This window comes from Chloroflexota bacterium (genome assembly GCA_026710945.1).
In the GTDB taxonomy this organism is placed as follows: domain Bacteria; phylum Chloroflexota; class UBA11872; order VXOZ01; family VXOZ01; genus VXOZ01.
In genome coordinates this window covers 1-57,671 of sequence record JAPOQA010000007.1, presented here as the reverse complement: position 1 = coordinate 57,671, position 57,671 = coordinate 1, and the positions used below count along the sequence as shown (strand labels likewise).

Here is a 57,671-nt window from a genome sequence, read left to right as displayed (position 1 = left end):
GATGAAGATGGCATCGTGATTGCGCAGACGTCTATGCCCTGGAACATGATTCACGGCTTTGCCGACCTGATCGTGACGGGAACCCACCTTTACCGAGCTATTGCCTTTCGTCGCGTCAGCGGCGAGGCGCTGGCCGAACGCTGGCAACCCGAAGAAATTCCCTTTCTCTACGGCGACGTGACCCATAGGGTACCAACGCTTTTCCAAGTTCCTGCGTCCGATACGCGCTTCCGAGGCACTGTTGAGAGCTACACGCGCGAAGAATTGACGACCGACCAGGAGTTATTCGGCCTGGCTGCAGTGCACAATACGTCGCTTTGGCCGGAGGAACTCACACCTACCGCTTCCTTTGAAAACCTTGCTCGCTTGGAGCAACTGCGGTCAAGCCTTGGCTTTGGCGATGCAGCATGGCACCCGTATTGGGAACGCCAACAGCAGCTTATCGTCCAGCCGACCAGTACGTACTTCGGTTACTGGCAAAGCGCTTCCGGGGCAATCCTGCTGCTCGTGCTCAATGGGGCTGACGACGAGCAGGACATCCTGATAGAGATGCCGTCTGCCACGTCCGGGAGCGTGTCAAGGCTCTCCGTAGAGGAAGTGTGGAGCGGTGGGCCCGTACGTACGAGGGACAACCTGATTATCACGACGCTAGGACGTTCACAACTGGCAGCCCTGCATGTCCAGTGAGGCTAACAGGCATAGAGCCAATCAAGAGTCGTGGACGAATTACCATGCGGCAAGACTTTAGCTAAGAAAACGGACTTCGCATGCCATAGCAGGAAACTGACGCCGCGCCTGCTGCCTTCGGTCATCCCGACCCCAATTTACGTCCCGGCACGTGCCACTGATGCGTCGCGCGTCTGGGCGGAGAGTGCGACGAAGTCCTCGGCATTCAGGCTCGCGCCGCCAACCAGGCCGCCATCCACGTCCGGCTGGGCAATGATTTCGGGCCATACGCTAGGATTGATGCTGCCGCCATAGAGGATTCGAATGTCCTCCGCGGTGGAAGCTTCGAATTCACGCCCAACCACAGCGCGCACGAGACCAATTGTCGCATTGGCCTCCTCCGGCGCCGCGGCGCGGCCGGTGCCAATGGCCCATATCGGCTCATAGGCCAGAATGACTGACGCGGCTTGCTGTGACGACAACCCTGAGAGCGCTCGTGTGGTTTGGCGGTCGAGTACTTCCTGTGTCATGCCTGCTTGGTTCTCGGCATCAGTCTCCCCAACACAAACAATGGGGGTCAAGCCGTGGGCGATTGCCGCGATAACCTTCCGGTTCACCATCGCGTCAGTCTCGCCAAAGTGACTGCGCCGCTCGGAATGGCCGAGGATGACGTGCGAACAAAGATTCTGCACCATCTGCGGGGAAACCTCGCCCGTAAAGGCCCCGGCGGCCTCCCAATGCATGTTCTGCGCACCAATTGCAACCAAAGAGTTCTGCAGGGCATCTCGTACGGCGGCAAGGGCCACAAACGGCGGACAGACAATTATGTCCACTTCATCCCGCAAGCCACATCCATCCTTCAGGTCTTTTGCCAACGCGACGGCTTCCCCGAGAGTCTTGTTCATCTTCCAGTTTCCGGCGATGACGAATCTCCGCATGGCAATTCCTTTACCTCGCTACGTTTGAGAGGGACGGGGCTGCGACTCTCGTCTTCCGCAGTGCTTCTGGAGTAACAAGAGTGCCCGGCTCACGCACACTTCAGGTCCGCACTTCATGGTATAGTATGAGCATATTACACCGAAGCGCTCTGATTGCGCTGCAGGTGTGCCCGCATCATCGCAAGGTATCCTTCCCCTCAGCATAGTTATCGCTTCACCGCGCAGCCTGATCTCCGCTCTTAACTTAGGACGTCCAAGCGCCGACTACGTGAAAGCAATGCCACAGCGCCGGATTTATCTGGATTACGCCGCCACTACTCCGCTTGACCCACGGGTAGTGGCAGCAATGCTACCGTATCTCACCGACTCGTATGGCAATCCTTCCAGTCTGCACGCGACCGGACGGCGCGCCCGCCAGGCCATAGAGGACGCCCGGGAGCAACTTGCTGCCACTCTCGCATGTCAACCTACGGAGATAATCTTCACAAGCGGCGGCACAGAGAGCGACAATAGCGCGGTTCTGGGCATTGCCCGCGCACAGCGGACAGCCGGCCGGGGCAACCACGTCGTCACCAGCCAAATCGAGCATCACGCCGTGCTCCACGCGTGCGCACAGCTAGAAGTAGAAGGCTTCCGCGTAACCTACGTACCGGTTGACGAGCATGGGACGGTAGACCCGCTGGCAGTGGAAGCCGCGCTGCGCGACGACACGGCGCTCGTCTCGGTCATGGCAGTGAACAACGAGATCGGCGTCATCGAGCCCCTAGCGGAGATCGCGTCAATTTGCCGGGCACGGAACATCCCTGTGCATTCGGACGCAATCCAGGCATTCGGCTATTTGCCCGTGAGTGTTGCGGATTGGGGCGTTGACGCGCTTTCACTCACCGCCCACAAGTGCTATGGGCCAAAGGGTATTGGGTTGCTTGTATTGCGCCACGGCCTGCCGTTTCAGCCGTTGCTGGCCGGCGGCGGTCAAGAACGCGAGCAACGGCCCGGCACTGAGAACGTCGCCGCAATTGTGGGCATGGCGAAAGCGCTCCAACTCGCCCAGGACGAGCGCGCAGATCGCGTTATCCACGCCCAAGCGCTGCGAGATCGATTAGAGAAAGGGGTCGAGGCTCACATGCCGTGGATACAGAAGAATGGACACTCCACCAGGCGGGTTGCCGGTATAGCGAACATCTCGTTTCCCGGCATATCAAACGAGATTCTCCTCCTGCGTATGGATCTGGCTGGGATAGACGTCTCAAACGGCGCAGCGTGCACGTCCGGTACTGTCGAACCGTCACACGTGCTGCGTGCATTGGGAAAACCGGACGACTTGGCAAACAGCGCGCTCCGTTTCAGCATAGGCAAAGACACCACGTGCGCGGACATCGACGATACCTTAGAAGTCTTGGAAAGCACCATTCACGCCTTGCGCGCAGAGACGGCAGCGTCTGTGCAGGGCAGCAGCTTGTCTTGAGAGGACAGGCGCCTCACTCAGCGACAATTCACGCCAGCGTCTCTTCTCTTGCGGCGTTTGCAATTACCCACTTACGCTACGATGAACTTTCTTGACCTAGAGGTCTTTTCGCACACACTCGGCGACTACTTAGCCCTCGTGCCGCCGGTAATAGTCCTTGGCATCCTATTGGGAAGCTTGGAAGCGGCTGCCTACCATGTCTTCTTTGGCCGGGGCGACCGCACGACATTCTGGTACTTAGGAATCGGACTCGCGGGGTTCTGGCTCGGTCACGTCGCAGCCGAGTACATTGGCGCCATCTTTCCACCGGTGGGTCTACTCCACGCTGGGGAAGCTTCGGCGGCGTGTGTTACGTTGCTCTACATTGCGGATTACGTGCGCAGTTGATACAATTTTAATAGAGAACAATGGCTATGAGACTCTAATCAGTATAGTTTAGTGCAGGAAGGCTAGTATGCCCAAGAATACGGGAAGCTTCATATTCGGACTGACATTCGGCGCGCTTTGCGGGGTAGTCATGGCACTGCTCTTGACCCCCCAGAGTGGCGAGGAAACGCGCGAACTCCTTGGCAAGAAGACTGATGACTTTAGGAAGGGCGCGGAAGACGCAGTCGAGCGTGCGCGTGAGAGTACCGCCGGCATCGTGGATCGTGGCCGCAGCTTTGCGGAAGACGCGCAGACTCGTCTCCACGCCATTCACGGCACTGAGCAGCCCGCGCCTGAGCAGGAAACCGCACCGGAGCCACAGCCCACACCCGAGCAGCAGCCGGAACGCGTGCAGCCCCAGGTCTAGGCGGGTTTTGTCTCGCACCAATTCGACACTCGTCACTGGGCTTCGTTCACACACTCTTTTGCCTACGATGAGGAATGGGTTGGAGCTTGGCCTGACCCTCCTAAGGGTATCTGTTCGGTAACAGGCGCCCCGCGCGGCGAAAAACGGCGGCAGTCAACAGATCGTAGACTGAATACAAGCATTGCTTACCCGAGCTTAAGGCAGTGCAGTCAGCAAGGATAAGCGGGGAGAGAACGTTCTCTTTAGAAGAAACATCGCCGAGCCTTCCCGTGTCTTCATGGGAAGGCATTTCGTTTAAGCTGAAACTCAAAACCAAGTCATAGCGGCGATTGCCACTGCAACACGGGTACTGGCGCTCCCTATCGGTCCTGTGCAGGTCGGCTCGGTAATTGCTGCCAGCTGCGAGCAGGCAAGGGGGCGAGAGCACACCTAGGCAAGATTGCCAGGTGTACCGAAAGAGAGAATTCAAGCCAAATGGGGATGCAGGCCGCTGCGAGAGTGGGCGTCATCGGGGGTACGGGATTTGCAGACATCGAGGGACTGCAAGACCGCCGGGACGTACACATAGCAACACCCTTTGGGCCGCCAAGCGATGCATTCACCCTGGGCACGTTGGACGGCATCCCTCTTGCATTTCTCCCCCGGCACGGCCGGGGCCACGGAGTCCAGCCCAGTGATCTCAATGCCCGAGCGAACGTCTACGGTTTCAAGCGCCTCGGGGTCGAGTATCTCATTTCCATCTCCGCCTGCGGCTCACTGCGCGAAGACCTGGCTCCCCAGCACATTCTCGTACCGGACCAGCTCTACGACCATACGAAGCGGCGTGTTAGCACCTTTTTTGGCGACGGCATCGTCGCCCATGTCGGCTTTGCGCAACCGTTCTGTCCGGTGCTTAGAAGCGTGCTCTATCAGACCGGCGAAACGGCCGGCATAGCAATGCACGGTAAAGGCACATACATCTGCATTGAGGGTCCACAATTCTCCACAAAGGCCGAATCGGAAGTCTACCGCGGTTGGGGCATGGATGTAATTGGCATGACTGCGGTGCCGGAAGCCAAGTTAGCGCGGGAGGCGGAAATCTGCTACGGCACGCTCGCGTGTGTCACGGATTATGACGTGTGGCACGATACAGCGGGCGAGGTTACCGTTGACATGGTAGTTGAGAATCTGCAGCAGAACGTGGATCATGCCAAGGAGATTGTCCGGCGTGCCTTGACGACACTCCCGGACGTGCGCGGCGGTTGTCCCTGCCCTGAGGCGCTTGCCAATGCCATCATCACGTCGCCGGACAGCATTCCGGCAGCGCAACGGGCCGCGCTAGACCTGATTGTCGGTAAATACATATAGACCGGAGAAAGATAGGCGCATGCTTGTAGGAGCCAAAGGCATCACCTCTGTACATGCGCTGCGGTCCCATCTTCAAAGCTGGAGTATCCTGGCAGCAAAATGAGCATGCTGATTGTAGGCACTGTCGCCACCGATGATATCGCGACGCCTTTTGCGTCAGTAGAAGGCGTACTTGGCGGCTCTGCCGTCTATGCCGCCACTGCCGGAAGCCTCTACGTCCCCGTGCAGATTGTCGGCGTGATCGGCGCCGACTTCCCTGACACGTATATGGATTTTCTCAATGAGCGACAATTCGATCTGAAGGGTCTCGAAGTGCAGGCAGGCAAGACCTTTCACTGGGCGGGTAAGTACCATTACGACATGAATACGCGGGATACGCTGGCCACCGATCTCAACGTGCTTGCGACGTTCAATCCGACGTTGCCAACTGCTTACCGCGATACGCCGTTTGTTTTCTTGGCAAATGTCGATCCAACCATTCAGCTAGACACGCTCAATCAGATGAATCGGCCCTCCTTGACGATTCTGGATACCATGAACTATTGGATCGAGACCCAGCGTGACATGCTGACCACGGTCATGAGTCGCTCTGATCTCGTCATGATCAATGATGAAGAATTGCGCCAATATACAGGCGAACACAGTCTCCTGCGGGCAGCGCGTGACGTGCTGGCGCTGGGACCACGCGCGCTCATTGTGAAGAAAGGCGAGCACGGCGCTGCACTGGTTACCAAAGACGGGTACTACTATGCTCCCGGCTACCCCTTGGAAGACGTAAGAGATCCAACCGGAGCGGGCGACTCCTTTGCCGGTGGATTTCTCGGCTACATCGCCCAGCAAGGAGAGGTCACAGGGCGGGAGTTGCACCGTGCGCTCATTCACGGGAGCGTGGTAGCCTCATATACCGTGGAGGACTTTAGTGTTAATCGGTTGAAAGAGATAACACCCGAGGACATTCAGCAACGATACCGGGAATTCGCTTCGTTTACTCATTTCGAAAGCCTAGACTGACAGCATACTAAGAAGGAGATTATGTATGGCAACTGCTGCAATAGGAAGTGATGTGAAGGATAGGGACCTCGCCACCAAGGGAAAAATGCGCATCGAGTGGGCCGACCGCATGATGCCGGTGCTGCAGCTCATCCGCGATCGCTTTGCCAGTGAGAAGCCGCTGGACGGCGTGCGGATTGCCGCGTGCCTGCACGTGACCAGCGAGACCGCAAATCTCATGCGCACGCTCAAAGAAGGCGGCGCCGATGCCGTGCTCTGTGCGTCAAATCCACTCTCAACGCAAGATGACGTCGCCGCATCACTGGTCGAGGACTTTGGGATTCCGGTATACGCCATTAAAGGCGAGGACGAACAGACCTATTACCGGCACATCGCCACAGCCCTGGACCATGAACCGCACATTACGATGGATGATGGGTGCGACTTGGTTACCGTAGCCCACAAAGAGCGTCCCGAACTCCTCGACAACATGCTCGGCGGCACCGAAGAGACAACGACCGGCGTCGTTCGCCTACGCAGCATGGAGGAGAACAAGGTATTGCGTTATCCGATCGTTGCCGTGAATGAGGCCAATACCAAGCACCTCTTCGACAACCGCTACGGTACCGGCCAAAGTAGCTTGGACGGCATTCTCCGCTTGACCAATGTCTTGCTCGCCGGGCACACCATCGTGGTGTGCGGCTATGGCTGGTGCGGGCGCGGAATCGCCGCACGCGCGAAGGGCGCGGGTGCCAACGTGATCGTTACCGAGATCAACCCCCTAAATGCGCTTGAGGCCGCCATGGACGGCTATCAAGTCATGCCCTTGCTCGATGCGGCATCGAGGGGAGACCTGTTCATCACGGTTACCGGCAACGCTCATGTGATCGACAGAGAGCACTTTGCCGTCATGAAGGACGGGGCAATCGTGGCCAACGCGGGCCACTTCAACGTGGAGATCAACATTCCGGCCCTACGCGAGCTTGCCACTTCTACATCAATAGTTCGGGAGCAGGTAGAGGAATTCGTGGTGGCCAACGGCAACCGGATTTCGCTGCTTAGCGACGGCCGCCTCGTCAATCTATCGGGTGCTGAAGGGCATCCCGCCAGTGTGATGGATATGAGCTTCGCCAATCAGGCATTGAGCGCGGAGTATGTGGCCAAGAACCATGCGCAGCTCGAGGATCGTGTCTATACTGTACCTACGGAGATTGATGCCGGTGTCGCGCGCCTCAAGCTCGATGCCATGAATCTTTCAATTGACGTGCTAACTCCGGAACAAGAGAAATACCTATCTTCTTGGGAAGAAGGAACATAAAAGCCACGCCGGCGCCTCCGTACGGCGCTACAGCGAACCATCAGGTATGTGAGGATGAGTAAGGAGACTAGAATGAGTTTGGGCATTGGCTCATCAGCCAAAGTACTATTCACATCTGAGTCAGTGACGGAAGGTCATCCTGACAAGATGTGCGATGCGATCTCGGACGCGGTGCTGGATGCATTCATCGAACAGTACCCCGAAGCGCGGGTCGCGTGCGAAACGGCTACAACAGCGGGGTTGATTGTGGTTCTCGGCGAAATAACGGCCAAGGCCAACGTAAATATTGCCGAGGTAGCCCGCGCCGTTGCCGGAGAGATCGGCTACACGTCGGAAGATTTTGGCTTAGACAACGAGACGTGTGAAGTGATTGTGTCCGTAAGAGAACAGTCATCCGACATTGCGCTAGGGGTGGACAAAGCTGGCGCCGGGGACCAGGGTATGATGATTGGCTATGCCTGCAATGAAACGCCGGAGCTCATGCCCGCGCCTATCATGTGGGCTCATAATCTCGTCCGCAAACTCACAGCGCTCCGCAAAGACGGGGCGCTTTCGTATCTCCGCCCCGACGGCAAGTCGCAAGTCACTGTCGAGTACAGTTATGGCAAGCCGGTTCGCATAGACACTGTCGTGCTATCCGCGCAACACCATCCGGATGTCGACCAGGAGACAATCCGCCGTGACCTCATCGAACACTGCGCCCGCGCCGTAATTCCTGCCAAGTGGCTGGATGACGATACGCGATTCTTAATCAACCCAACCGGAAGATTCGTCACCGGCGGGCCGCTGGGTGATGCGGGTTTGACCGGTCGCAAGATCATCGTTGATACGTACGGGGGGATGGCCCGCCACGGCGGCGGCGCGTTTTCCGGCAAAGACCCCACCAAAGTGGACCGCTCCGCCGCCTACGCTACGCGCTACGTGGCAAAGAACATTGTCGCGGCGGGGCTGGCCGATCGCTGTGAGATTCAAATCGCCTACGCCATTGGTACAGCGAATCCCGTTTCCATTATGGTAGACACCTTTGGGACGGGAAGAGTGGCTGATGACGAACTCGTCGCCATCATTCGCGATCACTTCGATCTTCGCCCGGCGGCAATCATCCGCGATCTGGATCTGCGGCAACCCATCTATCGCCAAACGGCAGCATACGGACACTTTGGGCGCCCTGACATCGACGTGCCGTGGGAACGAATTGACAAAGCGGAGCTGCTTCGCAACGCGGCCGGTAATCTCTCAGGCGCCACCACATAGCCCGCCGCTGCTGCGCCGGTCCGAAGTGCGCCTTTGCAACGTGGTGAGCAAGGCGCCTGTGGTGCCCGGCCATTTCCTTTAGCGGGACTGGTACCAGACATGGAAGACGCGCTGTACGGTCGTGAGCAACGTGAGTACCGCCAGCATCCATATGACGATCTCTAGCACAATACCTAGAGAGTCCGGGAACAACAACGCCAAGCCGAGCGCGATAACGCGTTCCGGACGCTGAAACCATCCTACGGTGCAGGAGAGTCCTAACCCCTCCGCGCGAGCGCGCGTGTAGCTCACCATCTGGGACCCTACAAGCATGAGCACGACGCCTAGCACAGTCTGGTCGTCTTGCCGGGCGAGAAAGTACCCGATCAACCCCAGGCAAATCGCAGCTTCAGACAGCCTGTCCAGGGTCGAGTCAAAGAATGCCCCGAAAGTGGTGCCCCGGTCACTCACCCGCGCCAGCGCGCCATCCAACATATCGAATGCACTGGCAACCAGCACGAGAAACGCGGCCCAGGGCCACATTCCCTGCCAGACCGCCGCAGCCGCCACGAGGCTAAGTACAAAGCCAAGTGTCGTGATTGTATTTGGCTGAATACCAATACGTGCGAGTGGGCGAACCAGCGCCTCCATGGCATTCTGCGCCCATGCACGGACGCCTGGATGAATCATGATATCCACCGCTCCCTTGACGCGCGCCGTACCCTCGTTTGGCATCTGCAGTCCAGGATCACCGTGCTCATTCCTTCCTCCGCCGTTCTACTCTTGCCCAGTCAAAGCGGCGGCTGCGCGGCCTTGCGCTGGCGATGGTCTCTTCATAGAACGCAACCAACTGAGTCGCGATCTTCTCCCAAGAATAGCCTTGCGCCGCGAGTAATCCCCTGGCGCCAGTCTCGTCGCGAAGCGATTCATGGCCAAGGAAGCGCATGAGCGCCCGAGCCAATGCTGCTTCATCTTGCGGGGGAACCAGCTCGCCGGCTCCTGTGCCATCCAGCACTCCACGATACCCTTCAATGCTGGACGCCACGACCGGCTTGCCGGCAGCCATGGCCTCGAGCAAAACGATGCCCTGGCTTTCGCCGCCGGTAGACGGCGCGCAAAACACATGGCATGACTTGTAGTAACGTACCTTCTCTTCTCTACTTACAAACCCGATGAAAAGCACATTCGACAAGCCAAGCTGAGTAACTCTCTTCTCATACTCGCCGCGCTGTTCCTCTGTGAACGCACCCACAACAATAAGGCGAACGTCATAGGTGCCGCTCTCCTGCACAATTCGCAGTGCCTGCAAAAGGTATGTCAATCCTTTGCGCTTCTCCAGCCGTCCGACAAACAGTATGTTGAGCATACCGTCATCTAGATTGGGAAAAGGAGGCAACGCGCTTTGGAAGAGCTGCATGTCGATGCCATTGGGAATGATGCGGTACCTGGCGGGGAAATAGCGTTCAATCAACTCGCGGGCCGCATCAGATACGGCAACCCGTCCCTGCAATCGATTGAAGTACCGCTTCAACAATGGTTTGCCGTAAAGATACGCGAAGTGGGAGCGCCGGTAAGTATGGAATGTCCCGACGTTTACTGTCCGGGAGTGACGGAGCACCGTGATAGGCAACGCCGGTGCGAGCGGCTCGTGCAGGTGCACCACGTCGAACCGCTCATTGGCGAGAATTTCCTTCACCTGACGCGAGAGCGTGAGCGAGAGCGAAATGCGCGCCACTGAGGCATTCGTCGGAACCCTGACGATCGTCTTCCCAACCCGGTAAAGGTTATCGTAGGGCAATTCTTCTTCAGGCTGGGATGAAGGCGCAAGTATGCGGACCTCATGCCCCATACCTTGAAACTGCCCATTGAGGTGACTGATGTGCTCGGTCACACCACCGGGATATGCATAGTCGTATGGTGAAACGAGGGCAATCTTCATGCTCCGCCTCACTTTCCGGGAACGAGCGTCTGTCCCAGCCAATCCGCATACCGTTGCATTTTGCGCCGAAAGTAGAGCATAGATTCATCTAGATCAAAGTACCCGCCGCATGCCACCGTCGTCTTGTGTTTGATTGCTTCCCGCACGTCATTGGCTGTCTTGCCGGGAAAGACGGTGTGCGCCTTGCCGATCCCCTCCAAAATGTGCGCGTCACTGCCGCCAACCTGAGGCAGGTCAAGTCTTTGCTGGATCTCTAGCGCCTTTTCGTAGCTCATCTTGCCCGCCGGGCTCGCGTTCATGACTTCAATAGCGTCGAACCAGTACCCTTTTCTCGCCAAGCGTTTGAAAGTGTACTGCCGAAAGCTTAGGGTCAACCAAGACATCGGGTGAGGAACAATCACCAATCCGCCCTGCTCTCGTATGGCATCGATGGTCCACTCAGCACTGCGCAAGACCGGAAACGCCGTCTCTACCCACAGACCTATGAGGTGGCCGTCGAAGGTGGATACCTCGATACCTGGGATCACCTCCACACCCGGAAATTGGTCGGCAAGCGCCTCCGCCTCAAGTGCGCCGTCAATTTCATCGTGGTCCGTGACCGCAAGAACCGCTATATCTGTCTCGGCACTCACATATTCCAGCATCTCATAGGGCGTGAACGTGCCGTCACTCGCCTTCGTGTGGATGTGCAAGTCCGCCTTGCTGGCAAGGGTCGGGTCTAACGATTCTTCTGGAGACGGTCGCATTCGCATACCCCTCCTACCTATGCCTGTCCCGTGCCGGGGGCCTCGGCGCAAAGAGGTCGGGCCCACATAGGACGAAACATGTACCACTGCTCCGGACACGAGCGAATCATCTCTTCCAACAATCCCGCAAGTTGCTGCATGGTGGCTTGAATGTCGCTCTTCTCATCGTCACTGGGAACGGCGTAAATGGGCGGGTAGACGGTGACAGCCAAGCCATTTCCCTCACTGCGCCGGCACTGACACATCACGAGCGGAGCTCCGGTGCGCAATGCCAGCGCGGCCGGGCCGGCGGGAAGAAACGCCTGACTCCCAAAAAATGTAACAGGAACGCCGCGGCCGCCCATCGGCCGATCAAACAGCAGTCCTACCACACGATTGGCTTGTAGTTGCCGCAACATGGCGCGCAGCCCGCTCTCCACCGGCACCGTATCGATACCTAAACGCTCACGCACTCTGCGCACGATCCAATCAATCGTCCCACTACCAAACTGGTCCACCGGAATCAGAACCGGAAATCGTTGTGCAAGCATTGCGCCGCCTAAGTCCCAGAGCCCAAAGTGACCGGAGAGAAAAATCACGCCCTTGCCTGCCTTCAGGGCCTCAGTGAGATATTCTTCCCCTTGAAACTCGCGCACCCGCTGCTCCAAGCGCTCTGGGGTCATCCGCATCCAGCTCAGAAAGTCGGCTAAGTACCAGCCGTAGTTCTCCATAGACTTCATGGCCACTCGCCGCGTATCCGGATGCAGCAACGGCTTTCCCAACACATGGGACATATTGGCCATTGCGTTTTCGCGACCAGTCCGCCAAACACGAAAGACCGCCCGGGCCAGCAGACTCGCCATGCGATACTTGATAGATTGCGGCAAAGCGCCGTCAAGTGTGGCGCCCGTTACTAACAAGAGCCGTCCTGTCAGGCCACTCATCGTCATGACACGAACTCTCAGCTATGACTGTTGCTCCCCGCCCTGGAGGACGTAGCCCGCATCATCACCGGTTCCGGCAATGAATTCCTCGAGCATTTCCCGCGCCCGCTCATCAGTAATCTGCTGTGGGGGCGACTTCATGAGATAGGCCGACGCCGCGACCAATGTGCCGCTGAGACTGCGGTCGAGCCCGATTTTGGCCAGGCGCACGGCATCGATGACCACACCCGCCGAATTCGGTGAGTCCCACACCTCCAGCTTGATCTCTGCCCGCAGTGGGACGTCGCCAAAGGCCTTACCGTTCATATGAATGTATGCCCACTTGCGGTCCTGCAGAAACGGCACGTGGTCGCTGGGACCAATGTAAACGTTGCCTTCGCCGGGATCGTAATCCAACAGCGAGGTTACCGCGTTCGTCTTGGATTCCTTCTTGGAGCTCAAACGAGAGCGCTCCAACATGTTGAGAAAGTCGGTATTGCCTCCGACGTTGAGCTGGCTCGTCTCCTCCAAGCGTACACCGCGGTCCCGGAAGAGCCGCGCCAAGGTGCGATGGACAATCGTTGCCCCAACCTGGGACTTGATGTCATCGCCAACAATTGGGACCCCTGCTTCATGGAAGCGCCGCTGCCAGTAGGGCTCACGGCCGATAAAGACCGGAATGCAGTTCACGAAAGCGCAACCGGCGCGCAATACCTGCTCCACGTACCACTTCGTCGCTTCTTCGCTGCCTACCGGCAGATAACTTACGAGGACATCCGTGCCGGTGTCTTTCAAAATGCTCACAATATCGTCCGTGGACCCGGGCGCTTTGTGCACGACCTCGCTGAGATACTGACCGATACCATCGTGGGTCATGCCGCGATGGACCGACACGCCGAGCGGCTCTACCTCCGAAAACTTGATCGTGTTATTCGGTGGCTGCCAGATCGCCTCGCCAAGCTCCTTGCCAACCTTGTTTTCGTCAACGTCAAAGGCGGCGGAAAACTCAATGTCGCTCACGTGATAATCACCCAGCCGCACGTGCATGAGACCGGGAACGAAATCCGTGTCCGCTGCGTTTCGGTAATATTGGACCCCTTGAATCAGAGACGACGCGCAGTTTCCCACGCCGACTATCGCCACCCGTACCTTACTACTCACCGGTACTTCTCTCCCTAAGTTTGTTGCAATTCTTCCTGTCGACTCTTGTGTGTGCAATCTCCACGGCGCACACACCCATGTCCTCCGCTAGGTTTCGTCGCTCTAGCTAAGACGAACTCGCAGTCTGCTCAGCGAGCGCCGCCTCCGTATCCTGTTCGGTTGCCAACAGATCGTCTAGTCCCTGGGAGACCTGCTGGAATCCGGTCCGGTTCAGCGCGTAGTGCACCTGTCGCCCGTCCTTCCGCGCATCCACCAGGTTGGCACGGCGCAAAATGCTCAAGTGCCACGAAAGCAAGGGCTGGCTAAGCCGTATTTGCACCCGCAATTCGGTCACCGTCATGCTCTCTTCAGCGGCCAGGAGATGAAGAATCTCCAAGCGAGAACGACTGGCAAGCGCGCGAAGTTGCCTGCTGAGGTCTCGAACCGGTTGCATTACTACTCCTCGTCAAACATGCGACCATCACACAAATAATATATCAATTATCGTTGAAGTGATTTTTCTTTATATTATCTTCTTCTCATGCTTACGTCAATTGAATCTAACGTTGACCGTGTGTGACCTGCGTTGATAGACTGGACTTGCACAAAGTCTGCGGTAATTCAATCAGTCTCTTCGCCTAAGCGAATAGAAGGTAATCATTGCAGAGAGCCATTTACCTGGACTATGCGGCAACTACTCCCGTCGATCCCCAAGTTGCGGAAACTATGATGGGTTTCTTGGGAACTGACGGGATATTTGGCAATCCAGCTTCACGTACACACCGCTTTGGTTGGGAAGCCGAAAAGGCGGTTGAAAACGCCCGCCAGGAATTGGCGGGTCTAATCAATGCCGAACCAGATGAAGTCATCTGGGCATCGGGAGCCACAGAATCGGACAACTTGGCAATCAAAGGTGTGGCCAATGCTTACGCTGACCGTGGGCGGCATATAGTTACTTCGACAATTGAGCATAAAGCTGTACTCGACTCATGTCGTTATTTGGAGGGCCAAGGGTATGATGTCACGTACCTAAAGCCGAGCATTGATGGGGTCATTAGTCCTGACCAAGTAAGTGCAGCCCTACGGTCTGATACGATCTTAGTCTCTCTGATGCACGTCAACAATGAGCTTGGAACTGTAACTGACATACAGGCCATTGCGGAAATCACTCGTGAACGCAAGATCCCCTTCCATGTTGACGCCGCACAGAGTGCGGCACGCCTGACGCTAGACATGCAAAGTATCCAGGCTGATCTCTTATCCCTGAGTGGTCACAAAATGTACGGTCCTAAAGGTATCGGGGCGTTGTATGTTAGGCGCAATCCACGGACACGGCTGGAGGCCCAGATACATGGCGGAGGACACGAACGCGGCATGCGATCGGGAACTCTACCAACCCATCAGATTGTAGGTATGGGTGAGGCAGCCCGCCTTGTGAGAGAGCAGTTCGAGAGTGATCTCAGCAGAATATGTCTCTTGTCGAAGCGACTCATGGGTCGTCTTAGCCTGATAGAGCAACTCTCAGTCAACGGAAAACGCAGACATTGTGTGCCAGGTATTATAAATGTGACAATTGCATCCGTTGAAAGTGAGTCGCTGATCATGATGCTCAAAGGTAATATAGCCATATCTACTGGGTCTGCGTGTACTTCGGCAAGTGTAAAGCCCTCTCACGTCCTGATGGCGCTTGGAGTGGATGAAGAAGCCGCACACAGTTCTCTTCGTCTCAGTCTCGGTAGGTTTACCACTGTTGAAGAGATAGACTATGCGGCTGAACAGATCACGGGCGCCGTAGACGAATTGCGCAGTATTTCTCCCACTTGGATTGAACATCGCAACAGGATAGAAGCATGAGTACTGCATACAGTGACAGTGGTGGGCCGGCTCCTCACAGTATCACCGACCAGCTCGCCTCCGTGCGCGAAGTAATTCAGACTGAGTATCGCAAGAACCACTCCGATCCTTGGATCGTCGCTTATTCTGGGGGCAAAGACTCGACTTTGCTGATGCAGTTGGTTTGGGAGATGCTCTTATCGCTTGATCCGGAAGAGCGCCATCGCATGGTCTATGTCGTAGCCAACGACACGCTGGTCGAATCTCCCCTTGTCATCGAGCATTTGAAGAATAGCATCGATGTCATTCGCCGAGCGGCAGAGGGGATGGGATTGCCTATTGCCACACAAATCACCAAACCCTATGTAGACCAAACTTTTTGGGTCAATGTTATAGGACGCGGTTATATTCCGCCGACGCGCAACTTTCGCTGGTGCACGGACAGGATGAAAATACAGCCCACAAATCGCCTAATTGAGGAGCTTGTTGCCCGGCACAAGCGCGCAATCTTGCTTGTGGGAACACGTCGTAGCGAGTCGCAGACCCGCCGCCGCAACATGCAGAAGCATCGCGTGAGGGCCAATGAGATGAATCCGCACAGTTCGATCAAAGGGTGTCGTATGTTTGCGCCGCTTGCGGACTTACAAGACGACGACGTGTGGATGATTCTGATGCAGAGAAAGCCGCCTTGGGGCGGTTCCCATCGTAACCTAATAACACTGTATCGCAATGCTGGTGGCGGGGAGTGTCCGCTTGTATTGACCAAAGAGGATGCGCCATCATGCGGTACAACCTCGCCCCGCTTTGGCTGCTGGACTTGCACTGTCGTTACGAAAGATAGGAGCATGCGCGGGACAATAGACTCTGGCCATCCTGAGCGCGACAAATTGGAAGAATTATTCAATTTCCGAGAGTGGCTAATTGAACTTCGCGAAGACGATGCAAACCGTTTACCAGTGCGCCGTGACGGACGTACAAAGACCCGTGTTGACGGGTCCCGAGTTTTTGGGCCGTTTCGGCTTGAAGTTCGTCGGAGGATTTTAGTTCGATTACAGGAAATTGAAGCACAGTTTGGAGAAGAGCTGATTTCCCAGTCTGAGATTGAATTCATCGAGGATATTTGGTGGCGCGATAGAACCAGAGAAGAAGGGCGTCTTGCCCTAATTGAACAGCTCAATATGGAAACAGTATGAATTCTCCGAGTTCTACGCCAACAGTCGTCAAAGTCGAGTCTTCAGTGCTCTCCCTGCTCTTTCACAAGGGCAGGTTTCAAGTCCCCTGGCACCAGAGGTACTACGACTGGAAGAGAGAGCACGTAAGTGAATTGCTAATGGACCTTGAAGAAGCGTTTAGAGAACAGCGTGATTGTTACTTTCTTGGTGCCGTAATGCTGGTAGAAAGGTCCGATGGTCTTTGGGAGATCAACGACGGTCAGCAACGAATGGTTACTTACTCTCTTATCTGCGCCAAGTTAGCACGCACATTTGGTGACAATGGCGATCCGTTACGTGAAGCATTGGCACTCAGGGTTCTCTTTGATTTGAATGAGAACCATACCCAAAACCTCACTGCTGGGGATAGTCTTGTTCCGAGGCTCACACCACCGCGAAATGACAAAAACCGATACTATCAGTTGATTCGCGGTAGAGACATTAGTCCAAATGGAAATCTCACGGACGCATGGGGTGAGATAAACACATATCTAGCGTCTATGGATACCGAGAAAGCCAAGGATTTCTTTGACTTCGTGCTCAGAAAACTAGAGGTCGCGTGTCTATACGTACCAAGAAAGCTCGACCCAAGCTCAGTTTTTGAAACGCTCAATGCCAGAGGTAAGCCACTGAGCCAACTTGACCTCATTCGCAATCACTTCTATTCCTTCTTTAGTGGTCAGGATACAAACCCGCGCAGGGAAACAGTTCATGACAGCCTGGAAAGTGTACGAAGTCAACTCTCTGCAGACTCGAAATCGGCTGAATATTTTCGTTGCTTCCTTCAGTGCAAATACGGCTTCTTGAGGAAGGACCGTTTCTACCGTGAGATGAAAGCAAAGATTAAGGCCGACTGCGGCAGCAAGAGTGCGCAAAGTTTGAGCAACTATGTGTTTGACTTAGTAGAGAACCTTTCTCGAAAGGACAAAGTTGAGCTATTTCGCACAATCTCGGCGCCTAGCGAGAATGACTCTTTAATCGAAAGCTTCACCAAAGACTCCAGGAAGAATAGGTCTTCGAGGCTAAAGAAGAGAGAGTCTCCTCGAGAGTTATTTGCATTGCTTTGTGATCTCAAGAGATATACAGTCACGCAGCCGATTGTATACGCATTGCTACTTAAATACGTGCGGGAGGCTGATGGAAGAAAGAAGCCCTCTGTTGCGCGCCAAGTACACGAAAGATTGCATGTGCTGACCTCGTTTGTGATGCGCACAGCATTTGTGGCAAAGAAGTTCGAATCATCGCACTTTGAAAGTGCGTTCTCGGCCTTAGCGAAACAGATTTTGGACGGAGATCCTTTGAATTCCGTTCCATTTAACTCAGCGCTTGAGGAAAGCGATGAGCAGAGCATCTTCGATGATACGGTGTTTATCGAGAGGATGAAGCAAACTGTCACACGCCAGCCCGCATATGCAAAGCGCCTGTTACTCGGACTTGCATACTATCAGCAGCCGGACAGTGTGGTGATCAACGAGCGGCGATACACGGTGGAGCACATTCTACCTAAATCAGATTCCTATATTTCAGGATGGCCAAAATTCGATCTAAGCGACCACGCAGACTATGTTGACAGGATTGGTAACCTCACTCTACTAGCGAATGCAGAAAACAGTCCCAGGCCAAATGATAATCGCAGCTTTTCTCGCAAGAAGGACATCTATAAGAGTAGTGCTATTCTGATGTCACGGGAGATTTCCCAAGTTAACGACTGGTCTCCTGCGGAGATTGAAAGGCGGCAAGACCGATTGGCCAAGCTCGCCTCTGAAGTTTGGCGTCTACCTAATGTACAATGAAGATGCATAGGAGAACAGTTTCCCACTGGTCATATAGCGCTATTCAGCAGATTCCAATGGAAACTGTCGGGGTCTACGCTTTTTGGTGCCGTACGAATGGGAAGTGCATCTACGTTGGTAAAGCGAGGGAACGCCCAATTCGAGAGCGTCTTAGAGAACATTGGAACAGGTCTCACAATGAATCCTTGAGGCTATGGCTTGAAGCTTTTGGCGAAATTTTGGACGTATGTTATATCTCAGTTGAAAGAGGTAAGATCGACGCGCTTGAGCGACGCCTGATAAGAATGTGGAATCCTGAAGCAAATGTGCAATATAACACTCGTTGAGGGAGACTAGAGTATGGCGACACCTGTGGCAGCTATGAAGGCCCGACTGGGCGATACTGACTACTTTATCCTTTCAATGAAAGCCAAAGAGTTATCCGACAAGGTTGTAATTCCCCGAGAATCGGAAGAATGGAAGGCACTGTCCATAGAGGAACGCTACCAAAGGGAAATTGCCTACAGTCGGGTCAAGCAGCACATTGCCCCATATCTTGCTAACAACAAGTCCCGGTTTTTTGGAGCAATAATTGTCGCCGCGGAGAATTTCGAGGATACCTTTGAATTTCAGGCCCTGTCCGACGTGACCACGCGGGGATTAACGGGTTGGCCCAAGGCAGAGACTAACAAAATTGGTCTTCTTACGTTTAGCGGTGGTGAGGTACTTTATCCTCTTGACGGACAACATCGTGTAAAGGCGATCAAGTTCGCCATCAGCGGACGCGACGAACAGGACAAAGAGATCGATAAGATTGCATTTCCTTGCTCAGAACTCGCGCAGGAGGACGTTACTGTAATACTTGTACCATTCGAAAGAAAGAAAGCACGTCAAATCTTCACGCATGTAAATCTCCATGCTAGAAAACCGACGACTGGGCAGAATATCGTTACAAATGACGACGACGTTGTAGCTATACTTGGGCGTGAAATTGCTAATGATCTAGTCGGTGCCCGGCTGGTCAAGTTTCAAAGCAATACCTTGACCGAAAGAGACTACCATTTCACCACACTTTCAACCATTTACAACTGCAACGAAGCTATTATCACTGCTATAACGGGTCAAAAACTTAAGCCAGCAGACAAAGCCCAACTTCCAAAACCTGAGAAGACAAGAATGTATCGGAATGCAGTAAGGCAAGTTTGGGCGCAGTTGCTTGAAGGCATAGAGGCCTTTAGAGATGCCCTCAACGACAAGGAAATCACAGGTGACGAAAAGCGATGCGAAATTCGAATGGAAAGTCTACTTGGTAAACCTGTCGCACAGGAGTGTTTGGTGCGTACCTATTTGCGCCTAGTAGATCCATCGACCAATCTCTCAAAGCAAGAGGCCTGCGATAACCTTAACAAATTACCTTGGGCGATTACCGCAGACAACTTGAGGGTGTGGGATCGCGTGCTCTGGATGGGCGGAACAGATGGAAAGATCGACACAAAGAACCGCAATTTAGCAACAGATTTGATAGCCTACTTTGCCGGGGAGAAGCTCAGCGATGAAAGCAAAGCCGAGTTGCTAGAAAAATACCGTGCGCAATTTCCAGATACCGAGAGGGAAGGCAAAGATCTGCCCCCAAGGTATGTAAACTGACCTGGGACTCAAAGCCGCTCTCGCCACTTTCCCCATGTTTTCTAGCTCTCGTTCTTGTACCTGGGTCTCAGCTAGCATAGAGCCAACATGCGAGTGGCACTAGCGCACGATTACTTCTTTGCCCTGGGGGGCGCCGAGCAGACCGTGGCGGTCATGCACGGGCTTTGGCCCCAAGCGCCCGTATACACTTCTTTCATAGACCGTGGCACGTTCCCGGTGGACGTGACCGCGTGGGACATGCGGACCTCGTTTCTCCAGCGCATTCCTCATCCGGCGCGCGTGCAAAAGCTGCTCACACCGCTCTACCCGCTTGTTTTTCGCAGCTTTGACATGGAGCCGTTCGACGTGGTCATCTCATCGGCCAGTTTCGCCGCGAAGGGCATTCCACGGCGGCCAAACACCTTGCACATCAGCTACTGCTATACGCCCCCGCGCTTCCTTTGGGGCATGACACCGGCCACAGACCGCAGTCAGATGTCCCGGCCGCTCCGCAGCCTCGACGCCTTGCTCCGCCCGCCTTTGCGTCGTTGGGACCTTTGGGCGGCGGCGCAGCCGCACCATCTGGTGGCGATCTCGCGCACCGTGGCGGCACGCATTCGCCGCGTCTACGGCATCGAGGCGCCCGTCATCTATCCGCCCGTCGCCACGGGCCGCTTTGGCTCGCAGCCCTGCCGCGATGACGGGTATTATGCATTTGTAGGGAGGCTGGAAGCCCACAAGCACGTGGACCTCGCAGTCGCTGCCGCTCAGGAAGCGCACGTTCCCTTGCGCGTGATCGGCGACGGTCCTCTACGAGAGACTCTGACCAAATCGGCGCCAGCCAACGTATCAATCCTTGGCTGGCTGCCGGAGCAGGAGTTGGCCGCACAACTTGCCGGCTGCCGTGCCCTGCTCTTTCCGGGTGAAGAGGACTTTGGCATCGTCATGGTGGAAGCCCTGAGCGCCGGCAAGCCCGTCATCGCCTTTGGCGCGGGCGGCGCAACCGAAATCGTGCAGCCGGGCGTAAACGGCGTGTTCGTACCGGAGCAGTCCGGGACCGCGTTTGCACAAGTGCTCCGGGACTTCGACCCAGATCGATTCGCACCTGACGTATGCCGCAAAACTGCCGCACGTTTTGACGAATCTGTGTTTGCCGGCAAGTTCAAGGAATTCGTCGAAGCAAAGTGGACTGAGTTCAAACAGGACATTCAAGACAACTAGGAGCTATCCCATAGAACTGTCCGCTAAGCCAAATCGTGATTCAACCTTTCGGCACGCTTGTGCTGAGTACTTCGACAAGCTCAGTACAGGTTTTGTCGCAGTGCTCAGGACCGCCAAGGTCTTCGCCCAGTACTCAGCACGAACAGTTTCCTGCCTATTCCCTTCACCCTGAGCCTGTCGAATTCCGTTCGTCCTGAGCCTGTCGAAGGGCAGGTCTACACAGAGCCATGTACATTCGAGGCAAGTTCCTATCAAAACGAACGATAGCAAACCCACCAGTGCCACAGTGCTGGGCGTGCGCGTGGACTGCGTAACCGTATCCCAGGCGCTCGACCGTTGCGTACAGTTGCTCAACACCGACGGCCACCACCAGGTGGTCACGCTCAACTCTGAGTTCGTGATGTACGCCCAGCACGACGCTTCCTTTCGCGCGCTTGTTCGCGAGACCGACCTCGTCGTACCGGACGGCGCCGGCATCGTGTGGGCTGTACGCCGCCAAGGCAAAGCCAATATCGAACGCGTGACGGGCGTTGACTTGATGCAAGATCTTTGTATCCAGGCCGCTCAGCAGCAAATAGCTGTGTTTCTACTCGGCGCGGCTCCTGGGATTGCCGCACAAGCGGCAGCAACGTTGCAAGCAAAGATACCCGGCCTCGTGATCGCCGGCACGGCCGTCGGCGCACCTGATCCCGATCAAGCGCCCGGACTCTGCGCGCAGGTCCGCGAGTCAGGCGCTGGCATGCTCTTCGTTGCCTTTGGCTGTCCGGCGCAGGATTTCTGGATTCAGAAGTACCAGGAGAAAACTGGCGCGCGCTTGGCAATGGGCGTCGGCGGGAGCTTTGACTATGTCTCCGGCACAGTGGCGCGCGCTCCACTTTGGATTCAGCGGATGAACCTTGAATGGTGCTATCGTTTGGTGCGGCAGCCCTGGCGCTGGCGCCGCCAGCGTGTGCTCATCGCCTACCTGTGGAAAGTCTTGCGTGAGAAATAGTCTCGATGAGCCGAGCGGTGTGGGCGGCTATAATGCACCTTGGATGCTGTCCGATCGCTCGCAATTCCAGCATGCGCACTGAGTGATCCCAGTAACGCGCACCAATGATGAGAACCGATGAAAGTCCCCACCCAAGAGGACACACGAATACACAATGAGGTGCTGGTAGTTGGCAGCATCAACACAGACCTCGTGGTGACGGTGCCAGCGCTCCCCCAAGCGGGAGAGACCGTGCTCGGCGACGACTTGCAGCGAATTGGCGGTGGCAAGGGAGCCAATCAGGCAGTAGCTGCCGCGCGCTTGGGGGCGCGCACCGCTTTCCTCGGCTGCATCGGCGCCGACGCGTTTGGCAATGCGCGCAAGGCAGAGCTAGAGTCTTACGGTGTACGCGTTGACTCTGTAATTGAAGACCCTGTTCGCCCGACGGGAACGGCGCTCATTCTCGTGGACTGCCATGGTGAGAATGCCATTGCCGTCTCCCCTGGCGCCAACGCCGCGCTCACGCCGTCTCATATTATTGACGCGAAGGCGCTCTTTGCGCACAGCAGCGTGCTCGTCTGCCAACTTGAAATCCCGCTCGATACGGTACGTACCGCCCTTGAGCAGGCCCGCGCACACAACATGGCAACCATATTGAACGCCGCACCCGGCACCGCCGAGGCAGCGGCTCTACTGCCTTTGACAGACATACTTGTCGTGAATCGAGCAGAGGCCGCGAGTCTTGTCGGCCGTCCGGTGCAGACGGCAGCCGCAGCGCAGGTGGCCGCCCAAGAGCTAAGCAAACACGTTCGGCGCGCAGCCGTCCTTACACTTGGCGCGGAGGGCAGCATCCTTGCTACACATGACAGTGTGTCGCACGTCCCGGCCTGGCGGGTGCCTACGGTTGACGCCACTGCCGCGGGTGACGCCTTTGTCGGCGCGTTGGCAGCAGCGCTCGCGCGCGGTGAAGAGCTAGCAGACGCCGCCCGCTACGCCACAGCGTCGGCCGCAATCGCAGTCGGCCGTTTCGGCGCGCAACCGTCGCTGCCTACCGGCCATGAAGTCGCCGCTTTTCTCGCTCATCCGCCTCTTGCTGAACGCGCCAGCGGCTGCCAACATGAGGAGAGGAACTGCACGTGAACGTTCCACTGGAGGCGCTCCGATGACAACACCTCAATGGCAAGACGCCCTGGAGCGCTTTGCAACCCAGCGGATTCTCGTAATTGGCGACATGGTAGCCGACGAGCACATCTTTACGCGCGCAAGCGGCATGTCGCGCGAAGCGCCGTTGCCGGTCCTGCATTATGTAGACCGAAAGCTCGTTCCCGGAGGGGCAACGAACGTTGCTCGCAATGCCCGCGCGCTCGGTGCGGAAGTTTGGGTGTCGGGCGTAATCGGGAGCGACCACGTAGGGCGCGATCTCCGACATTTGCTGGAGAATGACGGCATTCACTGTAGTCAGCTTCTTGCCGCAGAGGATCGCCTAACTTCAACCAAGACCCGCATTTGGGCCGGCGGTGACCAGCAACCCGTGCAGCAGCAGGTCTGCCGCATTGATCGCGTCGAGAGAGACGCCGTCTCGTCAGACCTGTGCCAGCGGATTATTTCGGGGCTGCGGGACCGCATTGCTCAAGTCGACGCTATTGTCGTGGCCGACTACGAAATAAGTATGATCGACGATGCCGTTATCGAGGCAGTCCTAAGCCTTGCCCGCGCAGAGGGCAAGCCGGTGACCGTGGACTCACACGGCAACCTCACGCGCTTCCCCGGAGCCCACACATTCACGCCAAACCAACCGGAAGTGGAGTTCACGCTGGGACGAGCGCTTCAGTCAATTGCGGAATTGGAAGAGGCGGGAGCCGACCTACTCCAGTTACTCGAGACAAGTGTGCTGCTTGTAACTCGCGGCAATGAGGGCATGTCGCTCTTCACCGAGAGTACGGCCCCCTGTCACATACCGGCCCTGGGCGAGGACCGGGTGATCGATCCCACGGGTGCAGGCGATACGGTCTCAGCGGTGCTCACGCTGGCGCTGCTGGCTGGTTTGCCGCCTACTCGCGCTGCTATGCTGGCAGCAGCAGCAGCAAGCATCGTGGTGCGCAAGCTCGGCGCGGCGATACCTACCCATGCTGAAATTCTGGCGGTGCTGGCATCTGTGGAAGGCCCGGGCACGTGACAGCAGCAAAGATCCTTTCCGAATCAGAGCTGCAGCGCCAGGTCGACGCCCTCCGGCAACAAGGGAAGGTTGTCGTCTTTACCAATGGCTGTTTCGACCTGCTCCACGCGGGCCACGTCGCCTACCTGGAGCGCGCGCGAGCCCTTGGCGATGCACTCGTCGTCGCTGTCAATAGTGATCGATCCGTGCGCGCGCTCAAAGGGCCGACACGTCCCATCACTCGTGCCCGAGACAGGTCTCGTCTACTTGCGGCGCTGGCGTGTGTGGATTGGGTGATCGTCTTCGACGACGATACGGCGGAACGCTTGCTAAGCAAGCAGCAACCCGACATTTATGTCAAAGGCGGAGACTACACGCGTTCCGAGCCGGTCGAAGCCGCCACGGTCAGAGAGTATGGCGGCAGCGTGCGAATTCTGCCGTTCACTGCAGGGTACAGCACGACCGACCTCCTGCAGCGTATCATTGCCAATGAAGAAGCGTAGCGAATAAGACCCACCACAGAAAAAGGAGATGAACGAATCGTGGCGCAACGAACCCTTGTAATTATTAAGCCGGATGGCGTCCAACGCGGGCTCGTCGGGGAGATCCTGGGCCGCTTCGAACAGCGCGGCCTCAAGCTCGTCGGACTGAAGCTTATGTCGGTCGATAGATCTCTTGCCGAAGTCCACTATGCCGTACACCAAGAGAAGCCGTTCTTTGCCGACCTGATTGAATTCATTACCGCCGCCCCCGTAGTTTGCGCCGTGATAGAGGGTCCCGAGGCGATTGCGGTGGTGCGGAGTCTGGTAGGAGCCACGCGGTTTACCGAGGCCGAGCCGGGTTCAATTCGGGGCGACTTTGCCCTTGACCTCACGATGAATCTGATTCATGCCTCCGATGCCCCCGACACTGCGGATAAAGAGGTCAATCTCTTCTTCCAACAGGATGAATTGGTGGACTACACACGGGATGGCGATCGCTGGATTACAAGCTAAGAGTTGGCCGGCAGCACTGTCGGCTCAGTGGCGCGCGACCGGAAGACGACGATTCAGCTGAGTCAGGCGCGATCTGCGCACTCTTACATATGCCCCCGCTGCGACGGCCCGACAATTAGTGTTGAGTTTCAATACTAGAGCCGCGCAAGAACGACAGCAGCAGATGATCCCGCCAGCAAGCAACGCATCGCCCAATTTGCCCTATAGTTGAGGCAGTTGGCTACACCGGTATCCGTCATTGGAAAAAGGGGAAAGGAACATCGCATGAAAGACCAACGACCGAATATCATCCTCTATACCACCGACCAGCAACGGGGCGACCACCTCGGCATTGCCGGCCATCCGGTGATTGAGACGCCCAATGTGGACGCGTTCGTCGAGCACGGGGCTTACTTTCCCAACGCGTATACGGAGATTCCCTCCACGACCGGCGCAAGGCGCATTATGCATGGGGGTCAGCGCAGCTACGATTGCGGCCTGATTGGCTACTCCGCGTCAGAGTGGCACGAGCCAAACACCCTGGCGGCGGTGCTGGCCGATGCCGGGTATCACTGCATCAACGTCGGTTGGCGCAACATGCACCCACGGCGCAAGCTCTACGGCTTCCACACGGTCATCCCTCACGAAATTCGCGAGGGAGAGGATGACTATTGGGACTGGCTCCGCCAAGAGCTTGGCCCGTACGCCCACGAGCGCACGGTCGGATCGGATGCCAATGGTTGGCTGGCGCGTCCCTGGATATACGAAGAGCGCTATCACTGCACGAACTGGACCGTAGACGTGACGATTGAGCAGATCAGAAAGCGCGATCCTACGCGACCCGTCTTTGTCTGGTGCTCGCAACTCCGTCCTCACTCCCCATATGACCCACCGCAATTCTTCTGGGACATGTACATCAACCGGCAACTGCCGGAGATTCCCGTTGGCGATTGGGCTGAGCGGTACAACGTGCCCCAGCCCGGCCTGCCTCGCCAAGCGTGGTACGGCCGGTTGACTGACGAACAGTTGCAGCGCATGCGGGCAGCGTACATGGGCTGCATCACCCACCTCGACTATCAGCTCGGCTACTTGCTGGAACTCGTGCAAGGGGCGTTGGACCGCAATCTCATGATCGTATACACGGCGGACCACGGCGATATGATGGGCGACCACAATTTACTGCGCAAGTGCTACGCATATGAAGGATCGGCCCGCATTCCATTTGTCATCAAATATCCGAATAGCCTCGACGTGCCGTCCGGTACGTTCGAGCATCCGGTCGGGCTGCAAGACGTCATGCCGACGATTCTCGAGGCAACCGGCACGCCTATCCCCGATTCCGTGACCGGCACGAGCGTTCTGAAAGCGGCGCGCGGCGAACCGTGGCGCGAGTACGTTCACGGGGAGCATTCGCCAGTCTACAGCGAGGACAATGCTGTGCAGTACCTCACCGACGGTAAGGAGAAGTACCTCTGGTTCCCCGTGCGCGGTGAAGAACAGTTCTTCGACCTTGCCAACGACCGTCAGGAACTTCACGACAGGGCGAATGATCCGGCCTATGCCGATCGTGTATCGCTCTGGCGCAACCGCCTCATAGACTACCTGGGAGAGCGCGGGGACGGCTTTTCCGATGGAGAAAAACTGCTGGTCCGTCCTGAAGGCTACGGCCCGGAGGCAGATCAGCCTGCGGCGGTCTGAGCGCAAGAGCCGGAGATGTCAACCGACAGTTACTCTCGGGTTTGCCCGGAGCAGACAATGCGGGCGTAGTCTTCCGCACGCCAACTGTGGGAGCGAAATCTTCGGCGCACTATCAGTGCGAACTTAGTTCTCGGCGCACAAACGGTGCCGGCGTATTCGCGCTATACTAAGCCCTAGTCTGCGAAATGGTCACGTTGGCTCACTGTCTTGATCCGCTGCACGGAGGTCACTGCCATGGCCGGCACAGCCGCATTCGATCCCATTACCTTCGAAGTCGTGCGCCATGCGTTGACTGAGGCCACGGAAGAAATGGCGGTCGCGCTCCGGCGCAGCGCCTACTCCACAAACATCAAGACCCGCGCCGACTTCTCCTGCGCCTTCTTTGACCGCGACTTGAACGTCGTGGCCCAGGCGTTTTGCCAAGCAGTGCATCTTGGCTCCCTCGTGCACCTGGTGCCGATTGCCATCCGCGCCTACGGGCCGGAAAACCTCAACCCGGGCGACGCCATTCTCTGCAACGATCCCTATCTCGGCGGGGTGCATTTGAACGACATTAGCCTCATCTCGCCGGTGTATTGTGATGGCGAGCTCTTCGGCTATGTAGCGAATATGGCGCATCACGTGGACGTGGGCGGCGGCGCGCCGGCCAGTGTCGGCGCGTTTCGCGAAGTCTACCAGGAAGGCATCATCATTCCGCCGGTCAAGCTTGTCGCAGCCGACGAGATCGTTGATGACGTGTTCCGGCTCATCCTCGGCCAAATCCGCTCCAAGCGGGAGACAGCCGGCGACTTTCGCGCCCAGATCGCGGCCAACACCACCGGCACGCGGCGCTTGCGTGAGCTGATCGCGCAGACCGGACTCGACACGGTAAATGAGTACATCCAGGAATTGATGACCTATGCCGAGCGCCGCACGCGTGCCGAAATCGCCAAGCTGCCGCAGGGCGAGTTCATGGCCGACGGCTACGTGGACAACGACGGCTACACCGATGAGCCCGTACGCCTGGTTGCCAAGATAGTTATCGACGAAAACGGCGTTTTGTTCGACCTCAACGGCTGCGACCCGCAACGCCGCGCACCGGTGAACTCTACGTTTGCGCAGACCTTTTCCGCCTGCGCTTACAACCTGAAGTGCCTCATGGACCCCGACATCCCACCCAACCAAGGGTTTTACCGCATGGTGCGCATCGAAGCGCCGGAGGGCACCGTTGTGAACTGCCGCCCGCCCGCTCCTGTGGTGGGAGGCTGGGAGACCCACGCGCGCCTCAACGACGTTATCTTCAAGGCGCTGGCGCCCGTGCTGCCGGAGCGTTCGCCCGCGGGAGGCAAAGCGATGCAGTGCCACGCCGGTTTCGGCGGCATCGATCCGCGCAACGGCGAGTACTACTGTTTCCTTGAAACCCTGGCCGGTGGGTACGGCGGCAGATTCCAAAGCGACGGTCCGGATGCCGTGCAAACCCACGGCCAAAACACTGAAAACGCCCCGATCGAAGAAACTGAACGCTACTATCCGGTGCGCATCTTGCGTTATGAGCTTGTAGACGACTCAGAAGGTCCGGGTAAGTTTCGCGGCGGACTGGGCCTGCGCCGCGACTATGTCTTTCCCGATCATGACGTAACCTTCACCGTGCTTGCCGATAGAGACAAGGCGGGTCCCTGGGGGCTGTTTGGCGGCGAAGCCGGCCGCCCCGCCTTCTACCTCCACAAACGAGAAGGCGCAACGGAACATCTGAGCTCCAAGACGACAATTGACGTCCGTCCCGGTGAAGTCATCCGCTATGAGACCTGCGGTGGCGGCGGTCACGGCCCGCCCTGGCAGCGGGATCCGGTACGGGTGCTCAATGACGTGCGGCAAGGGAAAGTCAGCCGCGAGCGTGCGAGCGCAGCCTATGGAGTAGTCATCGACCCAGAGCAATTGACGGTGGACACCATTGCAACCGATGCGTTGCGCGCGGCCATGCAGGGGGAAAACCCCCAAGACGAGCATAGTGCGAGGGGGAGTGACGCGTGAGTGCGGCAAAATTTCGGCTCGGCGTTGACATTGGTGGTACGTTCACCGACGCCGCATTGATGGATGAGAGCACCGGCCGTCTTTGGAACGCCAAAGTTTCCTCGACCCCAACCGACCCGGCGCAGGGCTTTCTCTCCGCGACCCGGCGCATTCTGGAAGATTCCAAGTTGGCTCCCGCGTCTCTGCGCTACGTCGTCCACGCGACCACCGTGGCGACGAATGCCATCATCGAGGGCAAAGTCGCGCCCACTGTGCTTATCACGACCGAGGGCTTTCGCGACATCCTGGAGATTGCCCGCCAGATTCGCCCCTCGCTCTATGACACGCAATTTGAGAAACCCACACCCCTCGTGCCGCGCGATCGATGCTATGGTGTGCGCGAGCGCCTGGACGCTAACGGCGCCGTCATCACGCCATTGGACGAAGACGCCATTCCGCACATCGCAGCCATCGTCAAGGAAGCGGCGGTAGAGTCCATAGCCGTCTGCTTCTTGCATTCCTACCTAAACTCGCAACATGAACAGCGCGTCGGTGAATTACTGCGAGACCTCGCACCGGACATTGCCATCTCCCTTTCCTCCGACGTAGCGCCGGAAATCAGGGAGTACTTTCGCGCCAGCACTACGGTCATCAATGCTGCGCTACGTCCTATCGTCTCGCGCTACCTTGAAAACATCGAGGAGCAACTGCGCGCGCAAGGCATTCAGTCAGAACTCTTGGTGATGCAAAGCAGCGGCGGGCTCATGACATTTGCCGACGCGCGCCGCAGACCAGTCTTCATGGTGGAGTCCGGCCCGGCTGCGGGCGTAATCACGGCGGCACACCTGGGTGAGGCATTGGATTACAGAAATGTCATCTCTTTCGATATGGGCGGCACCACCGCCAAGGTGGGTCTCGTCCAAGACGGCACGCCGCGCATAACCAAAGACTATGAGGTTGGCTCAGTGGCCCAGCCGGGGAGCGGCGGCTTTCGCGCCGGAGGGTACCCTATCCGCACGCCAGTGATCGATCTGGTGGAAATCGGCGCCGGCGGCGGCTCTATCGCTTGGATTGATTCTGGTGGCGTGTTGCGGGTAGGGCCCCAAAGCGCGGGCGCCGATCCCGGACCCGCCTGCTACGGTCGCGGCGGCGGCGAGCCGACAGTAACCGATGCCAACCTCGTTTTGGGCCGTCTCAATCCCGGCTACTTGCTTGGCGGCGACCTCAAGCTGGATAGCGCGCTTGCGCATGCGGCAATCGAGGAACGCATTGCCAACCCGCTAGGCTTGAACGTGGTGAAAGCCGCCCACAGCATCGTCGAAATCGCCAACGTGGCGATGATCAACGCGCTGCGTCTCGTCTCGGTGCAACGCGGCCATGATCCGCGAGACTTTGCGCTTACTGCCTTTGGCGGGGCCGGACCGCTGCACGCCAACCGCTTGGCGCACGAAATGAACATCCCCGTCACCGTTATACCCACCAGTCCGGGCACAGCCTCGGCGCTGGGTCTCCTGGTCACGGACATAACCTATGACTATGCCACGACACTCATTGAGCGAGTTGACCGTCTCCAACCAGGGAGGGTGGCGGGAGTATTCGCAGACCTCCGCAACCAGGGCACGGAGGCTCTTACCGCCGCAGGCGTAGCTCCGGCCGATATGGCTTTCGCGCAGCAGGTGGACTTACGCTACGTCGGCCAAAGCTACGAGCTCACGCTACCTTGTTCCGATGGCGATGCCGCCGACTTCGCCGTTACCGATCTCCTGGATGACTTCCATGCAGAGCACAACCGCGTTTACGGCCATAGCGTTCCCGGCGAGCCGGTGGAGACAGTGAACCTGCGACTGACCGCACTTGGCACCATCGTCAAGCCGCCGCTGCTTGCTAAGGATCCAGGTATGCATGCGGTACAGGCTGCCCGGCTTGGCAGCCGTCCGGTCTTCTTCGGTGAAGCGAATGACTTCGTGGACTGCCCAATCTTTGATCGCTACCTGCTCAACGCAGGAATCGAGATTCCCGGCCCCGCAATCATAGAGGAGTACGATTCTACGACCGTAATTCATCCTAAATACTACGCAGTGGTCGATCAATACGGTACACTACTAGTGACCCACGTAAGCTGACAGGAAGCTGAAAAAGAGTACACGCTAGGTATTGTCGGTGCATTCATCAAATCTCCAGTAGTAAATGAGGACGCTCATGGCGGAGACTGCCGATGTCGTCGTAGTTGGGGGCGGGAGCACTGGTACCAGTATTGCCTGGCAACTGGCAAAGATGGGCGCCGGCCGGGTGGTCTTGCTGGAAAAGCACGGCCTTGCTGCCCAGGCCACCGGCGTCACCGCGGGGATCGTCCGCACGCATTATACCCATGAGACTCTCGCACGCATGGCTCTGCGCGCGCGGAAGGTTTTTGAGAACTTCGACGACGAAGTCGGCGGCGATGCTGGCTTTCGGCAAGCCGGCTTTCTCGCGTTGCTGGGTTCGGACGATGTCGAGACGGTTGCCGCAAACGTCGCTATGCACCGCGATCTTGGCATCAATGCCTACATACTCTCGCCGGACGAAATTCGAGACGTGGAGCCGCGCCTGGCGTTATTCGGCATTGGCGCCGCCGCCTGGGAACCGGAATCCGGGTATGCCGACCCGGTTCGCACCACCCTCAGTTTTGCGGATGCTGCCCGTCGGCACGGCGCCGACCTCCGCATTGGCGTGGGAGCAGAGGGGTTCTTGGCGGATGCAAGCGGCATTGCAGGTGTCGAGACCAACACCGGCCAGATTGCGACACGCTCGGTCGTGGTCGCCAACGGTTTCTCCGCACGCGGCTTGGTAGCGCCCCTTGGTATCGAGCTCCCTCTCACGCCGATACGGCATGGGGTGGCATTCATGCAGCGGGCGAATCACTTTGGCAAACCACATCCAATCATTTCCGATCGCGTACAAGGGAGCTACTACCGCCCCCGGGAGGACGGTCACACAATGGTCGGCAAGACCGCGCCGTATGACGGGGATGAAGATCCGAACGTCAATGCGTGGCCCGCCGCGCGACCTGAAATGCTCCAGACTCTCGCTGAGCGGTATCGACGGCGGTTCCCCAATCAAGGTGCGCCCGCCGTCAACAGCGCCACGTCCGGCCTGTACGACTGTTCGCCGGACCTGCAGCCGTTGCTCGGCGCCGTGCCTGACGCGCCGGGCCTGCACCTTGCCGTTGGGCTCAGCGGCCATGGTTTCAAACTTAGTCCCGTCTTCAGTCAGATGCTGGCTGAGCAATTGCTTACAGGTAGCAGTTCGGTCTTCGATATCGAGATGTTCAATCCGGCGCGCTTCATCCAGGAACGACGGATTGTGCCGCACCACGCATACTCTATTTCAACACTTTAGTTAGCACCAATTTGGCCGCGTAAAGGAATCGAAAGCGAATTCTAGGTCAGTGCATCGAGCGGGCAGAGTTTTGAGAAAGGAGGTGGATTGAGTGACCAAGCAAGCGCCCGCAGGAGACCAAATGTGATGTAGTTTGAGTGTGTCAATTGGCAGATTGGCACAGTTAACGGAGACCACGGGAGGTCAAGAGTAATGTCTATGGGCAATGGATTTACGACAAGACGTCGGTTTTTAGCCGGTGTTGCCGGCCTATCAGCCGCCGCCATCGCCGCAGCCTGCGGGACCGTGCCGGTCGCGGATAGCGGCGAGATGATGGAAGAGAAAGAAGCGCCCAAGGAAGCGGAAGCAGCGCCACAGGCCGAAGTCGTTGAAGTGGTGTGGGCGTGCTACGACCTGCAGGAGCACCGCAATAAGACCCTGCGGGACATGGCGGAAGTCTGCAATAACACCTTGGAGAACCGAGTCACCAAACTCGAGATCGTCACCGAGAATTTCCTGGAGAAGATTCGCACAGAGTACGTCGCCGGCACAACCACCTACGACATTGTCGTGAACCAGATCAACTGGGTGCAGGCCGGCGCACGGCAAGGAATGTTCTTGCCAATCAGCGACTATATGAAGCGCGACGGTGTATCGCGCGATGACTACCTTGACTCCTCTTCCTGGGACGTCAACGGCGTCATGTACGGCCTGGCATTCCTCGGCGGCGGCGACGCCATCTACTTCAACAAGGACTTGTTTGATAACGACGGCGTACCGTATCCGGAGTTGGGCACAACCTACGAGCAACTGCTCGATGGCGCTGCGAAGATGACGAAACGCACCGGCGATGAGACCACCCAATGGGGCTACAATTTTGGGTACTCCTCACTGGAGGTCAATCTGGGCAGTTTCATCCTCGATTCCGGCGGACAGGTGCTCAATGAGGCGCGCGACATGGCCCTCTACGGCGAGGACCAGAACGCCATCTCAGGCGCCCAGTTCTACGTAGACATGATCCTCAAGCACCGGGTGGTGCCATGGGGTGAGGAGCGGCAAGCGCTGCGCGAGGAGGGCGGCAGCGGCCGCCACATCGGCACCGGCAAAGTCGCGATGTCGCAGATTACGTTGATCCCGCTCAAGGGCGCGTACGAAGTGCTTGGCGACCGGCTGGGCATTGCGCCGCTCGCCACCGGGCCGGCCGGCACCCGCAGCCCGGCCACTGGTAGCAACGCCTGGAGTATCATGTCGCTCACCGAAGTGCCTGATGCGGCCTGGGACGTATTCTACGTCCTTTCTCAGAAGGAGGCGCAAGACCTTTACGCCGTGCACGCCCACCCCGGGCTCTTTGCCTCCGCCGACGTGTTCTTGGGCAACTACCCGGGCATGGACTGGGACATCGTCCTGGATAACTGGCGGGACGGCGGACGCGACTTCTTCCTCACGCCGGAAACCGGAGAGTTCTGGAATACCGCAAACTCCAACCTCCAGCCGATGTATACCGGTGAGAGCACTGTGCAAGAGGCCATGAAGACGTCTGCCGACGCTGTGAACGTCCTCTTCTCACAGCGCCCGGATGACTGGAATTAGCCTTGTCGGTAGCGGGGTGCGTTTCGGCGCACCCCGCTATTACTTCTCGTGACTCTTGTGAAACCCAACAGTGCTAACGTTTACTGTCATTCCGAGCGCAGCGAGGAATCTAGAGCGCAGAAGAGCGTGACCCGCGTTGCTTGGCACTGTTCAATAGCGGATGGATTCCCGCTTTCGCGGGAGTCACGAATTAGTGTGACGCGGACATTCTCTTTGTGGGCGGCCCAACTCTTCTTCGTTAGAGTCCCAGAACCGCTCACGCGAATGATCAACTTGAGTTCAAGCTGCCGAACACACCTTGGGTTGAAAATCCCTACTTACTACTCTTTCTCACTGAGGCACCTAAATGACTGTCCGTGACCTTTACGAAGCCGCCATTGAACTCGGCATTGCCCTCGATCCCCGCAGCCGTGAGACTCTCGACGCAGAACTTGCGCGGCGCAAGCGAGAGTTTGAGTCTTTGCCCGACTGGAAAAAGCCCTACTTCGACCATGAGAGGCTGCGCAATCCTTATGGCGACGTGCGCATCGTAAACGGCCCGGATGACGCCGAAGTTTTCACTGCGCTGGCAGGCATCAATATCGGAACTGACGAATTTCTTATCGCCGACCGGCTCAAGGGCAAGGGCGTACCGCTTGATGCCATCATCGCCCACCATACCAGCGGCACCGGCATCGGGCGCTCGCACATCGACGACATCACCCTTATCAACATCGACATATTCGTGCGGGAAGGCATTCCCCGCAAAGATGCGGAAAAGGTGCTCTTGCCTTGGATAGACGAGTGGCGCACCGGCTACGACGACATGCCGCACCGCATGGGACCCGACATGTCGAGGCTCTTTGAAATACCCTTCGTGCAGATCCACACGCCCCAGGATCTCTATATTGGCGTGGGCATCAAGCAAGCATTCGATGAACTCAAGCCGCAGACTCTCGGCGACGCTGAAGAAGCCCTTATGTCAATTCCTGAATTTCAAGGCGCGGCGCGGCACGGCGCATACTCGATGGTGCTTGCCGGCGAACCCGATACTCCACTTGGACGCTACCTCATCCAAGATGCCGGCGGGTGGCTGTGGCCGCCGGAAGCGCAGCCGCTGTTCGCCAAGGCCGGCATTAACACCGTGCTGCAAATCGGGGCCTCTGCGGCTGTTGCGGAGGCGGGGAAGGAAGCCGGAGTTTCAGTGGTGCGCTTGCCGCATGCCGCCGCGGACAACCTGGGCATCAACCTCTTCTACGACGATGTGGAGCGCCGCTTTGGGCCGCTCAACATCATTCCGTGCAATTATTTCGAGCGTATCCGGCATGTGTAGTGCGCGAGCATCACGTGTGATGCGACCGCTAGCAAAGGAGAAGGAAACTGTGCGGCGTGTAGAATTGTCCGGCACACCTTACGAGATGGGTCTGCAGCATGGCACTGCCTGCGCTGAGGCCATCAATACAGCGATTGAGCGAGTAGTCTCTGGGTCAAGGGTCGCTGCTGCTCACCGTGCACGTGTCGTCCAACAGATGGAGCGCAACGTCGATCGGGTCTTCCCTGAGGCGCTCGAAGAGATACAAGGCATCGCTGACGGCGCGAGTCTCAAGAGCGAAGACATCCTGGCGTACACGTCGTGTATGGAAGTCGGCCGCAGCGCGGTGGGCTGCACCAACGTCGCCCTGCGCACAACAGATCACGGCGTCGTGCACTACAAGTCGAATGACGTGGGCAAGGAGTCTCTTGGGTCGTATATCTTCTGGGATATCCGGCCCGATAAAGGCCATCCGCTCATATGCGTTTCAGGGCCGGGTGCACCGTGGATGGGACCGGGCCTCAACGATACCGGCCTTACATTTGGCGGCAGCAGCATTATGAACACCGACCAGGACTGGGAACGCGGCATCCCTACCAATCTCCTGCAGCGCTACCTCTTGCAGTACTGCGCGGACGTAGACGAGGGCATTGCGCTCTGCGAGAGCACGCCGGTGATGAACCACGGCATGAATATCATGCTGACAGATCCGGCAGAGAACGCGGTAGTGGTGGAACGGTCTGCCACGCGCATGGCCGTACGCCGCATGGAAGACGACGCTATCTGGTGCGCAAACCACTACGTAACACCGGAATTGCTGCCAGTGGACAACCGGTCAAACGCCGACTTTCGCGCGAACAGTGAGGGCCGCACAGCGCTGCTCGCGGCGCTCACGGCAGAAGAAGAGCTTCATACCCTGGAGCAAGTGACACGCATTGCACGCGCTCACGCCGATCCGGTTTCACTCTGCCAGCACGGGCCGATGCACAGTGTCTTCGGCCTCATCATGGTCTCTCGTGATCGCACCCTGCTCGTAAGCGACGGCTACCCCTGCCAAAATGAACTAGAGATGCTGAAATTCGACGCCCAAGCGACCGCAATCGCGAATTGAGGAAGCACTCATGAATCAGCCGATCTTGCTCCTGCATGCCGACCATGCGCTCACCACGCCCTTAAGTGCCGAGATCCTCCGCTGCGAGGGTTTTCCCTGGCTGGAGGCGAAATCTGCGGCATCATTCGTAGACGCGCCGCCGGATGTCGAACTCATCGTTGTCGCAGGCAGCGGCATGGGTAACGAGACCGCGGAGCGCCTCGCTGCCGCAGTAGCAGGTGGCACATCTCTCATTGCCCTGGCTCCCGATCCCGCTCTGCTGACCGCCCTTGGCGTCACGGCAGGAGAGCAAGTAACGGATGCGTGGCTCACGGTACGGCAACTCCCCCAATGGGAACACGGGAGCCTGCCCCTGCTCTGCCCGGATGCCATTTCACGGACTTTGAGCGGCGGCGAGACTGTCGCTGAGTTGCGGGATGCCGACGGCGGACTCCTCGGCGCGGGCATCGCGGAAGTGCGGCTAGGTGAAGGCAAGGCGTGGCTCTACGGCTATGACCTCTGCCAGGCCGTCGTCACCTTTCGGCACGGTGACGGAGACCTGCACGAGCGACCCCTGCAGGACATGGGACCGCTAAAGGGTCCGCGCCATCTCTACAGCTTCTTCGAGCTTTCCGAGAAAACTACCCGCGATATCCCCGTGGCGGACGTTCATCAAGACATCCTGCGCACTCTAGTGGCGGAAGCACTGTCCGCCACGCCATTGCCGCGTCTCTGGTACTTCCCCGAAGCGGCTCCGGCCTTGTGGTTCATCAAGGGCGACGGCTGCGGCGAGAATGGCGCGCCCGTGTTAATAGACATTGTGGAGTCGTATGGCGCGTTGCTCACCTTCTACCGGGCGCCCTTCAGCCGCTACGAGGGCGACCTGATGAAAGAATGGCACGCGCGCGGGCATGCCGTTTCCATAGAAGTGGACCTTACGAGCATCACGCAATACGCCGTGCAGGAAAACGGCACGCAGGTGCGTTACGGCCGCACGCCGGAAGACCTGAACGAAAACTACCTGCCCGCGCTCCGCGCGAACCTGCAAGAATCATGGGACGTGTTTCGGCGCGAGACCGGCCTGGACGTGGAGACCATTTGCAGCCACGGCTGTCAGTGGACCGGCCACCCGCTGTTGCAGATCATGCTGGACTTTGGCTGGTACACACCCACACACTTCGCCTCCCACGATCCCCGCATGCGGCGCGAAGAGAACTACGGCCCCTACATGATCGGCACCGGTTTGTGCATGCCATACTTCCAGCACGGCGTTGGTATTACGGATATGTGGCACATGCCCGCGCAATGGGACGAAAGCCAGACCATTGGGCGGCACGAGGACCTGTTGGCCGGCCCCATGGCAGCAACACCCGATCGGGTCGAAGGCATGGTAGGTCTCACCTCAGAAGAGTATGGCGTGGAGCTCGCGCGCTTTGCCGAATCCGCGGCCACACGCTGGCACGTGATGCAGATCGCAAACTTCCATCCCGTCTACGCCGCCGGGCCTCAAGACCACGTCAGAGCCTCCCGCCACGCCTTGGAGTTGGGCATGGAAGGGGCGATTGCGGCCGGCTGCCGCTTTGAAAACCAAGAGAACTTCTCCAGCTTTTCGCGGGCGCGTGCAGGCGTACGCTTGACTGAGTCATATTCCCAGGGCAATACCCACTTCATCACGCTCGAATCCAGCGCGGACATTTCAGGACTGTCACTCATGCTGCCTGACAACGTTGCGTCTGTGCAGGACAAGAGCACCGGCGCGGCCTTGCCAATCCAGCAAGTTACTTTGGAAAGTCGTCGCCAGCGCGCGGTCACGATCGACCTGACCACCACAACACCACGCACCCTGTGTCTCATGTCAATTGTGTAGGCTCCCTGTGAAGAGCCTTCAGCATTGCTGTTGACTGCGCTGTGCTTTGGATGAGGGTAGTGGTGGCGTGGCGAGCAACAGTGGCATTGAGGTGAAATTGCAAGACAAGGAGTGCAGCTAAAGATGCTCTGGTCGACGTTCAAGGCGTCGGTTAAGGGAATTTGGGGTGAGAAGCTGGTAGAAGTTGGGGCCGCGCTGACACTGCCATCGTCGGATTACCGAAAATATCACAATGTGACGCTGCAGACTCCCCGCGGAACGACGCAGATCGATCATGTGTTCGTGTCAGCGTTTGGCGTGTTCGTGGTGGAGACGAAGAACATGGTGGGGTGGATTTACGGCAGCGAGCGAGATCGAGAGTGGATGCAGGTCTTTCGGAGCGGGAAGAAGTACAAGTTTCTGAACCCTCTGCGACAGAATTACGGGCACGTTCGCGCGTTAGAAGAAGCTCTTGCAAGCAACGGGTTACCGAGAGGGGTCGTAAGGTCTGTTGTGGTATTCGTAGGCAATGCGCAGTTGAAGCGGGAATTGCCAGAGAACGTGACGGTGGGATTGGGTGGTTCTCGGTATATACGTTCGTTCAGGCATCGTGCACTGTCAGTAGCGCAGGTAGCGATGATCTGTGAATTGATCGAGTCTAGGCGAATGGAGCCATCGTGGAGGACGAGTCGGCGGCATATCCGGAGCTTGGAGAATGAAAGCCCATCGGCCACGCGGTGGTGCCCACGCTGTGGTCAAAAGATGGTGCTGCGAACGGCGCGAAGGGGACAGTTTGCGGGGAAGCGGTTCTGGGGGTGTGAGGGCTTTCCGGCGTGCCGGATGGTGGAAAAAGAGTAAGAGCCTGTGTTGTATCCGTAAAACCAGTGTAGCAAGAATCTCATCTTTAGGACAGGCCCTAAGTCCGTATCAGAAACCCCTCTTCCTGTGGAGGGGAGCCGGGGTGAACGGGCGTGTCGGCGTGTTAACTCACGTCATCTGCCGCTGCACCAGGTCGCGGAATGGCCCTTCCATCTGGTAGAGCGCAATGAAGCTGCCTTCCTGGACGACGCGTCCCTGGTGAATTACATAGATGCGCTGGGCTTTGCGGATGGTGGAGAGCCGGTGGGCAATTACGATGCGGGTAGCGGCAAGGCTCTCAATTCCCTCCATAACCTGGGCCTGGCTATTCGCGTCGAGCCAACTGGTGGCTTCATCGAGGAACACGATGCGTGGGTTGCGTACGAGCGCCGCCGCGATCCTGATGCGTTGCACCTGCCCGCCGGAGAATGTCGAGGAACTGTCGCCCACGGCGGTAAACATCTGCATTGGCATTTCGGTAATGTCGCAGTCCACGGCGGCGAGCTTGGCTGCCCGCCAGGCATCATCTAACGTCAAGTCATCGCCAATGCCGATGATGTTGTCGAGCAAATTGCCGGGCTTGAGGGAGCCGTCCTGCGTCACGACGCCGGTCTGGCGCCCAACCGACCTGCGATCGAGATTCGTTAGGTCGCGGCCGTCGAAGTAGATGCCTCCTGCAGAGGGTTCTTCAAGACCCAAAGCAAGCCGCAACAAGGTGCTCTTGCCCGCACCGGACTCGCCGACGATCGCGATGAATTCGCCGGGACGGGCGTGAATTGAAACATCATCGATGATTTGAGGCCCATCCTTGGTGTACTGAAAACTCACGTGATCGAAGCGTATGTCACCGCTCAGTTCCGCCGGGGCGGCCGGCGCCGGGCGGCTATCCGGGACCGCAGCGAGAATCGGCTTAATCTGTTCGTATACCGGCACCACTGCGGCAATGGCTTCGAGCGAGTAACCCAGCCCGATGATCGACGCATAGAGCGTAATGGATACTGCATAGACGACGAGGAAGCTCCCTAAGGCCAGTTGGTCGGGCCCCCTCCAAAGTGCGGCCCCGAAGAGGGCTGCGCCTGTGAAGGCCGGCATGGCGGCGCTGAATGCAACCAGGTGTTCGTTCAGCTTGCTGATTTGCAACTGGGCGAGTTGCTGCTCTCGGTAGCCGCGCGCCCACGAGGCGAAAGCCGACGATTCCGCGCCCGCAGAACGCAATTTGCTGATGCCATTGATGAATTGGAAGAGCTCCCCGGCGAGATGCCGCGATGCGGCGCAGAAGCGGCGTTGGGGTTGAATCTGCAACAAGCCAATAGCACAGGTTGCGGTTAAGGAGACGAGCCCGATCCCGAGACTCAGCCAGGCCAGGGCGGCGTCGTAGAGAAAGAGCAGGGCAAGCATCGGCAGCAGAAACAAAAACGAAGTAAGGGCATGAGCAACAACCCCCGAGACCTGATCCCGCAGCACTTGCACCGCCGACATCCGCACTGCTAGCTCTCCAGCAGTAAAATCTCTGAAGAAGCTTGTCGGAAGTCCAATCAAGCGGTCCCAAAGTGCTGCACCCAGGCGTGCCGCGGCCCGGCCTTCAAGACGCATCATGGCGGTACCGCGCAGGACTTGAAGCAGCGTGCCCACAATGGCAAGAGCAGTCAATGCGATGACTATCTGAGCTAGCATGCTGCCTACGGCTGCCGGAAGAATCCAATCCGCCAGCAACCCAAACGCTAGCGCGGGAGCAAGCACCAGAAGGCTGGCGAGAATGCCCGTAACCGCGAACTGCGCAAGATCATTGGCCATGCCTTTAGTGGCAAGGCTAATGACATCCTTTGATTCCGCCGGTCTATCATGCGGCAGAGGCCGGTAGAATAGCCATGCGTCCTCATGCATAGCGCTTGCCCGTCTTGCGTTTAGGCGGTCCGTCCGCCCCGCAACCGGGTCTACCTCGCGGTAGCGGCCGTTCATGCGAGGCAGCAGGGCTACCGGGCGACCGTCTTCTTGCCGGTATCCCAGCATGGCCCCGCTGTCTCCTACCCACCACCGGTCTTCGACAGAAAGATGCACCTTGCGGCTGCGCACACCTGATGTATGCAGAATTTCTTGCAGGGTTAGTTCTTCATCAACCGTGACCCGTCGTCGCGCCGGAAGGCGAAATTCAATGCCTTCGTGCTTGCCGATCACTTCAAGCACCGCCAACAGACCGGAATCACCAGTGGCGGTCGTCGGTGCGGAGGATCCGAGCACGCTAAAGAGGTCGTGTCTGGCGCGTTCCTCGTCCCGACGACGGTAGATGGAACGGGCCGTCTGCTCGTTTGCCTCGTCAGCTATCAGGAGAAGGCGATTGATTTGCTCAGCGCCGAGGGCGAGCTTGTGGAATTCCGCGAGGGAAGGCAACAGTGCGCCTTCATCGAACATCGCCCGTGAGGTCAAACCGGTTATTCGATTCGTGCTTTGCAATGTGATCCACGTCTCTGCAGTGAGCGGGACGAAACCGGTGCCTTCCGGATCTCGCTCTTCGGTGCCTAAGAATGCTGCATCGACGCTGCCGACGTCGACCCACACTACCCCGCCCGGCCGGGCGGATAGAACGCTGCCGACCGCGGCGTCCAGCGAGTCTTCCGGACTCTTGGGGTCAAACAGCACATCGGGACGGGGACGCGGCTCAATTACCTTTGCCACGGCGGCTGCGAACTCCGTGAGCCAAGCATCGACCTGCCCGGACAGTTGCTCTGCAATTTCGTATTTCAGCAATTCACTCAGCACGACGCGACGCAGCCGGCAATCCGGCATGCCCTTGGCGACTGGAACCAATGGTCCGCTCTCTCCAACTCCAAACACTAGACGGCCTTCACCGGCGCGCAGCAGGTGTTTGGCGTGAGATGACTGCTCTTGTCCTTGGTACTCGACAAGAAATACATCGAGCACGCCGCTCTCGACGAACCAGGCGATCTCGGGATCATCCAAGCGGATGGGGCGATTACCGGCGACGGACACTGATTCACCGAGCTCAATTGCGAGCTCGCCGAGCCGTTGGAATCGTCTCGATGTCATGAGTTGCTCTTCTGATGCAAGGCATACACGGCTACTGCGCCTGAATTAGCTTGTAGTACAAGCCTGTCTCTGCAGCGATGAGTTCCTCGTGGGTACCCCGCTGAATCTCCTGACCGCGATCGAGCACAACTATCTGATCGCAATCGCGGATAGTGCTCAGACGGTGGGCAACGATCAAGCTGGTACATCCACGCCGCCGTAGATTGTGATCGATGCGCATCTCGCTCACTGCGTCGAGCGTACTGGTAGCTTCATCCAGAAACAGCACTGAAGGGTTGTCCACTAGGGCACGAGCGATCTCCATGCGTTGGCGTTGACCGCCGCTGAAATTCGTGCCCCCTTCTTCCACATTAGAGTCATAGCCGGACTGGCGGCTCATGATCTCGCTGTGAATTAAAGCGTCCTGAGCAGCGGCGACCACCTGTTCGTCAAGCGCAGTTGGGTTCCACATCGTAAGATTGTCACGCACTGACGCAGCAAACAGAAAAGTCTGCTGATCGACGATTGAGACCGAACGAGTGAGTATCTCGCGGGAGATTTGGTTGCGGGGCACCCCGTCAAAGCGTATTTCACCCGACCACGGTGTGTATTCGCCGCTAACCAGCTTAAGCAGCGTCGACTTGCCGGAACCGGTGGGGCCGACCAATGCTACCCGCTGGCCGGGTGCAATAGTTAGGTTGATGTTCTCTATGAGCGGCGGACGATTGGGACGATAGCCAAACGTGACATTGCGCAACTCGATGCTCCCTGTTAAACGCAAGCGCCCTCCCAAGGTGGAGACTCTGCCGCGTTCAGAATTGGTTGACTCTGCAAGCGCAGGGTCTTCAGGCGTGTCTAGAACGTCGTTGATGCGCCGCAGATCTGCCTCCAGAATCTGAAAGGCGTCCGTAAACTGAACGAACCGGCTTATGGGCTGAAGGAAACTGCCTGAAACCACATAGAATCCCATTAGCATGCCAATTGTCATTTCGCCTGACATGACTTGCCAACCGCCGACGCCCAAGACTGTTACGCCGCTCAGGACTAAGAAGAACCTTGGGAGCGATGCAATTATGGAGCCGAGTTCTGCGAATTTCTGCCGAGCGACGAGCTCCCGGGCTTGATATCCCGTCCAGCGAGCGAAGAAGTCATCCTCCGAAGCTGTTGCGCGCAGCGTCTCAATGTCGCGTACAACCGACGATCCGGTACCAAAGAGTAATGCCTGTTCGCGCCGCAACTGGCGATTCTCGTCGGTGCGCAGGCGGCTGAGAATGCGCATGAGAACAAGGTTCGCAATTCCCAAGCCTGCAATGAGCGCGGCCAGCAACGGATCGAAGAAAACCATCAACACCAAGAAGAGGCCACTCATAACGAGCTCGATCATGATGCCGACGAACTGCCGCGACGAGCCGCTGGCAACTTCATTGATCAACTGAACGCGGGATGTTAGGTCTCCGGCATAGCGGTGCGCAAAAAAACCTACGGGTAGACGGAAGAGACGCGACAGCATGCGCTCCGCATGAACTACCGATAATCGAATAGAGAGTCTGCGCAGCGAGTGTTGCTGGAGCCAAGTGAGGAGGTATACCAGCACACCGGTCGCAACGGCGGCGGCTACAAGGAACACACCCCAATTTCTCTCCGATCCACGCAGGACATAGTCGACAAATATGCTCAAGAGGATGGGGAGAGAGAGACCGGGTGACGCCAGCAGGATCCCGCACGCGGCGACAAACGCGAGCGGCGACCTAACGTCACGTAACCAGTGCCAAAGCTCGCGCACGACGCCGGGCGGAGAACCCCCCGTACGAAAGTTTGGCCCCGGCTTCGCCGTGAGCACCACGCCGGTGAAAGACCGGTCGAGTGTCTCTTCACTCACGGTGCGACGGCCATTGGCCGGGTCATTTAGGTAGAATCGTCCTTTGGCTATCCCTTCAAGAACCAAGAAGTGATTGAAATCCCAGAAGAGAATTGCAGGCAACGCTATGTCTTGCAATTCGCTGACCTGTTTGCGCCAGCCTGAGACTTCTAAATCGAACTTCCTGGCGGCTCTCACGATGTCCGCGGCGCTCGTGCCGTCTCGGCTCACTCCACACGCGTCGCGCAGTTCTTCGATGGGTACCCAGCGGCCGAAGTGAGCAAGCAAAATGCCCAAACAGGCAGCACCGCACTCGGATGTCTCAAGCTGAGGGAACAGTGGCGTGTGTACGCGTTTTCTCGCAGTTGACTTCGTTTGGCTTGCAGGCATCTTCTCCAGCCGCCTCAATTGGTACCGAGCGAGATTAGGAGGCGTGCCGGTGAAACCTTACGCAGGATGATCCGCATCTCGCACGGATATCCGTCCGCCAAGGGAGAGGAAAGCCTCTCGTTCAGGGTCAAGCTAACCATGTGGCCGCGTGGCAGGGCGGGAAGTCCGAGAGCTGCGAGCCAATGGGGAGGTGTGACCGCTTGCGCCGAAACGTAGCTCACCTCAGCTTCCAGCGCATCCGCACCTAACTGGTTTTGGGTCAAAGCCAGGACCTGCGCTTCCATGCCGACCGCAAGACGCCTCGCATTCTCCGGCAACACCATTGCGATCGCCTCAAGCTCATTCCCAGCATCAACTCGGACATTTGCCACTGTGGCGCCAGCCGCTACCGCCTGTCCGAGCGACAAGCTAACGGCCGCAATGACACCGGCAAAGGGTGTTGCAAGGAACTGACCGGCCGCCTCGAGTGCTTCCAGCTCGATCAACTCCGCACGGGCCGCATCGAGGGCATCGGGAGGCTTTTCGTCCGCACTCTCCAGCATCTCAACCCGGGAGCGGGCAATTGAGATCTCGCGCCCGAGCTCGGGAATTCGGAGCCGGGCAATTGGCTGCCCTGCTTCCACTCTATCGCCAACGCCTACGAGGAGTTCGACGACAGTGCCGGAGGATTCTGCGTTCACGACAAAGCGGTCGCCGGCTTGCGCGAGCACGCATCGTGCCGAGACACTCTCTTCAATGCTGCCGAAGAGGCCCCAAGCTACAAACCCCAGCATGGCAAAACCCAGGCAGACCAACAAGAGCCATTCGTGGGGCGCCGTAACACGCAATAGGCCGTTGAGGGGCTCCGTTTTCCCTCTGCGCGCAAAGGCTTCCTCGCGAAAGAGACGCTGCTTGTTCGTCAACGTCACTGCTCCAAGCGTTCCAGATAGGGCTATTCCCGGTTGAAGGCTATTCTATCGCAATGCCAGAGCTAATTGAAATGACGAGAACACACTCCCTGTGTATCCCCGGCGCGCCTTGCAGGATCGAGCCCAATCTCAGATTATCAGGTGAGGAAGAGGCCAACGTTTAGCCCGCTGCTGTTGCCTGAATAGATGCAACAGCAGCGGGCTCTAGAACGAATCGGGGAATGGTCGCTGAACGTGCAATAAGCCGGTGCGCCCTGATACGGCTGGTGCCAAGTAGCGCCCCATGCGCTGTTCTGAATTAGCCGCTGCGACTACTCTTGACCAGCACCTCTACGCTGGAAGCGTCACGGTCTTCGCCCCACGGATGCCTTGCCCACAACTGGCCGGCGGCACGAAGCCGAAGCAGTGGCATTCCCACTTAAGACGAACCAAGCAATGGCCAGACACCTGAACAAGAAAAACAGGTACGATGGACCATTGACAGGGCCCATCGTACCTGACATGCATTAGCTAAAGAAGAGTCTACGAGTTTGGATCGTTCCACCAACCGTTACCGGACCTGTCGTCGGTATCCTGCGGACCCTGGTCATCGCCGGCCCCGACTCCGCCTACGGCATCGTCCATCTCGTCCTCGGTCAATTCGCCACTGGAAGGTTCCACTTGTTCCGCTTCGGCAGCCACGGCTTCCTCAGTGGAAACAGACTTCTCTTTACTCATTTTGGATTCCTCCGCACAAACGCTTTACAAAGTCCTCAGCACCCTAACCGACAGTTACTGATGTCCCATGTTGCGCCAAAGCGCCTCAGGGCAAATTCTCGCCGATGCAACACCACATCACCACAAAGTCTCACAAGCATCCAAGTCAAAGGCGGCTGCTCAAGAGAATCGTTGGTAGAGTAACCTCCTTTGGCATCTCTAAATGTCTCCCGGTGTTGACGTTAGGGACGATCATCTTCGACCGCAACCGTATGTTATAGCACACTTAGCTACTCGTCAAGCCTGTTACACAGTCTACCTGTGATTGTCATGTACCTCTGTACTCGTCTAGGAGGTGGAAAAGCACCGGGCCCGTCCAAAATTGCTGTGTGACTCGAGTAACTTGGGTGCGATGGGTTTAAGGCGAAGCGAGCGCACTATTCTGGAGGCTAGTTGGGAAGTGATGAGTGCGCGCAGTGCTCCAGGAGCTAGCTTCACTCAATGTGACGGCCACCTTGAGATTGTGAACAACGCCTGCGCTCTGTTGACAACTTGCCGCTGATCTCACAGACCTATTTGAGCTCAGGCTTCTGCAATTCATAGATGATGAAATTCGGTACGCGGTATTCATCGGCGAACTCGGGATTCGCGGCAAGCTGTTCGTCTGAAGGGGTTGGTTCCAGCAGGGACAGTAGCACGAATCCCGCCTCCAAGAAGGCTGAGATGTAGCTGGAGAGCGTCCGGTGCATGTTGATGAACGGCGCGCCCCACCATTCGAACTCCCGAGGCCCTTCGGCAGTATAGTTGTCAATTGCATAAAAGAGCTTCCGGTCACCATGTCTAATCCAGCCGTCGGGCTGCGCCATACGCATCGGGTGTACGTTACACACAATGAAGCGGCCTCCAGGCCTCAAGACTCGAAACGCGGCCCGGACCGACCGTGCATAGTCTTGCACGTCGACAAGCACAATGTATGAGACGGCGAGATCGAAACTCTCATCGTCTATACCTGCAAGGTCTTCGGCGTTTTCGATCGAATAGGATTCAGTGAGTCTCGCCGCCGCGCGCGCTTGCGCGATGAGGGGCTCGGTGAGGTCAATTCCGGTGACATTCGCGCCAAGTGCGGCCAGGACTCGGCAAAACCGCCCTTCGCCACAGCCGACGTCCAGCACGCGACGACCGGCGACATCTCCCAGCGCCCCAAGCATCCATGTGTCGAGCATGCCGGTGCGGACTGACTGGTCCTGTTGCACCCAATCTTGCGCGTGCTTGGTCCACTGCGTACGCAGTTGCTGCTCTAGGTTCATATACCAAACGCACCACTAAGAAAGGAATAAATCTGTGATTAGAATTATGGCTCCGCGGCGAGGACTCGAACCTCGAACCAGACGGTTAACAGCCGCCTGCTCTACCATTGAGCTACCGCGGAATGCGGACGATTCCAGTGTACCAACGCGCGGCGCAGCCGGTCAACGACCGCGTCAAATTCCACTATGCGAGCGAAGTGGTAGTTTCCACAGTTCTTCAAGAATATACGACGCAGAACCCTTGTTTGAACACGTGTCAGGAAACTCTATCCGCCACGGCGGACAGAGTGAACACAAACTTGCTGCCGGAGCGCCCTCGACTGGCGCATGTAGAATCAAAATGCAGCGGGCATAGTCTCGCCGGGAATAGTCGCAAGCGGGGAATTTCCCGAAACTTCAAATTCGTCAGTCTCCCTTACAGTGATGCGGCGACAAAGTCTAAATCTCCAGCGAGACTCTGTAAGCCTCCCGCGCTCAGCGGGCTACAAAGGCAACAAGCTATCAACCATGATGGCAAGGAACAATAGCGCAAGGTAAGCCAGCGAGTAAAGGTACATTGGCTTGGCCTTTACTATGTCCGGCTGATTCCAAAGCTGCCAAGCGCAATAAATGAAACCGGCGCCAAGCATGACCGCGGCAATTAAATAGACAACACTCAACTCCCCTGTGGCGAAGAACGCAATGGCGAGGGCGGCGACGAGGAGCGTATAGAGGAAGATTTGCTTCTTCGTCTTGTCAACACCGGCAACAACTGGCAGCATGGGGACCCCTGCACTCGCGTAGTCATCCTTGAGTAGGAGTGCTAAGGCCCAGAAATGTGGCGGCGTCCAAAAGAAAATCAAGGCAAAGAGAAAGAACGCCGGCAGGCCAAGATCTCCTGTGACCGCCGCCCAGCCCACCATCGGCGGAATCGCGCCGGCAGCGCCTCCGATGACGATGTTCTGCGGCGTCGCGCGCTTTAGGAGTCCGGTGTAAATAAAAACGTAGAAGATTGTCGCGCCCAGCGTCAGGAGCGCACTCAGGAGGTTGGCAAATGTGAATAAGAGTACAAAGGCGGCAATATTGAGCGCCACACCAAAGAGAAGCGCGTTCTGAGGCTTGATCGCTCCCCTGGCAATGGGCCGATTTCTGGTGCGCGCCATCTGCTCATCGATGTCTCGATCCATGTAGTGGTTCAGCGCGTTGGCACCCCCAGAGCCGAGAGCACCGCCACTCAGTACAACCACAATTAGGATCCAGTGCGGTACGCCATTGCTCGCGAGAAACATGCCGCCCAAAGCAGTAACCAATAGCAATGAAATGATCCGTGGCTTGGTCAATGCCACGTAGTTGCGAATCTGGCTATAGAATTCAGTTGTTTGGGCCACTATGCAAGGGACCTGTCACTCCCTGAGACCTGTATTCGCACCACTCCGTAAACTCTGCAACAAGACCCCCGCCGCAGGTTAACCTTGGCATCGTGCGCAATGATGTCGAGCAACACTTGCGCCAGCACCTTGTAACGCGGCACGCCCGAACCCTCTTCCTGTCCGCCAAGCCCTCGCGTATCCGGGACTGAATTCACAGACCGATTTACTCATCAACCGTGGTGAAGCTCGCGAGCAGAACAAGCAGAAGCAACTGTAGCAGTTGCGGAAGGACGACAAAGTATGTGCAAAGTTTCACAAAGTCACAGTAGCATGTGCCGTTTTGTCGGTCAAATTGCACTGTGACAGACTAGACAGGTTGGAATGGCATCAGACAGCATTCGAGGAATGAGCCGCGAACAGTGTGAACTTTGCGCTAGCCAGCTCTGAGATGAGGGCCATCAAGTGTTGGCGAGTGCGGATCGGGATTCTCTTAGACGCTCCCGAGCATGCTCTATCGCTGCTATGACCTGGACAGGCGCGGTGCCCCCAGGAATGTCGCGGGCCGCAATTGATCCTTCCACCGAAATCACGTCAAACACTTCTGCGCTGATGCGATTGCAGACCTCTTGATATTCAGCAAGAGAAAGGTCGGCAAGCCCGCAGCCCCGCTCGAGGCAAAGGCGCACGATACTGCCTACTACCGCGTGCGCTTCGCGAAACGGCAGCCCCTTGCGAACAAGGTAGTCAGCAAGATCGGTGGCAGTTGAAAACCCACCCTCAGCGGCCTCTCCCATGCGCGCGGCCTCGACCCGGAGCGTCCCAAGTACGGCGTTCATGATGTCAAGACATGCCACCGTTGTATCCACACCATCAAAGAGTGCTTCTTTGTCTTCCTGCAAGTCCCGATTGTAGGTCAGCGGCAAGCCCTCCATGAGCGTGAGCAGAGAGAAGAGGTCGCCGAAAACGCGACCGGCCTTACCCCGTGTGAGTTCCGCGGAATCGGGATTCTTCTTTTGGGGCATGATGCTGGAGCCTGTGGCGTAGGCGTCGTCAAGTTCGACGAAGCCGAATTCGGCTGACGACCAGAGTATCACTTCAGAAGCAAGCCGAGAGAGGTGCACCATGATTTGGCTGCACACGTGCAGCACTTCGATTGCGAAATCGCGGTCGCTCACGGCATCCATGCTATTCGCGGCAATCGCCGCAAAGCCAAGCTCTCGCGCCACATACTCCCTGTCAAGCGGATAGGGTGCGCCTGCCAGCGCCGCCGCGCCCAGAGGCAAGACGTTCACGCGCGTCCGGCACTCCCGCGACCGTGCAAAATCACGGGATAACATCTCCACGTACGCCAGCAAGTGGTGACCGAACGTGACAGGCTGTGCACGCTGCAAATGAGTGTACCCAGGCATGGCGGTAGTAGCGTGCGCCGCGGCTTGGTCGAGCAGCGTTTCTTGGAACCTACACAGTTGCTGACCGAGCGAGTCCAGCGCCCCCCGGCACCACAGGCGTACATCGGTCGCCACCTGATCGTTCCGGCTGCGCGCTGTGTGAAGCTTGCCTGCCGCAGCTCCCACCCGTTCCTCCAAGAGGTCTTCCACCGCTGAGTGCACGTCCTCCCAGCGCTCAGCATCCGGGGTGATTGCGCCGCTTTCAATGCCCTCCAGAATTGCCGTAAGTCCCGTGCAGACCGCGTCAGCATCCTCGCGCGAGATGATATCTTGCTTTGCAAGCATGCGGCAATGCGCCAAGGAGCCAGCAATGTCCTCGCCGTAGAGCCGCCAGTCCACCGGCAACGACGTAGAAAACGCCAGCATGTCACCGGCTATTGGTTTGGCAAAGCGCCCGCCCCACAGGGTGGACGGGTGTTCAGACTTTTCCATGAATACCTAATCCAAATTCCCTCAGTCAGCCCCAATGGTCACCGGCTTTTCACCGCCTCCAACCGGGCGAGGCCTGAGTCTCAAGGCGTGTCCGTCACATGCAGCGTGAGGACTTGCCTCCTGCCAGGGACACCGCGCACACGGATTGGAGGTCTGAGTTTCAGCGTGCAAGGGAGCAATGTAACGCCGAAATATACATTCTCACTCAAGCCGGTCAAGATCTCTTCTCAATCTCGGCCTGTGCGTCAACTCTCCTGCCCTGCGCTTAGCCGACAACGCGATAGCCCAGTTCTTTCCGCCCATCGACTCTACACCGCATGAGCGCTCCGCTCTCTACTTGCGCGCCAAGCAAGACTTCAGCCGGTTTACGATTCCAGCCGAAAAGAAGCGCAATTTCCCGCGCCGTGCTAAGCGGAGCATTGGCCACCGCCTGGCGTACAAGCTGGACTTGTGCCTCTTCCTCTGACAGAGCGAGGGTCAAGTGCTCTGGAGGAATGTGTCGCTCGACTAAGTCCCAGTCGTGCATAGAGAAGCCCTCCACACTGCCGCCGGCGACAGTGATCAAGTATCGTTCCTGAAGCGAGCGCAACGCTGCCTGATACTGCCGTTTGCTCGCACCAGAAAGCGATTGCACTTCCCGGCGAAGGTCGCGCGACCGAATTGGGCCCTGGACAGCGACCACCTGCAGCATGTGTCGCTCAACCGGACCTAACAAGCTGCTCTCCAACACGACATCAACCGGTTCATGCAGTCCCCACAGCATCCGGAATGCCGGGAACAACTGCCAAGCGATGAAGATGGCGCGGTGGCGGAGATAGTGGCCGTAGGCGCAGCGCTTCGCTGCCGGCAGCGTGTTCTTCCAATGCCACACTTCCACAGAAAAGGTCTCGAGGCTACCCCTGGCGCGCAGCTCTGCATCGCTCACATTGGGCCATGGCAACCCGCCTGGAGAAAAGAGGTGTACAAAACCCCGCTCCGCCACGTATGCCGCTGCATCGGCCTCATTGAGCACTCCGCGACCGTCGTCGAGAAAGTACTTCTGCCGGCGCTCTTCCTGAAGGACCTCGGGCGAGACAGCGTCTCCAACGTCAACAGCCATGCTACAGTACGCTCACTCGCTCCCTAGGCAGGTCCGCCGGCAAAATGGTACGGGGGAGCCCTCCTCCAGGCAAAGTCTGCGCTCCGCTACTTGTCCTCCGCATCACTCGACTCAAGCCGTTTGGTTTGAGGCAAGAGCGGCTTGTCCTCGCCGTGCAATTGCTGACGCGCTTGCACCTGGGTGCTCAGCCCCCAGATCTTCACAAAGCCTTCCGCGGCGCGGTGGTCAAAGGCATCGCCGCTCAAGTAGGTCGCCAGGTCTTCACGGTAGAGCGAATGCGGCGATTGCCGTCCGACAACGGTAGCTTGACCGCGGTAGAGCTTCACTCGCACCGTGCCGCTCACCGAGCGTTGGGTGCTGTCTACAAACGCCATCAGATCACGGTTGAGCGTTGAAAACCAGAGACCGCCGTAAACAAGGCGTGAAATCTCTTCCGCCACCACGCGCTTGAAGTGCGACTGGTCGCTTGCGAGCGTCAGTTGCTCCAAAGCCTCATGGGCCTTGAAGAGGATCGTACCCGCCGGACATTCATAGATCTCCCGCGACTTGATGCCAACCACGCGATTCTCCACGTGGTCCACACGGCCCACGCCGTGGGCGCCACCCAAGTCGTTGAGTTCTTGGATGAGATCGACGCCGCCCTTCTCTTGGCCGTTCAGGGTGATTGGAATTCCCTCTTCGAAGCCAATCTCGATGTAAGCTGGCGTTTGGGGTGCGTCCTCCGGCGCGACGGTCCACTCGTACGCATCCTCCGGCGGTTCCACCCAGGGGTCTTCCAACGGGCCCGATTCGATGCTGCGCCCCCACAGATTCTGGTCGAGGCTATACGGCTGGCGCGATCCTTCAGGCACCGGAATCCCGTGCTCCTTGGCGTACGCCTCCTCCTGGTCGCGGGTCAAGCCCCACTCGCGCACCGGCGCAATCACCTGCAACTCTGGTGCCAGCGCATGTACGGAGACGTCGAAGCGCACCTGGTCGTTACCCTTGCCGGTGGAGCCGTGCGCCACGGCTTGAGCGCCTTCTTCACGGGCTACGTCCACGAGCAGCTTTGCAATCAGCGGACGACCCAGGGCCGTCGCCAAGTAATAGGCGTTCTCGTACACAGCGCCGGCCTTCAGCCCAGGCCAAATGAAGTGATCGATGAAGAGATCACGCGCATCCACGACGTACGCCTCGCGGGCGCCGGTCTGTTTTGCCTTGGCGCGTATCGCAGGCAGGTCCGGCTCGTGCCCAAGATCGATGGTAAGCGTGACCACGTCCATATCGTAGTGTTCTTGCAGCCAGCGTATGCATACGCTGGTGTCCAGGCCGCCAGAATAGGCCAGGACGACTGTAGCCATAGTGGAATTCTCCTCTTTGCACGTGTCAATTGAGTACTAGGCTCGAAATTAGTGGAGCGAAACAAAGCAACTGTGCATCTGCTCCACTTCTTGGTAGATCCAAACGGCACATCGCCTAGCGGGGCAACAGCTCAAGCGCGGCTAAGACCCCGATGACGACAATCGCAACCGCGTACAGATGCAATCGCATGCGCAACTCCTGCTCTCGCAAGTCGGCTTTGGTGGCACGCTCATCCACGGCATTTTCCAGCGCCTTCAGGTCGGAGCGCACTGCATCTATGTCCGCTTTAACGACTGTTACATCGGCTCTTAAGTCCCTTATATCCGCTTTCACGACCATTGTATCCGCTTTCACAGCGGCTATTTCCGATTTAACGGCGGATATATCCGCTTTGGTAGCAAGACCGTCGTGAGATTCGCCCATCGCGTCGATCATGGCTTCGGCTTTCGTTTCGCTAAAGCCTGCGCCGATGAGCGTCTTTATCGCCTTGTGGGTATCGAGCATTGCCATCTGTCTTGTTCTCTCTACCACTTACACGGGTCTGCTATCCCAAATCGCTCGTTACCGGAGTCGCTAAAGGATCCCCTGCAGCGTCTTCTCAATTCGCGTCAGACCCTCATCGGCTTCCGCATCGGTCAGGGTGAGAGCTGGAGCCATACGGATGCTGGGCGGCGCCACGCGATTCACAATGAGACCGCACTCCAAGGCGTGTGCCAAGAACTTCTCCGCCCGTTCTTCACCTAAGTCGAATGCCAGGAGCAAGCCCTTGCCGCGGATATTCGTAATTGCGTTGCCGTTTCGGGCGCTGATTTCAGCAAGTCCGGCCTTGATGCGTCCTTCCTGGCGGGCGGCATTCTGCCACAATTCATTCTCGATGACATGCCGCACCACGGCCGCAGCGCCAGCGCAGATGAACGGATTGCCGCCAAACGTGGAGCCGTGATCGCCAGGCACAAAGACCGCGGCCCGCTCGTTGACCATACACGCTCCAATAGGCAATCCACCGCCGAGCGCCTTTGCCAGCGCCATCACGTCCGGCTGAATGCCATAGTGCTCGTAAGCGAACATTCGTCCCGTGCGGCCGATGCCGGTCTGCACTTCGTCCAACGCCAACAGCAGATTGTTTTCGTCACAGAGATTGCGCAGCCCTTGCACGTAATCCTGGTCGGCCTCGTAAACGCCGCCCTCGCCCTGAATGAGCTCCACCAAGATGCCGGCCGTCTTCGGTCCCACCGCCGCTTGTGCCGCCGCAAGGTCGTTGAAGGGCACCCGCACGAAACCCGCCGGCATGGGGACGAAGTCTTCCTGGTAGTGCGGATTCGCTGTGGCGGCCACGGCAGCTATCGTGCGTCCGTGAAAGGCGTTGCTCATAACGATAATTTCATGCGCCCCGTCGCGGTTCAACTTGCCGTACTTTCTGACGATCTTGATAGTCGTCTCGAGCGCCTCCGAACCGCTATTCACAAAGAAGACCCGATCCAGCGCGGAGTTTTCTACCAGTAGCTCGGCTAATTCATACTGCCGCGGCACATGAAAGAGCGAGGAAGTATGGAGCAGAGTTGTAGCTTGCTGGGCAATCGCTTTCACCTGTACCGGATGCGCATGTCCCAGTGCATTTACAGCAATGCCTTGCAAGAAGTCCAGGTAACGCCTGCCGCGGTCATCCCACACCCATGAGCCATCGCCGGATACCAACGTAACCGGTAGGCGGTTGAATGTGTTCATGTAATACTGCTTCTCTTTGGCAGGCCAGTCGGTCATGCCGCTCTCTTCCTTCCCACAGAGTTGTGATAGTCGTCACTTGCCTAGTATAGCGCAGCCCTGGATGGTTTTGAACCACATGGCCTCGTCCGCGACCGAAGATACGTCATCCCAATGATGCAATTACACATGGACAGGGAGCGCAAAAATCGCTAAACTAGCCCGCAGCAGCAACTTTCCCTAACTACGGCAAGGAGTTTCTACTCATATGAAGTTCATCATGTTCACCAAGCATCTTGAGCATCTCAGCTACGAGGAACTGGCGGATACGATTGCCGGCATCGGCTTTGACGGCGTCGATCTGACCGTGCGCAGCCCCGGCCATGTGCTGCCCGAAAACGTCAAGACGGATCTTCCCAAAGCCGTCAAAGCCATACGAGATCGGGGCTTGGAAGTCGGCTGGATTACGACCAACATTTACAGCGCCGATGCGCCCCACGCCGAGGACATCCTGGCAACAGCCAGCGATCTGGGTATATCGCAGTTCAAGCTCGGCTACCACAAGTACGACGGCTTCGGTAATATCAAGCGCCAGCTTGCCGAGGTGCGAGTTGCCGTCCAAAGTATCGAACGCCTCTGCCACAAATACGACATGTGCGGCGGCATGCACGTCCACTCCGGTCCAAACTTGGCTGCGATGGCTCCCATCATCGGACTGCAGATCGAGGGCTTCGATCCACAGGCTATCGGTCTCTACGCCGACCTGGGCCATATGGGTATTGAAGGCAGCTTTGGCGGCTGGATTCAAGGCCTTGACCTGCTCTCCGACCGACTGGTGATGCTCGCGATGAAGAACATGGGACAGTTCTGGGAAGAAGACGCCAAGACTGGTGAGTGTAAGTGGAACCGGAAGCTCGTTCCCCTCGATCGCGGCTTCACGCCGTACACCGAAGCATTCGGCTACCTCAAGCAGATTGGCTACGACGGCTATGCCTCCTTCCATAGCGAATACCAAGGCGCCGCCTCGTGGAAGAGCCTGGACCACGACGAACTCATTGAGCAGACGAAAGCGGACTTCGCCTATGTCAAGGGCATCTGTGCGGAACTGGGAATCCCACACGGCGCATAGCCGGTTTAAAGCGTGACGCTTGCTCACGAGACTGATTGCAGACGTAGCATAGGGGACTGTACGGCAAGAAATCGTCCGTAACTTTAGCGAGGGAAGACCATGTCAGCACTACCCGCAATCCTGGGCGGCGAACAGGCCGTCACGTTGGAACACGACTACTACGTGCAGTGGCCGATTTACACCGAGGAAGAGGTAGACGTCGTTTCAGATCTCATCCGCAATCATGCCCTCGCCAGCCAGTTCGGCGGGCCGGGGCCGATCACCGACTTGGAACGGCGGGTAGCGGAAACGTGGGGCGTTAAGCATGCCTTGGCGCATTCGTCAGGAACGGCATCGTTGCGGGCAGCGCTCTTCGGCGTTGGTGTCGGCAAGGGGGACGAGGTCATTGCGCAATCGGCCATCCATCCGTTCAACTGCTTGCCCATCGTCGGCAGCGGCGCCGTGCCGGTCTTTGCCGACATTGATCCGGTTACGCTTACCCTCGACCCCGCAGACGTGGAGCGGAAGATCACGCCCCGCACGAAAGCCATCATGGTCGTGCATTGGCCCGGCTGCCCGGCGGACATGGACTCTATCATGAACATCGCCGGCCGGCACGCATTGCGCGTAGTGGAAGACAATTGCATCTCCCAAGGAACGACGCACCGCGGACGCATGGCCGGATCTATCGGTGACGCCTCCGCCATCAGCTTCCAGCATGGCAAGTGCACCTCCGCCGGTGAAGGCGGGGTCTTCATGACCAACGACACTGAGGTGTACCAACGTGCTGCTTGCCTGGGGCATTACGAACGCCTGCGCGAATTGCCCAATCCCAAGTGGCGCGCGATGACCGGCTTCAGCTTTGGCGAGAAGTATCGCATGGCGACGATAAGCGCTGCCATCGGCGCCGTTCAGATGAAGTATTGGGTAGAGCGTCTTGCCGTGCGCCATGCGAACACCGACAAGCTGGGAGAGGCCATCGCTGCCATCGAAGGCTTCGCCGCACCGGACTTCCCCTCTTACTTTCCATCGCCGTACCAAAGCGGACGCATCATGTTCGATTCCGACAAACTCGGCGGCATTACTCGCGCACGGCTGCTGGAGGTGCTGCAGGCCGAAGGGGCGCAAGTCTCGTCGCCCGCACAAAAGGACACACTCACGCCGCACGCTAACGGACTTACCCACATGCTTCACAAGCATCCGGTTTTCCAGGGCAACGAACACGGGACAGGAGACGTACTGTGGGAGGTCCTGGGTCCTAACGTCACAAGAATTGACTACAGCAGCGTCACGCTCCCCGTCACCGAGGATCCCGAGATCCCTTATGACTCAATTCGTGTGCCCAGTTTCACCCGTCCGGCGGATGAGTTGATCGACCAGTACGTGGCTGCCTTTGCCAAAGTGGCCGCCCACGCGGATGAACTGAGCGGCGCGCTTGCCGAAGCCCGTTAGGGAAAAATACTAGCAGAGCAGGCTCGCTGATTCCACGTTGCGCGGGGCTTGTCCCCACTGTTGTCGCATCAACCGCCGGGGTGAAGAACATGCGGTTCTCGGTGCCCTGCCCGGTAGCGCAGGCCCTTCGACAAGCTCAGGACACGTTTGTAACCCCGTATCAAGTACGGGGCAGGCTCTGCGTCTGCGTCCTCCGGCTGGGACGCGTTCCTTCTGGTTGCATGTCTCTCTTCATTGCCGCAACGCTGCATCTCCCCCTCACCCCGGCCCTCTCCCCCAGGAGACCATTGCAAAACCCTCGCCACAGCGCGGATGTCCCCTCTCCCTCGACGGGTGAGGGTGAGGGTGAATCTCCTGAAATCTTTCCATTTGCACACCAAATCTGCCCTGATACGTCTTGACACTTCCCAGCGTAAAGGGCCATTGTAGCAAAAAGACCTCCTCACCCCCAACCCTCTCCCCTGTACAGACTGGGCTGATAGGTAACAGGTGTTCGGGTTGATAGGTTACACATTGTACTGATTGACACCTTCGGGCGCTTTGGGTTGGGCAGAGAAATAGACGTTCCAGGCACCACGACATACTCATGTTCAGTTCGTG

The 57,671-nt window shown here is 57.7% G+C and carries 47 protein-coding genes and 1 tRNA gene (1 of these 48 running past the window's edge); 29 read left to right on the top strand and 19 right to left on the bottom strand.

The genetic code is table 11. The features are described from left to right. Positions 1-687: the final stretch of a DUF6067 family protein gene (locus tag OXE05_01150; GenBank protein ID MCY4435923.1), read on the top strand. The gene continues 1,470 nt to the left of window position 1, outside the view; only the last 687 of its 2,157 coding nucleotides appear in the window; its start codon lies off the left edge, out of view; it ends in the stop codon at positions 685-687. 137 nt (positions 688-824) lie between these two features. Here OXE05_01150 and tpiA read toward each other — a convergent pair whose 3' ends face one another. Further along, positions 825-1,604: a triose-phosphate isomerase gene (gene tpiA / locus OXE05_01145; GenBank protein ID MCY4435922.1), complete on the bottom strand. Its 780-nt coding sequence runs from the start codon at positions 1,602-1,604 to the stop codon at positions 825-827. 277 nt (positions 1,605-1,881) lie between these two features. Here tpiA and OXE05_01140 point away from each other — a divergent pair, with 277 nt between their 5' ends. From OXE05_01140 to metK, 7 genes are all read left to right on the top strand, one after another. Beyond that, the gene (locus OXE05_01140) at positions 1,882-3,069 is read left to right on the top strand and encodes a cysteine desulfurase family protein (protein MCY4435921.1); all 1,188 of its coding nucleotides are present in this window, start codon (positions 1,882-1,884) and stop codon (positions 3,067-3,069) included. 81 nt (positions 3,070-3,150) lie between these two features. Beyond that, positions 3,151-3,456 carry a hypothetical protein gene (locus tag OXE05_01135; GenBank protein ID MCY4435920.1) on the top strand — a complete coding sequence of 102 codons (306 nt, stop codon included), beginning with the start codon at positions 3,151-3,153 and terminating at the stop codon, positions 3,454-3,456. Between the two features lie 67 nt (positions 3,457-3,523). Next, entirely contained in the window at positions 3,524-3,862 is a 339-nt protein-coding gene (locus OXE05_01130; GenBank protein ID MCY4435919.1) for a YtxH domain-containing protein, read from the top strand. Between the two features lie 480 nt (positions 3,863-4,342). Beyond that, the gene (gene mtnP, locus OXE05_01125; protein MCY4435918.1) at positions 4,343-5,209 is read left to right on the top strand and encodes an S-methyl-5'-thioadenosine phosphorylase; all 867 of its coding nucleotides are present in this window, start codon (positions 4,343-4,345) and stop codon (positions 5,207-5,209) included. A gap of 105 nt (positions 5,210-5,314) precedes the next feature. Further along, complete coding sequence (locus OXE05_01120) at positions 5,315-6,220, top strand: PfkB family carbohydrate kinase (protein MCY4435917.1); 906 nt, start codon at positions 5,315-5,317, stop codon at positions 6,218-6,220. Positions 6,221-6,245: 25 nt separating this feature from the next. After that, positions 6,246-7,517: an adenosylhomocysteinase gene (ahcY, locus tag OXE05_01115; protein ID MCY4435916.1), complete on the top strand. Its 1,272-nt coding sequence runs from the start codon at positions 6,246-6,248 to the stop codon at positions 7,515-7,517. 72 nt (positions 7,518-7,589) lie between these two features. Continuing rightward, complete coding sequence (gene metK, locus OXE05_01110) at positions 7,590-8,771, top strand: methionine adenosyltransferase (GenBank protein ID MCY4435915.1); 1,182 nt, start codon at positions 7,590-7,592, stop codon at positions 8,769-8,771. 78 nt (positions 8,772-8,849) lie between these two features. Here metK and OXE05_01105 read toward each other — a convergent pair whose 3' ends face one another. The 6 genes from OXE05_01105 to OXE05_01080 form a co-directional block, all read right to left on the bottom strand. Beyond that, positions 8,850-9,485 carry a CDP-alcohol phosphatidyltransferase family protein gene (locus OXE05_01105; protein ID MCY4435914.1) on the bottom strand — a complete coding sequence of 212 codons (636 nt, stop codon included), beginning with the start codon at positions 9,483-9,485 and terminating at the stop codon, positions 8,850-8,852. Positions 9,486-9,507: 22 nt separating this feature from the next. Further along, positions 9,508-10,689 (bottom strand): glycosyltransferase family 4 protein, encoded by a 1,182-nt coding sequence (locus OXE05_01100; protein ID MCY4435913.1) that lies wholly within the window; start codon positions 10,687-10,689, stop codon positions 9,508-9,510. Positions 10,690-10,697: 8 nt separating this feature from the next. Then, entirely contained in the window at positions 10,698-11,435 is a 738-nt protein-coding gene (locus tag OXE05_01095; protein MCY4435912.1) for a CehA/McbA family metallohydrolase, read from the bottom strand. Positions 11,436-11,452: 17 nt separating this feature from the next. Next, positions 11,453-12,364, bottom strand: a complete 912-nt coding sequence (locus OXE05_01090; GenBank protein MCY4435911.1) for a lysophospholipid acyltransferase family protein — start codon at positions 12,362-12,364, stop codon at positions 11,453-11,455. A gap of 15 nt (positions 12,365-12,379) precedes the next feature. Next, positions 12,380-13,498: an inositol-3-phosphate synthase gene (locus OXE05_01085; protein ID MCY4435910.1), complete on the bottom strand. Its 1,119-nt coding sequence runs from the start codon at positions 13,496-13,498 to the stop codon at positions 12,380-12,382. Between the two features lie 106 nt (positions 13,499-13,604). Further along, entirely contained in the window at positions 13,605-13,931 is a 327-nt protein-coding gene (locus OXE05_01080) for a metalloregulator ArsR/SmtB family transcription factor (GenBank protein MCY4435909.1), read from the bottom strand. A gap of 206 nt (positions 13,932-14,137) precedes the next feature. Here OXE05_01080 and OXE05_01075 point away from each other — a divergent pair, with 206 nt between their 5' ends. The 19 genes from OXE05_01075 to OXE05_00985 all read left to right on the top strand — a co-directional run bounded on the left by OXE05_01075 (position 14,138) and on the right by OXE05_00985 (position 38,958). Then, positions 14,138-15,331: an IscS subfamily cysteine desulfurase gene (locus OXE05_01075; protein MCY4435908.1), complete on the top strand. Its 1,194-nt coding sequence runs from the start codon at positions 14,138-14,140 to the stop codon at positions 15,329-15,331. Continuing rightward, positions 15,328-16,503 carry a DNA phosphorothioation system sulfurtransferase DndC gene (dndC, locus tag OXE05_01070; protein ID MCY4435907.1) on the top strand — a complete coding sequence of 392 codons (1,176 nt, stop codon included), beginning with the start codon at positions 15,328-15,330 and terminating at the stop codon, positions 16,501-16,503. The genes OXE05_01075 and dndC overlap by 4 nt, the downstream gene beginning before the upstream one ends. Beyond that, a complete protein-coding gene (locus OXE05_01065; GenBank protein MCY4435906.1) occupies positions 16,500-18,314 on the top strand; it encodes a DUF262 domain-containing protein in 1,815 nt (604 codons plus the stop codon). The genes dndC and OXE05_01065 overlap by 4 nt, the downstream gene beginning before the upstream one ends. Before the next feature lie 339 nt (positions 18,315-18,653). Next, entirely contained in the window at positions 18,654-19,940 is a 1,287-nt protein-coding gene (locus OXE05_01060; GenBank protein ID MCY4435905.1) for a DGQHR domain-containing protein, read from the top strand. A gap of 87 nt (positions 19,941-20,027) precedes the next feature. Next, positions 20,028-21,140: a glycosyltransferase gene (locus OXE05_01055; GenBank protein ID MCY4435904.1), complete on the top strand. Its 1,113-nt coding sequence runs from the start codon at positions 20,028-20,030 to the stop codon at positions 21,138-21,140. A 301-nt stretch (positions 21,141-21,441) separates the two neighbouring features. Next, positions 21,442-22,131: a WecB/TagA/CpsF family glycosyltransferase gene (locus OXE05_01050; GenBank protein ID MCY4435903.1), complete on the top strand. Its 690-nt coding sequence runs from the start codon at positions 21,442-21,444 to the stop codon at positions 22,129-22,131. A gap of 117 nt (positions 22,132-22,248) precedes the next feature. Continuing rightward, complete coding sequence (gene rbsK / locus OXE05_01045; GenBank protein ID MCY4435902.1) at positions 22,249-23,250, top strand: ribokinase; 1,002 nt, start codon at positions 22,249-22,251, stop codon at positions 23,248-23,250. A 22-nt stretch (positions 23,251-23,272) separates the two neighbouring features. Further along, positions 23,273-24,286 carry a bifunctional ADP-heptose synthase gene (locus OXE05_01040; GenBank protein MCY4435901.1) on the top strand — a complete coding sequence of 338 codons (1,014 nt, stop codon included), beginning with the start codon at positions 23,273-23,275 and terminating at the stop codon, positions 24,284-24,286. Then, a complete protein-coding gene (gene rfaE2 / locus OXE05_01035; GenBank protein MCY4435900.1) occupies positions 24,283-24,768 on the top strand; it encodes a D-glycero-beta-D-manno-heptose 1-phosphate adenylyltransferase in 486 nt (161 codons plus the stop codon). Before OXE05_01040 ends, rfaE2 begins: the two co-directional genes overlap by 4 nt. Positions 24,769-24,807: 39 nt before the next feature. Continuing rightward, complete coding sequence (ndk, locus tag OXE05_01030) at positions 24,808-25,260, top strand: nucleoside-diphosphate kinase (protein ID MCY4435899.1); 453 nt, start codon at positions 24,808-24,810, stop codon at positions 25,258-25,260. Positions 25,261-25,524: 264 nt separating this feature from the next. Beyond that, positions 25,525-26,937, top strand: a complete 1,413-nt coding sequence (locus tag OXE05_01025) for a sulfatase-like hydrolase/transferase (GenBank protein MCY4435898.1) — start codon at positions 25,525-25,527, stop codon at positions 26,935-26,937. A 234-nt stretch (positions 26,938-27,171) separates the two neighbouring features. Further along, entirely contained in the window at positions 27,172-28,947 is a 1,776-nt protein-coding gene (locus tag OXE05_01020; protein MCY4435897.1) for a hydantoinase B/oxoprolinase family protein, read from the top strand. Continuing rightward, a complete protein-coding gene (locus OXE05_01015; GenBank protein MCY4435896.1) occupies positions 28,944-31,049 on the top strand; it encodes a hydantoinase/oxoprolinase family protein in 2,106 nt (701 codons plus the stop codon). Before OXE05_01020 ends, OXE05_01015 begins: the two co-directional genes overlap by 4 nt. Before the next feature lie 76 nt (positions 31,050-31,125). Continuing rightward, complete coding sequence (locus tag OXE05_01010) at positions 31,126-32,304, top strand: FAD-binding oxidoreductase (GenBank protein ID MCY4435895.1); 1,179 nt, start codon at positions 31,126-31,128, stop codon at positions 32,302-32,304. A 198-nt stretch (positions 32,305-32,502) separates the two neighbouring features. After that, a complete protein-coding gene (locus OXE05_01005; protein MCY4435894.1) occupies positions 32,503-33,873 on the top strand; it encodes an extracellular solute-binding protein in 1,371 nt (456 codons plus the stop codon). A 346-nt stretch (positions 33,874-34,219) separates the two neighbouring features. Continuing rightward, the gene (locus OXE05_01000; GenBank protein ID MCY4435893.1) at positions 34,220-35,185 is read left to right on the top strand and encodes a hypothetical protein; all 966 of its coding nucleotides are present in this window, start codon (positions 34,220-34,222) and stop codon (positions 35,183-35,185) included. 49 nt (positions 35,186-35,234) lie between these two features. Then, positions 35,235-36,275, top strand: a complete 1,041-nt coding sequence (locus OXE05_00995; GenBank protein ID MCY4435892.1) for a C45 family autoproteolytic acyltransferase/hydrolase — start codon at positions 35,235-35,237, stop codon at positions 36,273-36,275. 10 nt (positions 36,276-36,285) lie between these two features. After that, complete coding sequence (locus tag OXE05_00990; protein MCY4435891.1) at positions 36,286-38,121, top strand: hypothetical protein; 1,836 nt, start codon at positions 36,286-36,288, stop codon at positions 38,119-38,121. Between the two features lie 123 nt (positions 38,122-38,244). After that, on the top strand, positions 38,245-38,958 hold the full coding sequence (locus OXE05_00985; GenBank protein MCY4435890.1) for an NERD domain-containing protein: 714 nt from the start codon (positions 38,245-38,247) through the stop codon (positions 38,956-38,958). A gap of 129 nt (positions 38,959-39,087) precedes the next feature. Here the strand turns inward: OXE05_00985 and OXE05_00980 are convergent, their stop codons facing one another. From OXE05_00980 to OXE05_00925, 12 genes are all read right to left on the bottom strand, one after another. Then, the gene (locus OXE05_00980) at positions 39,088-42,003 is read right to left on the bottom strand and encodes an NHLP bacteriocin export ABC transporter permease/ATPase subunit (protein MCY4435889.1); all 2,916 of its coding nucleotides are present in this window, start codon (positions 42,001-42,003) and stop codon (positions 39,088-39,090) included. A gap of 31 nt (positions 42,004-42,034) precedes the next feature. Next, positions 42,035-44,230: an NHLP family bacteriocin export ABC transporter peptidase/permease/ATPase subunit gene (locus OXE05_00975; protein ID MCY4435888.1), complete on the bottom strand. Its 2,196-nt coding sequence runs from the start codon at positions 44,228-44,230 to the stop codon at positions 42,035-42,037. Between the two features lie 14 nt (positions 44,231-44,244). Next, positions 44,245-45,132 (bottom strand): HlyD family efflux transporter periplasmic adaptor subunit, encoded by an 888-nt coding sequence (locus tag OXE05_00970; protein ID MCY4435887.1) that lies wholly within the window; start codon positions 45,130-45,132, stop codon positions 44,245-44,247. A 528-nt stretch (positions 45,133-45,660) separates the two neighbouring features. Next, positions 45,661-45,855, bottom strand: a complete 195-nt coding sequence (locus OXE05_00965) for a hypothetical protein (protein ID MCY4435886.1) — start codon at positions 45,853-45,855, stop codon at positions 45,661-45,663. Between the two features lie 551 nt (positions 45,856-46,406). After that, positions 46,407-47,141 carry a class I SAM-dependent methyltransferase gene (locus OXE05_00960; protein ID MCY4435885.1) on the bottom strand — a complete coding sequence of 245 codons (735 nt, stop codon included), beginning with the start codon at positions 47,139-47,141 and terminating at the stop codon, positions 46,407-46,409. A 47-nt stretch (positions 47,142-47,188) separates the two neighbouring features. Further along, a tRNA-Asn gene (locus OXE05_00955) sits at positions 47,189-47,263 on the bottom strand. 360 nt (positions 47,264-47,623) lie between these two features. Next, complete coding sequence (locus OXE05_00950) at positions 47,624-48,508, bottom strand: heme o synthase (GenBank protein ID MCY4435884.1); 885 nt, start codon at positions 48,506-48,508, stop codon at positions 47,624-47,626. A gap of 440 nt (positions 48,509-48,948) precedes the next feature. After that, the gene (argH, locus tag OXE05_00945; GenBank protein ID MCY4435883.1) at positions 48,949-50,370 is read right to left on the bottom strand and encodes an argininosuccinate lyase; all 1,422 of its coding nucleotides are present in this window, start codon (positions 50,368-50,370) and stop codon (positions 48,949-48,951) included. A gap of 265 nt (positions 50,371-50,635) precedes the next feature. Beyond that, entirely contained in the window at positions 50,636-51,469 is an 834-nt protein-coding gene (locus OXE05_00940) for a winged helix DNA-binding domain-containing protein (protein ID MCY4435882.1), read from the bottom strand. A gap of 86 nt (positions 51,470-51,555) precedes the next feature. Beyond that, the gene (locus OXE05_00935) at positions 51,556-52,809 is read right to left on the bottom strand and encodes an argininosuccinate synthase (GenBank protein MCY4435881.1); all 1,254 of its coding nucleotides are present in this window, start codon (positions 52,807-52,809) and stop codon (positions 51,556-51,558) included. Positions 52,810-52,924: 115 nt separating this feature from the next. Further along, positions 52,925-53,320: a hypothetical protein gene (locus tag OXE05_00930; protein ID MCY4435880.1), complete on the bottom strand. Its 396-nt coding sequence runs from the start codon at positions 53,318-53,320 to the stop codon at positions 52,925-52,927. Between the two features lie 63 nt (positions 53,321-53,383). Further along, complete coding sequence (locus OXE05_00925) at positions 53,384-54,571, bottom strand: aspartate aminotransferase family protein (protein MCY4435879.1); 1,188 nt, start codon at positions 54,569-54,571, stop codon at positions 53,384-53,386. A 208-nt stretch (positions 54,572-54,779) separates the two neighbouring features. Between OXE05_00925 and OXE05_00920 the strand changes: the two genes are divergently transcribed. Continuing rightward, complete coding sequence (locus tag OXE05_00920) at positions 54,780-55,640, top strand: TIM barrel protein (GenBank protein ID MCY4435878.1); 861 nt, start codon at positions 54,780-54,782, stop codon at positions 55,638-55,640. Between the two features lie 99 nt (positions 55,641-55,739). Beyond that, complete coding sequence (locus OXE05_00915; protein ID MCY4435877.1) at positions 55,740-57,071, top strand: DegT/DnrJ/EryC1/StrS family aminotransferase; 1,332 nt, start codon at positions 55,740-55,742, stop codon at positions 57,069-57,071. Positions 57,072-57,671 lie beyond the last annotated feature (600 nt).

Coding starts and splice junctions, on each gene's coding strand:
- tpiA (MCY4435922.1), bottom strand. CDS start 1,604: ATGCGGAGATTCGTCATCGCCGGAAACTGGAAGATGAACAAGACTCTC.
- OXE05_01140 (MCY4435921.1), top strand. CDS start 1,882: ATGCCACAGCGCCGGATTTATCTGGATTACGCCGCCACTACTCCGCTT.
- OXE05_01135 (MCY4435920.1), top strand. CDS start 3,151: ATGAACTTTCTTGACCTAGAGGTCTTTTCGCACACACTCGGCGACTAC.
- OXE05_01130 (MCY4435919.1), top strand. CDS start 3,524: ATGCCCAAGAATACGGGAAGCTTCATATTCGGACTGACATTCGGCGCG.
- mtnP (MCY4435918.1), top strand. CDS start 4,343: ATGCAGGCCGCTGCGAGAGTGGGCGTCATCGGGGGTACGGGATTTGCA.
- OXE05_01120 (MCY4435917.1), top strand. CDS start 5,315: ATGCTGATTGTAGGCACTGTCGCCACCGATGATATCGCGACGCCTTTT.
- ahcY (MCY4435916.1), top strand. CDS start 6,246: ATGGCAACTGCTGCAATAGGAAGTGATGTGAAGGATAGGGACCTCGCC.
- metK (MCY4435915.1), top strand. CDS start 7,590: ATGAGTTTGGGCATTGGCTCATCAGCCAAAGTACTATTCACATCTGAG.
- OXE05_01105 (MCY4435914.1), bottom strand. CDS start 9,485: ATGCCAAACGAGGGTACGGCGCGCGTCAAGGGAGCGGTGGATATCATG.
- OXE05_01100 (MCY4435913.1), bottom strand. CDS start 10,689: ATGAAGATTGCCCTCGTTTCACCATACGACTATGCATATCCCGGTGGT.
- OXE05_01095 (MCY4435912.1), bottom strand. CDS start 11,435: ATGCGACCGTCTCCAGAAGAATCGTTAGACCCGACCCTTGCCAGCAAG.
- OXE05_01090 (MCY4435911.1), bottom strand. CDS start 12,364: ATGACGATGAGTGGCCTGACAGGACGGCTCTTGTTAGTAACGGGCGCC.
- OXE05_01080 (MCY4435909.1), bottom strand. CDS start 13,931: ATGCAACCGGTTCGAGACCTCAGCAGGCAACTTCGCGCGCTTGCCAGT.
- dndC (MCY4435907.1), top strand. CDS start 15,328: ATGAGTACTGCATACAGTGACAGTGGTGGGCCGGCTCCTCACAGTATC.
- OXE05_01065 (MCY4435906.1), top strand. CDS start 16,500: ATGAATTCTCCGAGTTCTACGCCAACAGTCGTCAAAGTCGAGTCTTCA.
- OXE05_01060 (MCY4435905.1), top strand. CDS start 18,654: ATGGCGACACCTGTGGCAGCTATGAAGGCCCGACTGGGCGATACTGAC.
- OXE05_01055 (MCY4435904.1), top strand. CDS start 20,028: ATGCGAGTGGCACTAGCGCACGATTACTTCTTTGCCCTGGGGGGCGCC.
- rbsK (MCY4435902.1), top strand. CDS start 22,249: ATGAAAGTCCCCACCCAAGAGGACACACGAATACACAATGAGGTGCTG.
- OXE05_01040 (MCY4435901.1), top strand. CDS start 23,273: ATGACAACACCTCAATGGCAAGACGCCCTGGAGCGCTTTGCAACCCAG.
- OXE05_01025 (MCY4435898.1), top strand. CDS start 25,525: ATGAAAGACCAACGACCGAATATCATCCTCTATACCACCGACCAGCAA.
- OXE05_01020 (MCY4435897.1), top strand. CDS start 27,172: ATGGCCGGCACAGCCGCATTCGATCCCATTACCTTCGAAGTCGTGCGC.
- OXE05_01010 (MCY4435895.1), top strand. CDS start 31,126: ATGGCGGAGACTGCCGATGTCGTCGTAGTTGGGGGCGGGAGCACTGGT.
- OXE05_01005 (MCY4435894.1), top strand. CDS start 32,503: ATGGGCAATGGATTTACGACAAGACGTCGGTTTTTAGCCGGTGTTGCC.
- OXE05_01000 (MCY4435893.1), top strand. CDS start 34,220: ATGACTGTCCGTGACCTTTACGAAGCCGCCATTGAACTCGGCATTGCC.
- OXE05_00990 (MCY4435891.1), top strand. CDS start 36,286: ATGAATCAGCCGATCTTGCTCCTGCATGCCGACCATGCGCTCACCACG.
- OXE05_00985 (MCY4435890.1), top strand. CDS start 38,245: ATGCTCTGGTCGACGTTCAAGGCGTCGGTTAAGGGAATTTGGGGTGAG.
- OXE05_00980 (MCY4435889.1), bottom strand. CDS start 42,003: ATGACATCGAGACGATTCCAACGGCTCGGCGAGCTCGCAATTGAGCTC.
- OXE05_00975 (MCY4435888.1), bottom strand. CDS start 44,230: ATGCCTGCAAGCCAAACGAAGTCAACTGCGAGAAAACGCGTACACACG.
- OXE05_00965 (MCY4435886.1), bottom strand. CDS start 45,855: ATGAGTAAAGAGAAGTCTGTTTCCACTGAGGAAGCCGTGGCTGCCGAA.
- OXE05_00960 (MCY4435885.1), bottom strand. CDS start 47,141: ATGAACCTAGAGCAGCAACTGCGTACGCAGTGGACCAAGCACGCGCAA.
- argH (MCY4435883.1), bottom strand. CDS start 50,370: ATGGAAAAGTCTGAACACCCGTCCACCCTGTGGGGCGGGCGCTTTGCC.
- OXE05_00940 (MCY4435882.1), bottom strand. CDS start 51,469: ATGGCTGTTGACGTTGGAGACGCTGTCTCGCCCGAGGTCCTTCAGGAA.
- OXE05_00935 (MCY4435881.1), bottom strand. CDS start 52,809: ATGGCTACAGTCGTCCTGGCCTATTCTGGCGGCCTGGACACCAGCGTA.
- OXE05_00930 (MCY4435880.1), bottom strand. CDS start 53,320: ATGGCAATGCTCGATACCCACAAGGCGATAAAGACGCTCATCGGCGCA.
- OXE05_00925 (MCY4435879.1), bottom strand. CDS start 54,571: ATGACCGACTGGCCTGCCAAAGAGAAGCAGTATTACATGAACACATTC.
- OXE05_00920 (MCY4435878.1), top strand. CDS start 54,780: ATGAAGTTCATCATGTTCACCAAGCATCTTGAGCATCTCAGCTACGAG.
- OXE05_00915 (MCY4435877.1), top strand. CDS start 55,740: ATGTCAGCACTACCCGCAATCCTGGGCGGCGAACAGGCCGTCACGTTG.